Raw genomic sequence first — 57671 nt, 5'->3', positions numbered from 1 at the left:
ACCTCGCCGCAGGTGACCTGATCGCCCGGGAGGCCGGCGCCCGCACCGGCGGCCGGCCCGGACTGCCTGCCGACGGCGACCTGACGGTCGCCGCGTCACCGGGTGTCTTCGAGCCCCTGCAGGCCCTCCTGGAGGACCTGGGCGCCTGGCACGACTGACGCACCCGCCCGCAAAGCGCCTGGTGCGCGCTGTGGCGGGCGTTCACGGACAGCACAGGGCCCCCGGCGTCTCCATGACGCCGGGGGCCCTCTGCCGACTGCTCAGACGGCCGTGACGCCGACTTCGACACCGTGCTCGGCGGCGAGGCGGTGCAGGTCGTCCAGCTCTCCCTGCTCGACATCCGCGAGGAAGTCGTCGCCCGTCTCGCGAGCCCTGGTGAGGTCGGACTCGGTGGTCTTGATTCTCTGCAGCAGACCTGCGGTGAAAGCGTCCATGGTGCGCCCCCTCATCGTGGGTCGGTGGCACGGGGGTGTGCCCGGGTTTCCCTCCGCCAGGGGCGGTAGGGCGGGTGATCACGCACTCTCCGGGGACGGAGCGGCCGTGGCGCGCCACATGCATGGCGTGATCGCGGGTGTGAATTCGTCTTCCCCAGGCCCTGGCTCAGAGAAACCTCAACTGGCCCGGAAATCCGGTGAATTCCCGGAAGCCGCAGGTCGCACCGCGCCGCCTTACCGCCGGTTTATACGCGTTGCGGGCAGGATGGTGCCGCACAGACAGTGCTTCTGAGCCGGTCCGATCACGGTCCGTGGGCTCATTCGGACGTTCTGAAGTTTCTAAGGAAGGACAGCGCCGTGCGTGTACTCGTCGTGGAGGACGAGCAGCTGCTCGCCGATGCGGTGGCCACCGGACTGCGCCGGGAGGCCATGGCGGTCGACGTCGTGTACGACGGCGCGGCGGCCCTGGAGCGCATCGAGGTCAACGACTACGACGTCGTGGTGCTGGACCGGGACCTCCCCCTGGTGCACGGCGACGACGTCTGCCGCCGGATCGTCGAGCTCGGCATGCCGACCCGGGTGCTCATGCTCACCGCCTCCGGGGACGTCAGCGACCGGGTGGAGGGCCTGGAGCTCGGCGCCGACGACTACCTCCCCAAGCCGTTCGCCTTCAGCGAGCTGACCGCGCGGGTGCGGGCCCTGGGGCGCCGCACGACGGTCGCGCTGCCGCCCGTCCTGGAGCGCGCCGGCATCAAGCTGGACCCCAATCGCCGCGAGGTCTTCCGCGACGCGCAGGAGATCCAGCTCGCGCCGAAGGAGTTCGCGGTGCTGGAGGTCCTGATGCGCAGCGAGGGCGCGGTCGTCTCCGCGGAGCAGCTGCTGGAGAAGGCGTGGGACGAGAACACCGACCCGTTCACCAATGTGGTGCGGGTGACGGTCATGACCCTGCGCCGCAAACTCGGGGAGCCACCGGTCATCGTCACCGTACCCGGCTCCGGTTATCGGATCTGAGGCCCGGTGTCCGCCGTTCCGGCGCCGCCGACAGCGCCCCCGAAACCCACTTGGGACCCCAAACAGCTGGAGCCCCCGTACCCCTGGCTGCGCCCGACCATCCGGATACGACTCACGCTTCTGTACGGCGGGATGTTCCTGATCGCCGGCATCCTGCTGCTCTCGATCATCTACATGCTGGCCGCCCAGGCCCTGCACGTGGGCAGTGAGCTGCCGTTCAAGGTCGTCAGCGGCCAGGTCTCCAGCGATCTGTGCAACCTCTCGGGAGAGGGGTCGTCACCGGCTGCCGTCAACGCGGCCATGAACACGTGTGTCAACCATCAGCGCCAGCAGGCGCTCGACACCCTCCTGAACCGTTCGCTGCTGGCCCTTGTCGGTCTGAGCGTCATCGCCTTCGCCTTCGGCTACGCCATGGCGGGCCGGGTGCTCTCGCCGCTGGGCCGCATCACCCGCACCGCCCGCCGGGTGGCCGGGACGGACCTGTCCCGGCGGATCGAGCTGGACGGTCCCGACGACGAGCTCAAGGAGCTCGCCGACACCTTCGACGACATGCTCGACCGGCTGGAGCGGGCCTTCACCGCGCAGCAGCGGTTCGTCGGGAACGCCTCGCACGAGCTGCGTACCCCGCTCGCGATCAACCGCACGCTGCTGGAGGTCCATCTCTCCGACCCGGAGGCTCCGCCGGAGCTCCAGCAGCTCGGCAAGACCCTGCTGGCCACCAACGAGCGCAGCGAGCAGCTGGTCGAGGGGCTGTTGCTGCTCGCCCGCAGCGACAACCAGATCATCGAGCGCAAACCGGTCGACCTCGCGGAGGTCGCCACGCGCGCGCTCGACCAGACCCGGGCCGAGGCCGAGCAGAAGGGCGTGGAGATCCGTGAGGAGATCGTGCCCGCCGTCGTCCAGGGCAACGGTGTCCTGCTGGAGCGGATCGCGCTTAACCTCGTACAGAACGCCGTGCGCTACAACGTCCGGGAGGAGGGCTGGGTGGAGGTCACCACCGAGCTGCAGCCCGGCCAGGCGCTGCTGGTGGTCTCGAACACCGGTCCCGTGGTGCCTGCGTACGAGATCGACAACCTCTTCGAGCCCTTCAGGCGGCTCCGTACGGAGCGAACGGGCAGCGACAAGGGGGTCGGGCTCGGCCTGTCGATCGCGCGGTCCGTGGCGCGTGCTCACGGCGGCCGTATCATCGCGGAACCCCGTGAGGGTGGTGGTCTCGTGATGCGCGTCACCCTGCCGGTCTGAGAGGCTGAGTCGAGCGACACGCACAGGGATTACTTCGTTCGCTTTGAGCGGAATTTTCGGGACCCGTGCCCGCAGGATCCGTGTGTGATCGATCACAGGAGCGAATTTCGGGCGTTCCACGCTCCGTGACCAGGCCTCCCACCCAAAATCCCGCAAAAGTCGGGGTTTTCGGGGGCCGATATCACGGGAAGTACACGGGGTGGCGCCCGTGAAGCGCAGCATTCGGACCGTGTACGGTCCCCATCGCCACCCAAGCCGACCACTCCGGAGAGGTCCGCTCGGGTGTCGATTGAGTAACAGACCTTGATGTGAGGCAAAATCTCCGCCTCGGGTCGGGCACAAGTCCGGCCTCTCACGCGTTACGTGCGCTGAGACACCGCAGACACCCAGAGGGGGAGAGCGACACATGGCAACGGATTACGACACCCCACGCAAGACCGATGACGACGTCGACCAGGACAGCCTTGAGGAACTCAAGGCCCGTCGGAGCGACAAGACGGCGTCCGCCGTCGACGTCGACGAGTTCGACGCGGCAGAAGGACTGGAGCTCCCCGGAGCGGACCTGTCCAATGAGGAACTCGCCGTCAGGGTCCTGCCCAAGCAGGCCGACGAGTTCACCTGCATGAGTTGTTTCCTCGTGCACCACCGCAGCCAGCTGGCCCGCGAGAAGAACGGCCAGCCGATCTGCCGCGACTGCGACTAGGTCCGGTCGGACGTGGCAGGCGACACACCGTTCCGGAAGCGGCGCTTGCGACGCAAGCCGTCGGAGGCGAATCAGGGCGGTACAGGCCCGGCAGAAGGCGTAGCACCCTTTGCCGAGCGGTCCGCCCTGCCACCCTCCGCGGGCGCATCTGACGACGAGCGAGGCCGTTCGGCCTCGCTCGAAGCAGTGGAAGCCGCAATCGCTGCGGAGACAGGACGGGCAGTACCAGCAGCCGGTGCGGCCGACGGGGCCGAGCAGACCGGCAGGACGGAGCCCGTGACCGGGGCAGGCCGTCTGCAATCAGTCAAACGGGGCGTACGCAAGGGCGGGGAGAGCGCCAGGACGGCGATCGGTCATATCGCCGACCGGATCGTCGAGGCCGCTCCCCGCGTCCCCGTACGCGACCTCGCCACCCTGCGCAGGCAGTTCCCGGGCCTCGGCCCCGAGGAACTCGCCGACAAGCTCGTCGCAGGCGCGTGCAAGGGCACCGCCACCGTCGGCGCCGGTATCGGTGCGGCGGCCATGATGCCCGTACCGCCCGCCATGTTCACCGAGCTGGCCGCGGAGATCACCGGCGTGGCCGCGATCGAGATGAAGCTCGTGGCCGAACTGCACGAGGTCTACGGCCTGCGCCCGCCGGGCGGCCTCACCCAGCGCAGCACCGCGTACCTCACGTCGTGGACGGAGGAGCGCGGCATCGACGTCACCCATCCGACGACGATCGATACGGCGCTCGGCGGCCGGATGAAGCGGGAGCTGCGCCAGCAGATCGTGAAGCGCATGATGCGCAATCTGCCGAACCTGATCCCCTTCATGGTCGGCGCCGCCGTCGGCGCGACGATGAACCGGCGCGACACGAAGAAGCTTGCCGAACGGGTCAGGAAAGACCTGCGCAAGACTCAGGTCCCATGGGACCGGCTCCCGGAGCTGCCGCCCCTGGAGCGGCCGCGGAAGCTGCACAAGGACCTCCCGAAGGAGATCGAGGACTGAGGGCTGTCCCGGCGGCCCCGCAGAGGCGCGGAACCGCTATGCGGCCCGCACCGCCGTGAGCGCCGCCACCAAGGCCTGCGGCTCGCGAGTCGACAGATAGACGTACGGAGTCGGGTCCTCCGGGTCCGTGACCTCCACCCGCACCGCCGTCTGGATGTAGCTGCGCTGCAGCATGAAGGCGCGGGTGTCCGCCTTGTACGTGCGCCACGCGCGCGCCTCCTCGCCCTCCAGCGCCTCCGCCTCGCCGAGTGCCGTCACCGGGATCCGGGCGTCACCAGCGACCAGGGCGCCCGCCACCACCCGGATCCGGGCGGAGCCGTACGAGCTGACCGTGAGCGAGGCCAGCGCGGTGCCGCCGACCAGGCCGGCCAGCAGTGGCAGGGTGCCCAGCGGCAGCAGCATCAGGGCGCAGGCGACCCCCAACAGGAAGGCGAGGAACCACCATGAACGGGGTGCGGTCAGGCGTTCGTCGAAAGGCGGGGTGGAAGGCTGCATGAACCCAAGCTTGGCACGGCGCGACCCGCGGCTGCCCGCGCGGGTAAGGTCTGCGCCTGTGAGTGGAACATCTGCGGCTCTTCAGCCACCGGCCGACGCGGTGAAACCGGTTCGGCATCCCGACGCCCCGGTCCCCGGCGAGCTCCTCGGCGCGCACTACGAACACTGTTTCGGCTGCGGAGAAGGACAGCCGCACGGGCTGCACCTCCAGGCGCGGGCCGGCGAGGGTGTCAGCGTCACCGCCGAGTTCACGGTGAAGGCCGCCCACCAGGGAGCCCCGGGCCTTGCGCACGGCGGCGTCCTGGCGACGGCACTGGACGAGACGCTGGGCTCGCTGAACTGGCTGCTGCGGGTGATCGCGGTGACCGGGCGGCTGGAGACCGACTTCGTGCGGCCCGTGCCGGTCGACACCGTGCTGCACCTGGACGCCGAGGTCACCGCCGTGCACGGCCGGAAGATCTTCTCCCGGGCGACCGGCCGGATCGGCGGCCCGGACGGGCCCGTCGCGGTCCGCGCGGAGGCCCTCTTCATCGAGGTCAAGGTCGACCACTTCATCGAGAACGGCCGCCCCGCCGAGATCCAGGCGGCGATGGCCGACCCGGACCAGGTCAGGCGAGCCCGTGCCTTCGAGGTGAACCCCTGATGCGCCGCCCCGTCGACGTACTGCTTCGCCGGGTCGATCCGGAGGTGCCGATTCCGGCGTACGGGCACCCGGGCGACGCCGGGGTCGATCTGGTGACCACCGAGGCCGTCGAGCTCGCCCCGGGCGAACGCGCGATGCTGCCCACCGGCGTGTCGATCGCGTTGCCCGACGGGTACGCCGCGTTCGTGCATCCGCGGTCCGGCCTCGCGGCCCGCTGCGGAGTCGCCCTTGTCAATGCCCCGGGGACGGTTGATGCCGGGTACCGTGGAGAGATCAAGGTCATCGTCATCAATCTCGACCCGCGCAAGAGCGTGCGGTTCGAGAGGTTCGACCGGATTGCCCAACTGGTCGTCCAGCAGGTCGAGAAGGTGCGCTTCCACGAGGTGTCGGAACTGCCCGGCTCGGCGCGGGGCGAGGGCGGCTTCGGTTCCACCGGAGGGCATGCCACGGGTGATGTTGACGGCGTCAGGGGCGGGATCACCCAGGGCGGGAACAGCTACGCTTCGGTCGTACCCGACCGGGAAGGACAGTGACGTGTTCGGACGTCGCAAGAAGAGTGGTTCCGCCGAGGACGTGGCGGACGAAGCGCGCGAGGCCGAGCAGGTCGTCGACGAGCTCGACGACACCGACGCCGCCGAGAGCGGAGCGGGCCGGGTGAACCTCCCGCCGGCGCCGCGGCCGGACGGGCCGTGGGACATCGACGAGGTCTCCCAGCCCGGCGAGGGCCGGGTCGACCTGGGCGGCATCTTCGTGCCCGGGGTCGACGGCATGGAGCTGCGCGTCGAGGTCGCCGGTGACGCGATCGTGGCCGCCACCGTCGTGCTGCGTGACAGCGCGATCCAGCTGCAGGCCTTCGCCGCCCCCAAGAAGGAGGGCATCTGGGGCGAGGTCCGCGAGGAGATCGCTGCCGGTATCACCCAGCAGGGCGGGATCATCGACGAGGTCGAGGGCCCGCTGGGCTGGGAGCTGCGGGCACAGGTCCCCGTGCAGCTCCCGGACGGGACGAACGGCGTGCAGCTAGTGCGCTTCGTCGGCGTCGACGGGCCGCGCTGGTTCCTGCGCGGAGTGATCTCCGGCCAGGGCGCCGTGCAGCCGCAGGCCGCCGGGCTGCTGGAGACGATCTTCCGGGACACTGTGGTCGTCCGTGGCGAGGGCCCGATGGCCCCGCGCGACCCGATCGTCCTCAAGCTCCCCAATGACGCCCAGATGGTGCCCGAGGGCGTGCAGCAGGAGGACCAGGAGAGCTCGAAGTTCTCCGGTGGCATGGGCCAGCTCCAGCGCGGGCCCGAGATCACCGAGGTGCGCTGAACCGCCTCCCGGGGCGTGTGACAGCTTCGGCCGGTGGGCCGTACTTCCCTTCGAGGGAGGTGCGGCCCACCGGCTTTTGCATGCCTGAGGAGCGCGCCTGAGGAGCGCGCGACGGAGTGTGCGACGGAGCGCGCTCACCGGCGCGTGTATGGGGCGCGTATGCGGCACGTATGGGCGCCGTCAAGGGCGCGACCTTCCCCGTAAGGAAGCCATCAACGCAGGTCACGGGGGCTTCGGACGGGGGTTTGCTCAAGGGGTCCGAGAATCCGAACCTCATCTAGGAGCACACGGTGGCCGATCTGGCCTTCGTCGTCACCACGATCGCGGTCTTCGCGCTGGTGGCTCTTGTCGCCAAGGGGGTGGCGAAGCTGTGACTGCCGAGAACATCGTCGGTCTGATCGTGGCCGTCGCCCTGCTGGGCTATCTCGTCCTCGCCCTTCTGTACCCGGAGAGGTTCTGAGCCCGATATGAGCCCCGTCCTCGCTGGTGTGCTCCAGCTGCTCGCGCTCGTCGTGGCGCTGGGTCTGGCGTACCGTCCGCTCGGCGACTACATGGCCGGCGTCTACTCCTCGAAGAAGCACCTCCGGGTCGAGAAGTGGATATACAGGGCTATCGGCGCCAACCCCGACACGGAGATGCGCTGGCCCGCCTATCTCCGCGGCGTCCTCGCGTTCTCCGCGGTGAGCGTCCTCTTCCTGTACCTGCTGCAGCGGCTCCAGGGCAGCCTGCCCGGCTCGCTCGGCTTCTCCTCGATCGACCCCGATCAGGCGTTCAACACGGCGGCCTCCTTCGTGGCGAACACCAACTGGCAGTCGTACTACGGCGAGCAGGCCATGGGCCATGTCGTCCAGACCGGCGGCCTCGCGGTGCAGAACTTCGTCTCGGCCTCCGTCGGCATCGCCGTCGCGGTGGCGCTCGTCCGGGGCTTCGCCCGCTCCCGCACCGGTGAGCTCGGCAACTTCTGGTCCGACCTGGTGCGCGGCACGATACGGATCCTGCTGCCGATCGCCGTGATCGCCGCGCTCGTGCTCGTGGCGTGCGGGGCCATCCAGAACTTCTCCGGCATCCACGGGGTCGGGCAGTTCATGGGCGGCTCGCAGCAGTGGAACGGCGGTGCGGTCGCCTCGCAGGAGGCCATCAAGGAGCTGGGCACCAACGGCGGCGGTTACTTCAACGCCAATTCGGCGCACCCCTTCGAGAACCCCAACGGGTTCTCGAACCTCCTTGAGATCTTCCTGATCCTGGTCATCCCGTTCTCGCTGACCCGCACCTTCGGGCGGATGGTCGGCTCGCTGAAGCAGGGCTACGCGATTCTCGCGGCGATGGGCATCATCTGGCTCGGCTTCACGGCGCTGATGATGTGGACCGAGTTCGCCCATCACGGACCCGCGTTCGACATCGCGGGCGGGGCGATGGAGGGCAAGGAGACCCGCTTCGGGGTCGGCGGATCGTCGATCTTCGCCGTGGCCACCACGCTGACCTCGACCGGAGCGGTGAACTCCTTCCACTCCTCGTTCACCGGCCTCGGCGGAGGCATCGCCATGCTGGGCATGCAGCTCGGCGAGATCGCCCCCGGTGGTACCGGCTCCGGCCTCTACGGCATGCTGATCATGGCGATCATCGCGGTGTTCATCGCGGGCCTGATGGTCGGCCGCACCCCCGAGTACCTCGGCAAGAAGATCGGCACCCGCGAGATCAAGCTCGCGGCCTGCTACATCCTCATCACCCCGGCACTGGTGCTCTGCTTCACCGCGGCGGCGATGGCCCTGCCCACCCCGGTCCATTCGATGACCAACTCCGGTGCGCACGGCTTCTCCGAGATCCTGTACGCCTACACCTCCGGCGCCAACAACAACGGTTCGGCATTCGCCGGGCTCAACGCGGACACCCAGTGGTTCAACACCACGATCGGGCTCGCGATGCTGCTGGGCCGGTTCCTGCCCATGGTCTTCGTCCTGGCTCTGGCCGGCTCGCTCGCCGAGCAGCGGCCCGTACCGGCGACCGTCGGCACACTCGGCACCCACAAGCCGCTCTTCAGCGGACTGCTGGTCGGCACGATCATGATCGTCGCCGGGCTGACCTACTTCCCGGCCCTGGCGTTGGGGCCGCTGGCCGAGGGGCTGGCGTCATGACCACCACACGTACGCAACACGACGAATCGATGCATGAGGACGCGATGTCCACTGTCACCAAGGACCTGGCACCGCACCAGGACGCGGCCACCGGTCACCGGACCGAAGGACGCGTCGGCGCGGGGCTGTTCGACCCCAAGCAGCTGCTCAAGTCCTTCCCCGACGCGGTCCGCAAGCTCGATCCGCGGGTGATGGTCAAGTCGCCGGTGATGTTCGTGGTCCTGGCCGGTTCGGTGCTCACCACCGTCCTCGCCGCCCTGGACCCGACCGACTGGTTCGGCTGGGCGATCGCCGCGTGGCTCTGGCTCACCACTATCTTCGCCAACCTGGCGGAGGCGGTCGCCGAGGGCCGTGGCAAGGCGCAGGCCGACACGCTGCGCAAGGCCAAGACCCACACGGTCGCGCGCCGGCTCGTCGGGAAGAACGAGGAGCGCGTACCCGGCACCGATCTGCGCATCGGTGACCTGGTGGTCTGCGAGGCCGGTGACATCGTCCCCGGCGACGGTGACGTCGTCGAGGGCGTCGCCAGCGTCGACGAGTCCGCCATCACGGGGGAGTCGGCACCGGTCATCCGGGAGTCGGGCGGCGACCGCTCGGCCGTCACCGGTGGTACGAAGGTGCTCTCCGACCGCATCGTCATCAAGATCACCACCAAGCCCGGTGAGACCTTCATCGACCGGATGATCAACCTGGTCGAGGGCGCCGCCCGGCAGAAGACGCCCAACGAGATCGCGCTCAACATCCTGCTCGCGTCCCTCACCATCGTCTTCCTGCTGGCCGTCGTCACCCTGCAGCCGTTCGCGATCTACGCCGGACAGCGGCAGTCGATGATCGTGCTGACCGCCCTGCTGGTCTGCCTCATCCCGACCACCATCGGCGCGCTGCTCTCCGCGATCGGCATCGCCGGCATGGACCGCCTCGTCCAGCGCAATGTCCTCGCCATGTCCGGACGCGCCGTCGAGGCCGCCGGCGACGTGTCGACCCTGCTGCTCGACAAGACCGGAACCATCACGCTCGGCAACCGGCAGGCCGCGGAGTTCGTCCCGGTCACGGGGGTGACGGAGGCCGAACTGGCGGACGCCGCCCAGCTCTCCTCCCTGGCCGACGAGACACCCGAGGGCCGCTCCGTCGTCGTCCTGGCGAAGGAGACGTACGGGCTGCGCGAGCGCCACCAGGGTCAGCTCGTCGGGGCCGAGTGGGTCGGCTTCACCGCACAGACCCGGATGTCCGGTGTGGACGTCGAGGGGCGCAGGATCCGCAAGGGTGCGACCGGCTCGGTCGTCGCCTGGGTCGAGCAGCGGGGCGGCACCGTCTCGCCGGACGCCCGCACGCTCACCGACCGGATCTCCCAGGCGGGCGGTACACCGCTGCTGGTCGCCGTCGACGACGAGCGGGGTGCCCGGATCCTCGGCGTCATCCACCTCAAGGACGTCGTCAAGGAAGGCATGCGGGAACGGTTCGACGAGCTGCGCCGGATGGGTATCCGTACGGTGATGATCACCGGCGACAACCCGTTGACCGCGAAGGCGATCGCCGAGGAGGCGGGGGTCGACGACTTCCTCGCCGAGGCCACGCCCGAGGACAAGATGGCCCTCATCAAGCGTGAGCAGGCCGGCGGCAAGCTCGTCGCCATGACCGGTGACGGCACGAACGACGCCCCGGCGCTCGCCCAGGCCGATGTCGGCGTGGCCATGAACACCGGTACCTCGGCCGCCAAGGAGGCCGGGAACATGGTGGACCTCGACTCCAACCCGACCAAGCTCATCGAGATCGTCGAGATCGGCAAGCAGTTGCTGATCACCCGCGGTGCTCTGACCACCTTCTCGATCGCCAACGACGTCGCGAAGTACTTCGCGATCATCCCGGCGATGTTCGCGGTGGTCTACCCGGGCCTGGACAAGCTGAACATCATGCAGCTGTCCTCGCCGGAGTCCGCGATCCTGTCGGCCGTCGTCTTCAACGCGCTGATCATCATTGCTCTGGTGCCGCTCGCCCTGAAGGGCGTGCGCTACCGGCCGAGCAGTGCCGACTCGATGCTCCGGCGGAACCTCGGGATCTACGGACTCGGCGGCCTGGTCGCCCCGTTCATCGGCATCAAGATCATCGACCTGATCCTCTCCCTCATTCCCGGAATCGGCTGATCGCGCCATGACCTCCATGAACAACTCCGCGGGAAACACCGTTCGGCTGCTCTGGGCCGGGCTGCGCGCCCTGCTCGTCCTCACGATCGTCTGCGGCGTGATCTACCCGCTCGCCGTCACCGGCGTCGCCCAGGGCCTCTTCCCGGGCAGGGCGAACGGCTCCGAGATCACGGCGAACGGCAAGGTCGTCGGCTCCGAACTGATCGGCCAGCGCTACGACCTGCCGCTGAAGAAGGGCCAGGAGACCCCGGCCCCGGACCTCAGGTGGTTCCAGCCGCGCCCGTCCAACGGGCTCGGCACCAACAGCGTCAACACCCAGTACAAGCTGATCCTGTCCGGGGCGACGAACCGGTCCGGCGACAACAAGGACCTGATCGACTGGGTCACGGACGCCAAGGCCGCCGTCGTCAAGGACAACTCCGTGCCCGGGCACCCGGTCAGCCCCTCGGACGTGCCGGCCGACGCCGTGACCTCCTCCGGGTCCGGCCTCGACCCGGACATCTCCCCGGCGTACGCACAGCTCCAGGTGCGCCGCGTCGCCGAGCGGAACCACCTCGGCGTCGACCAGGTCGAGAAGCTCGTGAAGCAGCACACCGACGGCCGGATCCTCGGCTTCGTGGGCGAGCCGCGGGTCAACGTCCTTCAGCTCAACATCGCGCTCAAGGAGCTGGTGAACGGAGGCTGATCCCTTCGCCGGCGGATGTGACGGGCCGCCGTGGTCCTGCTGCAGGGTCACGGCGGCCCGGCGCCTCACCCACGCGGGGGGCCTCGGCCATTGCCCGGCAGTCTGCCTCATGGACATACTGGCGGCCGACGGGGACCGACCACGCATGGGGGAGCGCATGACCGACAGCACCGACGTAAAGAGCACCGGCGGGCAGGGCGGCACGGCCGTCGCCGAGGAATCGGCCCGCGGGCCGATGGTCCGCGTCGAGGACCTGCACCGCTCGTACGGAACCGGCGCGGGCGCCGTCCACGCGCTGCGCGGGGTCTCCTTCGACGTGCCGCGTGGCGAGCTCGTCGCACTCAAGGGGCGTTCGGGCTCCGGCAAGACAACCCTGCTGAACCTGGTCGGCGGCCTCGACAGCCCCGACCGCGGCCGGATCACCGTCGACGGCACGGACCTCTCCGAGCTCGGCGAGAACGGGCTGCTGGAGCTGCGCCGGGACCGGATCGGCTTCATCTTCCAGTCGTTCGGCCTGATCCCGATCCTGACCGCCGCGGAGAACGTCGGCGTACCGATGCGACTGCGCAAGGCGGATCCGCGCGAGCGGGAGGACCGAGTGGCGCTGCTGCTCTCCCTGGTCGGGCTCGGCGACCACAGTGCGCAGCGGCCCGGCGAGCTCTCGGGCGGCCAGCAGCAGCGCGTCGCCATCGCCCGCGCGCTCGCCAACCGGCCCGCACTGCTGATCGCGGACGAACCGACGGGGCAGCTCGACGCGGAGACGGGGCTCGCCGTGATGGAGCTGTTGCGCGCGGTGGTACGGAGCGAGGGGGTGACCGCGCTGGTGGCGACGCACGATGCGCAGCTGCTGGGGCTGGCGGACCGGGTGATGGAGCTCAGCGACGGGCATATCGTCGAGTACGCGTAGGGGCGGGGGAGAGGGGTGCCCGGGTTCGCCCCGGGCACCTTTTTGTCGCTCATTTTCGAAATATGGGCAATCGGCCCGGTTCGACGCATCAGAATTCTGTCAATTCGGTCTTCTGCCCGATTCTCTGTCTCATTTGTCGTAAATCTTCGAGGTAGCTTCGAGTTCGGCTGCCGCACCGGCCGCAGCCGTTCTGAAAGACAATGGGGCCATGGCACGCGGCAAGCTTCGGATCTACCTGGGTGCGGCACCGGGCGTCGGCAAGACGTACGCGATGCTCTCCGAGGCCCATCGCAGGGTGGAGCGCGGCACCGACTGCGTCGTGGCGTTCGTGGAGCACCACGATCGGCCGCGCACCGAGGTCATGCTGCACGGCCTGGAACAGATCCGGCGCCGCGAGATCGAGTACCGGTCCGCCGTCTTCGCCGAGATGGACGTCGACGCGGTCCTGGAACGCGCCCCGGCCGTCGCCCTGGTGGACGAACTGGCCCACACCAATGTGCCGGGCTCGCGCAACGCCAAGCGCTGGCAGGACGTCGAGGAACTCCTCCAGGCCGGCATCGACGTCATCTCCACCGTCAACATCCAGCACCTGGAGTCGCTCGGAGACGTCGTCGAGTCGATAACGGGCGTACGGCAGCGCGAGACCGTCCCCGACGAGGTCGTCCGCCGCGCCGACCAGCTCGAACTGGTCGACATGTCGCCGCAGGCGCTGCGCCGCCGGATGGCCCACGGCAACATCTACAAGCCGGACCGGATCGACGCGTCCCTGTCCAACTACTTCCGCCCGGGCAACCTCACCGCCCTGCGCGAGCTCGCCCTCCTCTGGGTCGCCGACCGGGTCGACGAATACCTCCAGGCGTACCGCGGCGAACACAACATCCGCTCCACCTGGCAGGCCCGTGAACGCATCGTCGTCGGACTCACCGGCGGCCCCGAGGGCCGTACGCTGATCCGCCGCGCATCCCGCATGGCCGCCAAGGGCTCCGGCAGCGAGATCCTCGCCGTCTACATCGCCCGCAGCGACGGACTGACCTCCGCGTCGCCCAAGGAACTCACCGTCCAGCGCACCCTCGTCGAGGACCTCGGCGGTACGTTCCACCACGTCATCGGCGACGACATACCCTCGGCGCTCCTCGAATTCGCCCGGGGTGTCAACGCCACCCAGATCGTGCTCGGCTCCAGCCGCCGCAAGGCCTGGCAGTACATCTACGGACCCGGCGTCGGAGCCACCGTCGCCCGCGAGTCCGGCCCCGACCTCGATGTCCACATCGTCACGCACGAAGAGGTCGCCAAGGGCCGCGGACTGCCGATCGCCCGCGGCGCCCGGCTGGGCCGGGCCCGGATCATCTGGGGCTGGCTGGTCGGGGTCGGCGGCCCCGCCCTCCTCACGGTGCTGCTCACCGGCCTGAAGGACGGCCCGGGGCTCGCCAACGACGTCCTGCTCTTCCTCTTCATGACCGTTGCCGCAGCCCTGATCGGCGGGCTGCTGCCCGCCCTCGCCTCGGCGGCCGTCGGCTCCCTGCTGCTGAACTACTGGTTCACCCCACCGACCCACACCCTGACGGTTCAGGATCCGAGGAACTTCGTCGCCATCGTGATCTTCTTCGCGGTCGCGGTGGCGGTGGCCTCCGTCGTCGATCTGGCGGCCCGCCGTACCCATCAGGCGGCCCGGCTGCGCGCCGAGTCCGAGATCCTCTCGTTCCTCGCGGGCAGCGTCCTGCGCGGTGAGACGACGCTGGACGCCCTGCTGGAGCGGGTCCGCGAGACCTTCGCGATGGAGTCCGTGGCGCTGCTGGAGCGGACGAGCGACGTCGACCCGTGGACCTGTGCGGGCAGCGTCGGCCCCGGGCCGGTCGCCCGTCCCGAGGACGCCGATGTGGACATGCCCGTGGGTGACCACATGGCGCTCGCGCTGTCCGGCCGGGTACTGCCCGCCGAGGACCGTCGCGTGCTCGGCGCGTTCGCCGCTCAGGCCGCCGTCGTACTCGACCGGCAGCGACTGATCGGGGAGGCGGAGGAGGCCCGCCGGCTCGCCGAGGGCAACCGGATACGGACCGCGCTGCTGGCCGCCGTCAGCCATGACCTGCGGACCCCGCTGGCCGCCATCAAGGCCGCCGTCAGCTCACTGCGCTCCGACGACGTCGCCTGGTCCGACGAGGACCGGGCGGAGCTCCTGGAAGGCATCGAGGCCGGCGCCGACCGCCTCGACCACCTGGTCGGCAATCTCCTCGACATGTCCCGGCTGCAGACCGGCACCGTCACCCCGCTGATCCGCGAGATCGACCTCGACGAGGTGGTCCCGATGGCGCTCGGAGGCGTACCGGAGGACAGCGTCGACCTGGACATCCCGGAGTCGCTGCCGATGGTCGCCGTCGACCCGGGACTTCTGGAGCGGGCCGTCGCCAACATCGTCGAGAACGCCGTCAAGTACAGCCCCGACGGGGAACGCGTCACGGTGGCCGCCAGCGCGCTGGGCTCCCGGGTCGAGCTACGGGTGGCCGACCGCGGGCCCGGCGTCCCCGACGAGGGCAAGGAGCGGATCTTCGAGCCGTTCCAGCGTTACGGCGACGCCCCGCGCGGCGCCGGGGTCGGCCTCGGTCTGGCCGTCGCCCGCGGCTTCGTGGAGTCCATGGGCGGCACCCTCGGAGCCGAGGACACCCCCGGCGGTGGCATGACCATGGTCCTGACGCTCAAGGCGGTGTCGGGATACGTTCCGGTCGGCCCCGACCTGCCGGCGCGGGTCGCCTCATGATGTTCGTACCGCCTCAGTCAGCAGTTCCGTACAGCAGAAAGGCAGGTCCGCGATGACCCGGGTGCTTGTGGTCGACGACGAGCCGCAGATCGTACGCGCCCTCGTGATCAACCTGAAGGCGCGCAAGTACGAGGTGGACGCCGCGCCCGACGGTGCGACCGCCCTGCAGCTCGCCGCCGCCCGCCACCCCGACGTCGTCGTCCTCGACCTCGGGCTGCCGGACATGGACGGCGTCGAGGTGATCAAAGGGCTGCGCGGCTGGACCCGGGTGCCGATCCTGGTGCTCTCCGCCCGCCACACCTCCGACGAGAAGGTCGAGGCACTGGACGCCGGGGCCGACGACTACGTCACCAAGCCGTTCGGCATGGACGAGCTGCTGGCCCGGCTGCGCGCCTCGGTACGGCGGGCCGAGCCGGTCGGCCAGGACGGCGCCGACGACGTCGTGATGGTCGAGACCGAGGGGTTCACCGTCGACCTGGCGGCGAAGAAGGTCCACCGCGAGGGACGCGACGTGCGGCTCACCCCGACCGAGTGGCATCTGCTGGAGGTCCTGGTCCGCAACAGCGGCCGGCTGGTCAGCCAGAAGCAGCTGCTGCAGGAGGTGTGGGGGCCCTCCTACGGCACCGAGACCAACTATCTGCGGGTCTACATGGCGCAGCTCCGACGCAAGCTGGAGGCGGATCCCTCGCACCCCCGGCACTTCGTCACCGAGCCGGGCATGGGCTACCGCTTCGAACGCGGCTGATGCCCGAGCGCACCGGATCGACGGTGGTCGGCGCCCCCGCGCGTACCGGACGGACGTCAAGAACGGGCCGTACCGGATAGCCCGTTCGAGTGAGAGAACGGGCATCCGCCCGGACCGCCGTGGCCCGGTACCCTTCGGGTATGAGTGCTGTTCCACGTCCCGATAAGGCGGAGAGGCCGTCCGGCCGCTTCCGCCGGATGCTCGACCGGCTGTCCAGCTCCCAGCAGGACCTGGAGTCGGAGGAGCTGCAGGAGGACTCGCAGGCATCGGGTTGCACGCGGATCTCCGACTGCACCGACCGCCAGATCGTCAAGGTGACTGGTACGTTGCGGACCGTCACCCTGCGGCCGCGCGCCGGAGTGCCCGCCCTGGAGGCGGAGCTCTTCGACGGCACCGCACCGCTCGACGTGGTCTGGCTGGGCCGGCGCTCCATCGTGGGCATCGAGCCGGGCCGCAAGCTCATCGCCTCGGGCCGGATCGCCATGAGTCACGGGCGCCGGGTGCTGTTCAACCCCAAATACGAACTCCGACCGCTCGGCAAGGAGTAGCCGGTGACGTCTCTCGACAAGCCGACGTCCGACACGGACCGCACCAACCCGACCGCCCAGCAGGAGGCCGACGCCAAGGCGGTCACCGAAGCCGCCCTCTTCGAGGCGTTCGGCGGCATCCGGGGGATGGTGGAGACAGTCCTTCCCGGGCTGCTCTTCGTCACGATCTTCACCATCGACAAGAACCTGCACGTATCGGCCATCGCGGCGCTGGTCGTGTCCCTGGTCCTCGTCGCCGTACGGCTGATCCGCAAGGACACCGTCAAGCACGCCTTCAGCGGGGTCTTCGGCGTCGCCTTCGGCGTGGTCTTCGCGATGATGACGGGCAACGCCAAGGACTTCTACCTGCCCGGGATGCTCTACACGCTGGGCCTGGCCCTCGCGTACCTCGTCACGACTCTCGCAGGGGTGCCGCTGATCGGCCTGATACTGGGCCCGGTCTTCAAGGAGAACCTCTCCTGGCGTACCAGGAACCCCGGCCGCAAGAAGGCGTACGCCAAGGCCAGCTGGGCCTGGGGACTGATCCTGCTCGCGAAGTGCGCGATCCTCTTCCCGCTCTACTGGTGGGCCGACACCGCGCAGCTCGGCTGGGTCCTGGTCGCCCTGAAGATCCCGCCGTTCCTGCTCGCGGTGTATCTGACCTGGGTCTTCCTCGCAAAGGCGCCGCCGCCGATCGACGTCTTCGCCGAGATGGAGGCGGAGGAGGAGGCCGAGAAGGCCCGCAAGGCGGAAGCCGCCGCGGCCGTCCGTCAACACGAGGTCTGACCGGCCCGCGACAGCCGAAGGGGCCCGGAACCGTGCGTAACGGTTCCGGGCCCCTTCGGTGTACAGGAATACGGGACGGCTGTCGTCAGCCGCCGCTGATCTCGCGGCGCACCGAGAGGAGGTCCTCCAGCTGCTCCTCGCGCGCCTGGGCGGCCACGAACAGCAGCTCGTCACCGGCCTCCAACGTCTCCTCGGAGCTCGGCGTCAGCACCCGCGTACCGCGGATGATGGTGACCAGCGAGGTATCCTCCGGCCACGCCACATCGCCGACCTGGGTACCGGCGAGTGCCGACTCCGGGGGCAGCGTCAGCTCGACCAGGTTGGCGTCGCCGTGGCTGAAGCGCAGCAGCCGGACCAGATCGCCGACGCTCACCGCTTCCTCGACCAGCGCGGACATCAGACGCGGCGTGGAGACCGCGACATCGACGCCCCACGACTCGTTGAACAACCACTCGTTCTTCGGGTTGTTGACCCGGGCGACGACTCGCGGCACGCCGTACTCCGTCTTGGCGAGCAGCGAGACGACCAGGTTCACCTTGTCGTCGCCGGTCGCGGCGATCACGACATTGCACCGTTGGAGCGCCGCCTCGTCCAGCGAGGTGATCTCGCAGGCGTCCGCGAGCAGCCACTCGGCCATCGGCACCCGCTCCACCGAGATGGCGGTCGGCGCCTTGTCCACGAGCAGCACCTCGTGGCCGTTCTCCAGCAGCTCGCCGGCGATGGAACGGCCCACCGCGCCGGCCCCGGCAATCGCGACACGCATCAGTGACCGCCCTCCTCAGGACCCTCGGCGAAGGCCGCCTCGACCTTCGCGATCTCGTCCGTACGCATCATCACGTGGACGAGATCGCCCTCCTGCAGCACCGTCTGCGACGACGGCAGTATGGCTTCGCCCAGTCGGGTGAGGAACGCCACGCGGACGCCCGTCTCCTCCTGCAGCGTGCTGATCTTGTGCCCGATCCACGACGGCGTGGTGTGCACCTCGGCGAGCTGAACACCACCGCTCGGGTCGCGCCACAGGGGCTCGGCACCCGACGGCAGCAGCCGCCGCAGCATCTGGTCCGCGGTCCAGCGCACGGTGGCGACCGTGGGGATGCCGAGCCGCTGGTAGACCTCGGCACGCCGCGGGTCGTAGATCCGCGCCGCGACGTTCTCGATGCCGAACATCTCGCGGGCCACCCGGGCGGCGATGATGTTCGAGTTGTCGCCGCTGCTCACCGCGGCGAACGCACCGGCTTCCTCGATCCCCGCCTCACGGAGGGTGTCCTGGTCGAAACCGACGCCGGTGACCCGCCGTCCGCCGAATCCGGACCCGAGGCGCCGGAACGCCGTGGGGTCCTGGTCGATCACGGCGACTGTGTGCCCCTGCTGTTCCAGGGTCTGCGCGAGAGCGGCTCCTACTCGCCCGCAGCCCATGATGACGATGTGCACCTTGCGCCTACCTCGCAGTCCTGGTCGTCCGGCTGACCTGCGAAAACACCCTGCTCACACTCTTTCCTCAGCTTGCCGGGCAAACAACGGGGCAACGATTTTCGGCGTTGCCCGGGATGAGCTTATGCGGCCATGGACGCGTCGCCTCATTCGAGTGTGCTTTCACCGCGGCAGTACCTGCAAAGGGGCGGCAAAGCGGAACGCCGGGGGCCGACGCCCGTCGCCGGGCGCCGGCCGTTGTGCACAGCACATGACATCGGGCCCGGGGTCCGGACCCTTGAGTCGAGAGCTCACAGACATCTAACATGTCAGTTCATGGAGACTCTCCGGCCCGTCCAACGGACTCTGCTGCGGGACACCGCGTACGGGGCCATCCGCGACGCCATCGTCCGTGGCGAAATCCCACCCGGCGCGTCCGTGCGCGACGCCGACCTCGCCGAACGGCTCGGACTCTCCCGTGCCCCGGTCCGCGACGCCCTGTCCCGGCTCACCGGCGAAGGTCTCGTCGAGAGCAAACCGCAGAGCTATACGCGGGTGACACAGCTCGTCCCGCGCGACGTACGCGACGCCGCCGCCGTCGTACGCGCCATGCAGGAACTGGCCGCCCGCACCGCCGTACCCCTGCTCACCGACGCGGACATCACCGCGATGCGCGCGGCGAACGACCGCTTCCGGGCCGCGACTCGGGGCGGTGACGTCGCGGGCGCGCTGCGCGCCGACGACGAGCTGCACGACGTCCTGGTCACCGCCTGCGGCAATCGCGCCGTCGCCGCCACCGTCGAGCGTTACACGCCGCTGATCCGGCGCCTGGAATGGCGGCAGTTCGGCACGGAGAGCGCTGCGCACGGCTCGGCCGGACTGCACGACCGGCTGATCGAGGCGTGCGCGGCGCGCGATGCGGATGCCGCCGCCCGGATCACCGCGGAGATCTGGCGTGTCCTCGAAGAACTGGCTGATGAACCCGCTGACGACGAACCCGCCGACGAGACATCGGCCGACGCGCCCTGACCGGCTGACCACAGGAACCACCGGAACCGCAGAAGCTCGCCGAACCCGCCACCCCATGACGTCAGGAGCCCCATGACCACCTCCGCCTCCTCCGCCTCCCTCTCCTCGTACGCCCGCTATCCGCTCCTCTTCGGCCCCTCGCCCGTGCACCGCCTCGACCGCCTCACTGCTCACCTCGGCGGCGCGGCGGTCTGGGCCAAACGCGAGGACTGCAACTCCGGCATCGCGTACGGCGGCAACAAGACCCGCAAGCTCGAATACCTCGTGGCCGACGCCCTGGCGAAGGGCTGCGACACGCTCGTCTCGATCGGCGGCGTGCAGTCCAACCACACCCGTCAGGTGGCGGCGGTCGCGGCCCGGGCGGGCCTGAAGTGCGTACTCATCCAGGAGAGCTGGGTGGAGTGGCCCGACGCCGTCTACGACAAGGTCGGCAACATCCTGATCAGCCGCCTCGCGGGCGCCGATGTCCGGCTGGTGCGCGCCGGGTTCGGCATCGGCGTCAAGGAGAGCTGGGAGGAGGCACTGCGCCAGGTCGAGGAGGGCGGGGGACGTCCGTACGCCATCCCGGCCGGCGCCTCCGACCATCCGCTCGGCGGACTCGGCTTCGCGGGCTGGGCGTACGAGGTGGCCGAGCAGGAACGCGAGCTCGGCGTCTTCTTCGACACCGTCGTCGTCTGCTCGGTGACCGGTTCCACCCAGGCCGGCATGGTGGCGGGCTTCGCCGCCATCGAGGAGGCGGGAGGCCGCCCCCGCCGCGTCCTGGGCGTCGATGCCTCCGCCGAGCCCACCCGTACCCGCGACCAGATCGCCAGAATCGCCGCCGCCACCGCGCCGCTCATCGGCGTGCGGCGGGAGATCACCGTCGACGACATCGAACTGGACGAGCGCTACCACGCGGGGACGTACGGCATCCCCGACGACACCACCCTCGACGCCATGCGGCTGGCCGCCCGCACCGAGGGCATGATCACCGACCCCGTCTACGAGGGAAAGTCGATGGCCGCCACCGTCGACCTCGTGGCGCGCGGCGAGATCGACCGGAACGCCACCGTCCTCTACGCCCATCTCGGTGGCCAACCGGCACTGAACGGTTACAGTGCGCTGTTCTCGTAGGCGGTGAGTGCAAGGATTCCGTTAAGGATTCCGTGGCGTTCTCGGCTATGCGCAGGAGATTGCAGGGCCACGGGGGTGGTGCGTCGGCGGCCTCCATACGGAACGCTTACGATCCTCTGCGTGTCCAAACTGACCGACGTGCCCAAACGGATCCTGATCGGCCGGGCGCTGCGCAGCGACAAGCTGGGGGAAACGCTCCTTCCCAAGCGCATCGCCCTCCCCGTCTTCGCATCCGACCCGCTGTCCTCGGTGGCGTACGCGCCAGGAGAAGTTCTCCTGGTGCTGTCCATCGCGGGCGTGTCGGCGTACCGCTTCAGCCCGTGGATCGCGGCCGCTGTCGTGGTCCTGATGTTCACGGTCGTCGCCTCGTACCGGCAGAACGTGCACGCCTACCCGAGCGGTGGCGGCGACTACGAGGTCGCCACCACCAACCTCGGCCCCAAGGCGGGTCTGACCGTCGCCAGCGCCCTGCTGGTGGACTACGTCCTGACCGTCGCCGTGTCGATCGCCTCCGGTGTGGAGAACCTCGGCTCCGCGATCCCGTTCGTCGTCGAGCACAAGACGCTCTGCGCGATCGGGGCCATCGTGCTGCTGACGCTGATGAACCTGCGGGGCGTCAAGGAGTCCGGCAAGCTCTTCGCCATCCCCACCTATCTCTTCGTGGCGGGCGTCTTCGTCATGATCGCCTGGGGTGCGTTCCGCGGTCTTGTCCTCGGCGAGACCATGCACGCCCCGACCTCGGACTACGAGATCAGGCCCGAGCATCAGGGCCTGGCCGGCTTCGCCCTCGTCTTCCTGCTGCTGCGGGCGTTCTCCTCCGGCTGTGCGGCGCTGACCGGTGTCGAGGCGATCAGCAACGGCGTCCCCGCTTTCCGCAAGCCGAAGAGCAAGAACGCCGCGACCACCCTCGCCATGATGGGGCTGCTGGCCGTCACCATGTTCTGCGGCATCATCGCCCTGGCCATGGCCACCGATGTGAAGATGGCGGAGAACCCGGCGACGGACCTGATCCACAACGGCGTCGCCGTCGGTTCGAGCTTCGTCCAGGACCCGGTGATCTCCCAGGTGGCGGCGGCCGTCTTCGGCGACGGATCGTTCTTCTTCATCATCCTCGCCGGGGCCACCGCCCTCGTGCTCTTCCTGGCCGCCAACACCGCGTACAACGGCTTCCCGCTCCTCGGCTCGATCCTCGCCCAGGACCGCTACCTGCCGCGCCAGCTCCACACCCGCGGCGACCGGCTCGCCTTCTCCAACGGCATCGTGCTGCTGGCCGGCGCGGCCATCCTGCTCACCTGGATCTATGGAGCCGACTCCACCCGGCTGATCCAGCTCTACATCGTCGGTGTGTTCGTCTCCTTCACCCTCAGCCAGACCGGCATGGTGCGGCACTGGAACCGCCATCTGAGGACCGAGAAGGACCCGGCCAAGCGCCGCCACATGATCCGCTCCCGGGCGATCAACACCTTCGGCGCCTTCTTCACCGGCCTGGTACTCGTCGTCGTCCTCGCCACGAAGTTCACCCACGGCGCCTGGGTGGCGCTGCTCGGCATGGTGATCTTCTACGGGACGATGACCGCGATCCGCAGGCACTACGACCGCGTCGCCGAGGAGATCTCCGCCGACGAGGCCCCGTCCGACGACAGCATGAAGCCCTCCCGGGTCCACTCCATCGTCCTGGTCTCCAAGCTGCACCGGCCCACGCTGCGCGCGCTCGCGTACGCCAAGCTGATCCGCTCCGACCATCTGGAGGCGCTCTCCATCAGCGTCGACCCGGCCGAGACGAAGGCGCTCAAGGAGGACTGGGAGCGCCGCGGCATCAACATTCCGCTGAAGATCCTCGACTCCCCGTACCGCGAGGTGACCCGCCCGGTCATCGACTACGTGAAGAGCCTCCGCAGGGAGAGCCCGCGCGATGTGGTCAGCGTCTACATCCCGGAGTACGTGGTCGGTCACTGGTACGAGCATGTGCTGCACAACCAGAGCGCCCTGCGCCTCAAGGGGCGGCTGCTCTTCACCCCCGGTGTCATGGTGACGTCCGTCCCGTACCAGCTGGAATCCTCCGAGGCCGCGAAGAAGCGCGCCAGGAAGCGCGCGGACTGGAACGCTCCGGGTTCGGTGCGCCGGGGCCCGGTGGAACGAAGGACCAAGGAGACCAGCAAGGGCTGACTCTTCGTGCCCGCCGTTTGGTAAACGGCCGGACACCACCCACGTAGACTTGTGGGTTGTTGTCCGGCCGTTTTTCCTTTGATCTCTGGAGCCACCCCCTCATGCAGAACGAAACCACCTCGTCGCCGGCCGAGGACTCGCAGACCGGGGACTCACTGATCGGCACGGAGTACGAGGTCGAGGTGGGCCCCGTCGCCCACGGCGGCCACTGCATCGCCCGTACCTCGGAGGGCCAGGTCCTCTTCGTGCGGCACACCCTCCCCGGCGAGAAGGTCGTCGCACGGGTCACCGACGGCGCGAAGGACTCCCGCTTCCTGCGGGCCGACGCCGTCACGATCATCGAACCGTCCAAGGACCGCGTCGAGGCCCCCTGCCCGTACGCCGGCCCCGGCAAGTGCGGCGGCTGCGACTGGCAGCACGCCAAGCCGGGCGCCCAGCGGCGGCTCAAGGGCGAGGTCATCGCCGAACAGCTCCAGCGCCTCGCCGGCCTCACCCCCGAGGAGGCGGGCTGGGACGGCACCGTCATGCCGGCCGAGGGCGACAAGCTCCCCAAGGGCGAGGTGCCCGCGTGGCGCACCCGCGTCCAGTACGCCATCGACGAGAACGGCCGGGCCGGCCTGCGCAAGCACCGCTCGCACGACGTCGAGCCGATCGAGCACTGCATGATCGCGGCGCCCGGAGTCTCCGAACTAGGCATCGAGAAGCGCGACTGGACCGGCATGGCCTCGGTGGAAGCCATCACCGCCACCGGCTCCAACGACCGCCAGGTCATCCTCACCCCGAAGCCCGGCGCCCGGCTGCCGCTCGTCGAGCTCGACAAGCCGGTCTCGGTCCTGCGCGTCGACGAACGCGACGGCGGCATCCACCGGGTCCACGGCCGCGGCTTCGTCCGCGAACGCGCCGACGACCGCACGTACCGCGTCGGCTCCGGCGGTTTCTGGCAGGTCCACCCGCAGGCCGCCAACACCCTCGTCCGCGCGGTCATGCAGGGCCTGCTGCCCCGCAAGAACGACATGGCCCTCGACCTCTACTGCGGCGTCGGCCTGTTCGCCGGCGCCATCGGTCAGCGCATCGGCGAGAAGGGCGCGGTGCTCGGCATCGAGTCCGGCAAGCGCGCCGTCGAGGACGCCCGCCACAACCTCCAGGACCTCGACCGGGTCCGCATCGAGCACGGCAAGGTCGAGCAGATCCTGCCCCGCACCGGCATCACCGAGTGCGACCTGATCGTCCTCGACCCGCCGCGCGCGGGCGCGGGCAAGCAGACGGTGAAGCACCTGACCGGCCTCGGCGCCCGCCGCATCGCGTACGTCGCCTGCGACCCGGCGGCACTGGCCCGCGACCTGGCGTACTTCCGGGAGGGTGGCTACAAGGTGCGGACGCTGCGGGCGTTCGACCTGTTCCCCATGACCTCGCACGTGGAGTGTGTGGCGATTCTTGAGCCGGCTCAGAAGAGCCTCTGACCTGCGGTTCTTCGTATGTTGTCGGCCTGCCCGACCTGTTTCCGGACAAGCAACGGGTTGAGCGGTCGGCGTAGCTGCGGAGGCGGTCTGACCTGCGAGTTCACCGCAAAGCAAGAACGGCGTCGGTGACAGCCGGGCATCGGCGAGCATTCTTGACGCTCAAGTGACGCTCCAGCATCGGTGCGGCCGATGCTCCAGGAGTGCGGGTAGCGCCTGAAGCTGAGGCAGTCTGTGGCGGTGCGTCAGGTCGTACCTGTACCTAACCGGGCGACGTCGGCATAGTTCCCTCTCTCCCTCGCCTGCTGGAAGACGCCTCGCCGGGTTGTCCCATCCATGTCGTCCGTCGACGGCGATCCATCTGAGCGGTTCGCTCTCACGCTGGTGTCTTTTGTCGATGGATGAGCCCGGTGCTCCGGGTCAGCGGCGTATTTGGGCGCTGATGGGTGTAGGCGATGATTGTGTGGGCGCGGCAACTCTGAAACGCCGGCCTCCCGCAGGAGTTGCAGGCGTTGTTGGTGGGTGTGGCAGGAGACCACCGCGCGCCGGCCTGGCTGAGGGGCGGCGAAGTCGACCGCGTCGAATATCAGCATGCGGGGGGCGGGGCGCGTTGACGTGGACGGACAGGTGCTCAGTGCAGATGTCGGCGTGACGCGGCGTGACGCCGACGTCGACGAGGCCGGTGCGGCCGGCTCGGAGGTGCGCGCGGGCATGTGCCGCGACGGTCTGGTCCTCGCACCCGCGGAGGAGGGCCGTCTCCGCCCTGCCGAGGCCGGCCACCTGACCAGCGGCGCTGCCTCTGCCAACCCACGACCCGAGGAACCCGGAGCGCACGACTTGAGTGCCGGGCTGCAGCCATTCCCACCTGCCATACGGCCACGAACTTCCACAGCCAACCCAGCTCAGCCGACCCGACCGAAACAGGGAAATCAAGGCACCTGCGCCCTAGAAACCGAAAATCGAGCGCCACGACACACTTCTGCCGGGAACACAATGAAGTGTGTGGGCATCGCTGCGGCGAGCTGCGGGAGAGCACGGCCGTCGGAGGAGGCGGTGCTGCGGTACCCGTTGTTTCCGCTCCGGGGCCAGGGGCAGGCGGGTGAGTGAGTGCCTATGAAAGGACCGACATGAGTGCCGGAGAGAAGGCCAAGGCCAAGGCCGAGCAGGTTGTCGGGAAGGCCGTGAGGAAGGTGGCCCACGCGGTGGGCAACGAGACCACCGCAGCCAAGGGGGCCGCACTGGAGGCCCGGGGCAAGGCCCGGGACATCAAGGAGAGGTCGAAGGACAGTTTCAGGCGCTGACCACGCCACGTCGTGGGCGGAGCCGGTGCGAGGCCCAAGCGGGTTCGTGCGTCCGGTGGTGCGCAGTTGGGCTTGGCGCTGCAACGGCTTGCCCCAGCACACATCTCGTCGCACCGGCCCGCTCCGGCACGCACGCGTGCGGCGGCGGCCTCTGCCGCTCGTGCCCCGGCGCTGATCTCCTCAGGCACTCGCCGACTTCGCCTTCTCGGCCTGCGCCCGGGCCGCCGCGGCAGGCGCGTGTCCCGGTGATGCGGTGACCAGGGGCAGAGCACCCCGCTTCGCCGCCCCGGCCAAGGGCCGATCCGAAGCGGGGTGCCGAAGCAGCTCTCGAGTCATCGCCCAGGAGTGGCCGCCCCGTCCGTGACGGGGCGGAGGCGTCGGCGAGGTCTGCGCCGGTGTCGGCGTCCCGCCGCCAGTGGCCGACACCGTGCCAGTCCAGGCACATGACGGTCGCGTCGTCCTCCAGGCGACCGTGGTTGGCGTCGACGACCGCCGTGATGAGGGTGCGGGCGGCCCGCAGGGATGCAACGAGGGGGTGCGGACGACCAGGTCCGACAGGTCGAGTGTCTGCCTGCGGCGCGTCACCTGGACCGTTCCGCCCGACATGACCGTAGGCGCAGATGTGCGCGCAGATCATGAGGGCGGTCAGTTCTGCGTCGTAGGTCGCTTCCCAGCCGCAGCGCTGAGGTCTGCGGGGCGAGGCGTTCCATTCCTGGACACCTGGGGCGACGGGACGCACACCCTCATCCTCTTCGATCATGCCCGCAAGACCGACAGGGCCTCACTGTCCCGCCCAGACAGACAGGCGGTCGGGAGGCGCCCCGGGCGCGGGTTCGCTGATTCCGGCCTTGGGCTACATCGGGGCAGCAGCCAAGTCTTGGGGAGGTCACCCGTCGCGGGTGGGCAGCGGCGCCTTGGTGCTACACGGCGAGAGGGGCGCTTACGGTCTTGCCGCCGGCCGTCCGGCGGGTCACCGGTAGCGCGGGCGAGGCGGTTGATCATGGGCCAACCGAAGCCTCCAGTGCCGCCGTTCAGGTCGGGGGTGCGCATGCGCGGGGCCTGCGGGCTGCGGTCACGGACACCTCGATGCTGTCCGGGTGCGCGGTCAGGTCCAGGGTGCAGGTGCCGCCGCCGTGGTGCAGGGCGTTGTGGGTGTCCCGGCTGGAGCGGGGCCGCCGCGTGCCCCATCAGTGGTCGAGGTCGACTATCTCTCTGACTAGCGCACGAAAATCTATGTCGGCTGGAGTAGACATTGGGTGGTGGTGTGGCTATGGTTTCTCTCGTAGCCGAGATCAGCAAGGCCCGGCAGAGACGAACTGGCGGGCAGTAGTACACGCAGTTGCAGTTTGCAGGACGGTGCGGTGGTGGAGTTTCGAAGCCAGGGTTGTTGCAGGATGGCGACGGGACTGACGATCGGACCGGGTGGCCCGCAGTGATCAGGGGCCGCCGTGAGCAGTACCAGTTCACGCAGTAGCAGTACCCGTAAGCGCAGTTCGCAGTACCCGGCAGTGAAGTCAGTGAGCAGCACCTCGGTGAAGGCGTCGGCTGCGGACGCGCGCACCGGGAGGTTCGGCAGTGGGGTTCTAAGCCAGAGCAGACGCAGGACGGGCGACGGGGCTGGCTGCCGAAGAGTGGCGCTGTCACAGGCCACAGAGCAGTACGCAGGAGAGCAGTACCAGCGGTAGGTAAGTGATTGATCCCAGAGGGAAGAAACGGAGGAGTCGAGCGCCATCAGGATCGCCCGGGTGGAAGTCTTGAGCCCGGGTACCGCAGGACATCGATAGTGAGGTGGTCTCCGGTCAAGCAACCGCGATCCCCGCACTCCCGACAACTTCCAGGTCGGGTCAGCGGACACAGAAGGCCGGCGCAGTATCAGGGTCGGCAGATGGTGTAGCAATTCCTTCGGGGCCCGGGTGCCATACGGCATCCGGGCCCCTCCACGCGTTCGACAGAGAGGTGCAAATGACAGCAGACGACTCGTTCGGCCGTCTCGACGACGACGACTACCCCGCCTACACCATGGGCCGGGCCGCCGAAATGCTCGGCACCACCCAGAGCTTCCTCCGCGCCATCGGTGAAGCCCGCCTCATCACCCCGCTGCGTTCCGCGGGCGGCCATCGCCGCTACTCCCGTTACCAGCTGCGCATCGCTGCCCGCGCCCGGGAGCTCGTCGACCAGGGCACCCCCATCGAGGCCGCCTGTCGCATCGTGATCCTGGAAGACCAGCTCGAAGAAGCCCAGCGCATCAACGCCAAATACCGCCACGCCGCCGAATCTGAGAACCCGACGACCGAGGGCTGAGGTGGTGCGTGTCCGCCGGTACCGCACACGCCTGTCGGGAGTGTGGCGCGTCATGTTGTGACAGGCCGTGCGGACGCGTGGCTTCTGTGCCAACTGCCTTGACAGGAAGTTCCCTTCGCTCACACCTTCGTCGTGGGCGTTCTGCTGTGGCGGAGGGGCCAGGGTGGCCGCCTTCGTCTGCCGCATGTCGTAGGACGCATTCATCGACAGGAGGGCGTGAGGCAAGGGCCGCGGGAACTGTGAAGTGGTTTAACGCGCAGAGGGGCTGCGGCTTCATCGCCCGGACAGCGGCGGCTCGGACGTGTTCGCCCACCGTAGGGCGATCAGCCCGCGGGCTTACGTGAGTTCCAGGAAGGCCAGGCCGTGACGTTCGACGTCACCCAGGGCCAGAAGAGGCCCCGGGCCGAGACATCGCCCCCTTCAGTCTCAGTCGACGGTGGTGGGATCTGGGGCACTGGTGAGAGCGCTGCGCGGCGCTGATCTGCGTCGGGACCGGCGTACGGGCTGATGGGGGTGATGTTGCAGGGCGGTGCCACCCGCAATAATTGTGCCTTCCGAGCCGTAAACAGCGACCGCCCTTTCTGGAAAGCTGCATTTTGGGTGGGCCAATATCTATGACCGCGAGACGAGAGTTTTATGCGCCGCGCGGACAGTGTGTTTGCTGCAACGAACAGAGCGGAATTATTAACCGTACACAGGTCACTACCGCATGCTACTGTCGCTCCTAGTTGCAGTCGTGGTTCCCAAAAACTTCAACGCTTCCGCCGGGCTTTTCGGCCGCGGGAAGCGTTTTGTATTTCCGGTCATTTTCCGGGCGGGGCATCATCGCGGCGACCCGGTATCCGTGGATTGCGGGTCTCGGCGTACTGCCCCACAAGGAGATATGACATGGCGTCTGGCACAGTGAAGTGGTTCAACGCGGCCAAGGGTTTCGGCTTCATCGAGCAGGACGGTGGCGGCGCTGACGTGTTCGCCCACTTCTCGAACATCGCGGCTGAGGGCTTCCGTGAGCTGCTCGAAGGTCAGAAGGTCACCTTCGACATCGCGCCGGGCCAGAAGGGCCCGACGGCCGAGAACATCGTTCCCGCCTGACGCTGACGCGCACTCCGTAGCTGGGGCCCGCATCCCTCGGGGTGCGGGCCGGGCCCCACCTACGGTCATTCCCTGGGGCTTCCCCTGTGCCGCAACGACGCCTACGGACCTTTTTCCAAGAACGCGGGCCTCTTTAAAGATGCGCCCGTAGCCGTCCGGGATTTAACGTCCGCATGACGTTACCCGTTTCATTGCCTGCATTTGCGCCGGAGTCACCGCAGGCCAGATCTGCTTTCGCATTTCGTTCGGCCCGTTCTTGTGATTCCCCGCGCTGTTCCTCTGCTGCGAGAATTCCTTGATACGTGCCGTATCAAGGAAGGTTCTGAATGAACCCCTCACGTACGAACAACCGCTCCTCCCGCACCCGCAGCCGGACCGGCGGTCCCGCTGTTGGCTCCGGCGCCGGTTCGCCCCGGGGCAGCCGCTTCGGCTCGCCCGCCCCGCGCCGTTCCGGAGGGCCGAGCCGCATGGGCGGCCAGGGTCGGCGGCCCGCGGCGGCCCAGGGCGAGTTCGCCTTGCCCGAGACGATCACTCCAGCGCTGCCCGCCGTCGAGGCGTTCGCCGACCTCGACATGCCCGAGCGGCTGCTGGCCTCGCTCACCGCACAAGGCATGCGCATCCCGTTCCCGATCCAGGGCGCGACCCTGCCCAACACCCTCGCGGGCCGCGACGTCCTCGGTCGCGGGCGCACCGGCTCAGGCAAGACCCTCGCCTTCGGCCTGGCCCTGCTGGCCCGCACCGCCGGACAGCGCGCCGAGCCCTGCCAGCCGCTGGCCCTGATCCTCGTACCGACGCGTGAGCTGGCACAACAGGTGACCGACGCCCTCACCCCCTACGCCCGCTCGGTGAGGCTGCGCCTGGCCACCGTCGTCGGCGGAATGCCGATCGGCAGGCAGGTCAACGCACTGCGCGGTGGCGCCGAAGTCGTCGTCGCGACGCCGGGCCGCCTGAAGGACCTCATCGACCGGGGTGACTGCCGGCTGAACCAGGTCGCGATCACCGTCCTCGACGAGGCCGACCAGATGGCCGACATGGGCTTCATGCCCCAGGTCACCGCACTCCTGGACCAGGTCCGCCCCGAGGGCCAGCGCATGTTGTTCTCCGCCACCCTCGACCGCAACGTCGACCTCCTGGTCCGCCGCTACCTCACCGACCCGGTGGTCCACTCCGTCGACCCGTCCGCAGGCGCGGTCACCACGATGGAGCACCACGTCCTGCACGTCCACGGCGCCGACAAGCACCGGACGACGACGGAGATCGCGGCGCGCGAAGGCCGGGTGATCATGTTCCTGGACACCAAGCACGCCGTCGACCGGCTGACGCAGGACCTGCTGAACAGCGGGGTGCGGGCCGCCGCGCTGCACGGCGGGAAGTCGCAGCCGCAGCGGACCCGGACCCTGTCCCAGTTCAAGACCGGGCACGTCACCGTGCTCGTCGCGACGAACGTCGCGGCTCGCGGTATCCACGTCGACAACCTCGACCTCGTCGTCAACGTCGACCCGCCGACCGACCACAAGGACTACCTGCACCGCGGCGGCCGCACCGCGCGGGCCGGCGAGTCCGGCAGCGTCGTCACCCTGGTCACCCCCAACCAGCGCCGCGACATGACCCGCCTCATGGCAGCCGCCGGCATCGTGCCCCAGACCACCCAGGTCCGCTCCGGGGAAGAGGCACTCAGCCGTATTACCGGGGCCCAGCCCCCCTCCGGCATTCCCGTGACGATCACCGCGCCGGTGGCCGAGCGGCGTCCGCGCAGCCGCAGCGCGGCCTCCCGAGGCCGACGCAGCCACGCTTCGGCCGCCCGGCGCGTGACCGTACGGCAGTCCTCCTTCGACGCGGCGGCCTAGAACGTTCATGATCAGGGAACTGACCCACTTCTGCAGGAGGCACATTTTGACGCTGGTTCAGATGCAAGCCCGCCCGGCGGGCGCCACTCCCGTGCACAGGACGGTGGCCGACACCATGGACGCGGCCGGACCGCAGGTCTGTGACGACATGAGCGTCGAGGTGGCGCTGTCCGTCATGGCCGCCGCCCGCACGGGTCGACTGGTCGTCTGCGACCAGGACGGCCAGTGCACCGGCCTGGTCACCCAGACCGAACTGGCTGCCGTTTGTGACAGCTCCGCTTACACGGACCGTGTCCGCCTGCGCGACATCCTCGGCGACCACGGCGCGTTCACCTCACCCGTGACCACTGCGGCCGAAGCCGAGCACGCGATGCACTGCCTCCGGCTCGGTGCCCTGCCGGTGGTCGAGGAGCAAGGCAGCGCCCTGGGCATCCTCGCCCTCTCTCGCTGAAGCGCCTCACCCTGGTCGGACCGTTTTCCCCCTTCTCCCTGTGAGGCCACATGCGCTGCGTCATCGCCCGCTTCCCCTTCGAGCTCACCAAGAGCGGCGTGCTGGAATCGATGAAGGGCATCAAGCCCGAACCGGGCACCGGCGAATCCGTGACCATCGGCCGCCGCCGCTACCCCGTCAAGCAGGTCGGCCAGGTCGTCACCCGCCAGGACCGCCGTGACTTCAGCGCCGCCGAGGTCCTCCGGGCCATGACTCAGCTCGGCTTCACCTGCCGCACCCTCCCCGAGGCCGCACCCGTGCGCATCCTCAGCTCGCTCCAGCGAGCTTCCGCGATGCTCGGCACTCCCGTATCCGTCTGACCGACGGAACAGGCACGAGTCGACACCTGAACGGCAGTGGGCCCGACCGGCGCGCCGGTCGGGCCCACACTGCGTGCGACGGGTTCCCGCCGCACTGGTTGCTCAGTGGTCGGAATAGCTGAAGTCGCCCACGGTCCAGGCGCTGACGTCCTCGATCGCGACCCGGTACATCCCGCCCGTCTCCGGGATGCCCACCGTGCCCTGCAGGATCCGGGCGACATGGAAGTGCAGATGCGTGGGCGGCCCGTCCTTCTTCGTGGGGGCGTCGAAGATGGAGGAGAACTCTCCCAGGCGGTCGGAGTCCGTCAGCACCTCCGACACCCTCAGCCTCCACACGGCTTCGGGAGCCAGCCGACCGGTGATGACAGCACCACCGGTGACTACGGTCAGGGACATCTGATTGCTCTGCCCGGACTCCACCAGGGCAGCGACGTCAATGAGCAGCTCGTCAGGCTTCGACATGAGGCAGATTATATTCACCGGCCATCCGGCTGCTTGACCGGTGGCGCTACCAGGCAAGATGCGCGCTCACGGTTTTGCCGCCGGAGGCCCGGCGGGTGACCGCGGTGGCGCGGGCGAGTCGGTTGACCATGGGCCAGCCGAAGCCCCCGGTGCCGCCGTTCAGGTCAGGGGTGCGCATGCGCGGCGCATGCCGGCTGGGGTCGTGGACGGCCACCTCGATGGTGTCGGGGTGCGCAGTCAGTTCCAATGTGCAGGTGCCCCCGCTCCAATGTGCAGGTGCCCCCGCCGTGGCGCAGGGCGTTGGTGACGAGCTCGGACACGACCAGGACCACGGTGTCCGCGGCGTCAGGGGCCACGGCCGGCTGCCGCAAGCCTTCGAGGAAGGCCCGAGCCGCGTCACGCGCGTCGGCAACGGCTCCCGTGGAACGGGCGGTTGTGGCATTGACGGTCATCATGTTCATCAGGGTCACCCTGGTCTGTGGATCGTCCATGCCCGGCCTTCGCTTACCCGACCCTTGTGCCCCGCCCCTCCACCCGCCAACCCGGCAGAGCCACAGTGCTTGCCGAAGGGGACTGAGGACCACAGTCGACGCGTGGCCGCACGCTGACGTGCGCCCGTGTCACGATGCCGGCCCACGGCCTGCCCGAGTCGTGGGCTCGCGCCGATTCGAGCAGGCGGCCCATCCACGGCGATGCCACCGGCCGGGCGAGCACGAGAGTGACCGCGGGACGAGTAAACAGATCCTCGACAAGGCACTGACGCGGCAGCAGGAGCGCCAGGCTGCGGATCGCGGCGCCTGCACGCACGCTTCCACGAGCTGCTCGATCATCGGGCCGGGATCGTCGAGGGCGGCGCAGGTCCTTGTGCCACGCCCGTCAACGGCAGACCCGTGGGGTGATACGGCCGGAAACGTCCGTCCCCGGTCGGTGTGTCAGTCACTGCCCAGTGTTGGCCGGTGCCCGCCGACGGTAGCCGCGGCGCAGTCGGCGACGTCACGCTCAGCCCGACGTGCTGCGCGGCTGTGGGTCACTCCGGGGGCCGGACTGAGCTTCGGAGCCGCTTGAACCATCCATAGACCGGTCGACGCGGATTACCTCATCTTCGAGTGCGCGGAAATCTATGCCCGCTGGAGTAGACATTGGGTGGTGGTGTGGCTATGGTTTCTCTCGTAGCCGAGATCAGCAAGGCCCGGCAGAGACGAACTGGCGGGCAGTAGTACACGCAGTTGCAGTGCGCAGGACGGTGCGGTGGCGGAGGTCCGAAGCCAGGGCTGTTGGTGACGGGGCTGACGGCCGGACCGGGTGGCCCGCAGTGATCAGGGGCCGCCGTGAGCAGTAGTGCAGTAGCAGTTGTGTAAGTGCAGTTCCTAGTACCAGCAGCGTGGTTGTCATTGGTTCCTCGGTGAAGGCGTCGGCTGCGGACGCGCGCACCGGGAGGTTCGGCAGTGGGGTTCTAAGCCAAAGCAGATGCAGGACGGGCGACGGGGCTGGCTGCCGAAGAGTGGCGCTATCGCAGGCCACTGGGTAGTTCGCATCACCAGCAGTACGCAGTACCCCGCTTGGTAAGTGATTGATCCCAGAGGGAAGAACGGAGGAGCCAGGCACCATCAGGATCGCCCGGGCGGAAGTCTTGGACCCGGGTACCGCAGGACATCGATAGTGAGGTGGTCTCCGGTCAAGCAACCGCGATCCCCGCAACCCCGACAGCATCTCGGTCGGGTCTGCGGAAACAGAAAGCCGGCGCAGTATCAGGGTCGGCAGATGGTGTAGCAGTTCCTTCGGGGCCCTGGTGCCAGTACGGCACCAGGGCCCCTCCACACGTTCCACAGAGAGGTGCAATGACAGCAGACGACTCGTACGGCCGTCTCGACGACGACGACTACCCCGCCTACACCATGGGCCGGGCCGCCGAAATGCTCGGCACCACCCAGAGCTTCCTCCGCGCCATCGGCGAAGCCCGTCTCATCACCCCGCTCCGATCCGCGGGCGGCCACCGCCGCTACTCTCGCTACCAGCTGCGGATCGCCGCGCGCGCCCGGGAGCTCGTCGACCAGGGCACCCCCATCGAGGCGGCCTGCCGCATCGTCATCCTCGAAGACCAGCTCGAAGAAGCCCAGCGCATCAACGCCGAACACCGCCGCACCGCCGAATCACCAAACCCAACGGCAGCTGCATGAGATGAGCGTGCCCGTCAGCGTCGGCGGGCACCGCACGCACGATCTCGGTGTGAGGCGTGATCGTTTCCTATGGTGACGCGGTGTGTGGGCGTGTAGCGTCTGCGTCAGCTGTCGTGGTTCGGAATTCTCCCTTGCCCACGCCTTTGGTGTGGGCGCTTTGCTGTGCTGTGCCGCAGGAACCAGGGCGATCACCTCTGCCTTCCACATGGAGTGGGAGGCGTTCATCGACTGGAAGGCATAAGACATGGCAACGGGAACTGTGAAGTGGTTCAACGCGGAGAAGGGCTTCGGTTTCATCGCGCAGGACGGCGGCGGCCCGGATGTCTTCGCGCACTACTCCGCGATCAACTCCTCGGGCTTCCGTGAGCTCCAGGAGGGCCAGGCCGTGACGTTCGACGTCACCCAGGGCCAGAAGGGCCCGCAGGCCGAGAACATCAACCCGGCCTGACCTCTCAACCTTGCACGAGGGGTCACGCACACGCGTCCGGTGACCGCCGCCCGTGTGGGCCGTGCCGCTCACCCGGACGAAGGCGCCTGCTCTCGCGCCGGGCGTGCACAGGATCAGGGCCGCGCAGCCATTGCTGTGCGGCCCTGATCGGTTGAGGCGCGGGGCCGGTGCGACCTCGGCCCGGAACTTCCTGACCTCAGTCGCTTCAAGCGTCGTCGGGCTCGGGCGCCGCATGCCCTGCACGGCTGTCGTGCAGCTTGGAGGAGCAGACGTTCAGACGCTCGTCCAGGCGTCGACGAAAGCTTTCCGTCCAGCCGGATCGTCCCATCTGCGGTCCGCATGCAGGACGCGCCAGGCGGTGAGCTCGAGATCTCGGAGCCACAGTTCTCCGATGACCTGTGTCTTGAGGTCGGGAAAATGGTCGGACTCGACAAGGGCTTGACCGATCACCTCCCCGGCTGCGATGCGCTGGGGCGGGGTCATCTCATCGACAGCCGAGAGGATCTGTCGGGCCAGGGCGGTTCCCTCTCCTGCCAGGGAACGCAGCACCAGAGCCTTGATGTTGACGGGTAGCAGGTACGCGGTGCCCGAGGACCTCCACAGGTCCGACCAGAACCGTTCTCCTGCCGTGATGGGGGCAGGTAGCGCGGCCAGCAGGCCGAGAAGATGGCCGGTGGCCGCATAGCCGTCGGAGTGGGCAGCTGCGACGACTGCGATGCCGGCGACGCCCTCCACCTTGAGGTGGCTGGCTTCGAGATGCGGAGCCAGGCCCAATTGGTGTTCCAACTGGTCTGCGAGGGTGCTGGATACGTGGGGGCGGACCTCAGGAAGCATCGGCGATCCTTGTGCGTAGGCGAGCGGAGATGCCCGTTCGGGAGCCGTTCGGGAGCCCTGATCGTTCCCATGACCAGCCGATCTACTCGGCTTCGGCAGACTCAATTGGCGGCAGGATCAACGGGGGGCTGGGGTTCACACGGCGGCGAAGCAGCCCATGCCCGGCGATGTGGGCCTGGGGTTCGAGACCGACCTCCCAGAATGCTGTCCGGGTGAGGTCTCCTAGCATGACCGCATGATTGCCGGTGATGCCCAGGAGTCCGAGGGAGGACGAGAGGCTGTGTCTCGCGACGCTGCTGAAGCCGAATACATTCACGTCGCCTCAGCGCTGGGAGAATGCCGTGAAGACGGGCTGCCCTGCGGATCACAAGGTGACGATGCAGGGGGGAACGCTTACTCGGTTGCCGCTCTGGTGGAGCGGGCGGCCGACCTGGCCGAACCGATCAAGCCGAGGTTGCGTGGCTGGCTGCATGCCGGAATGGTCCCCACCGCACTGATCGCAGGCATCGTGCTCATCTGCCTGGCCCGTACTCCCCAGGCGGTCCGGGCCTGCGCCGTGTACTCGGTCACCGCCTGGCTGCTGTTCGCAACGAGCGCCATCTACCACCGCGGCACCTGGGGGCCGCTCGGCGAAGCTCTTCTGCGACGTCTCGACCACGCCAACATCTTCCTGATCATCGCCGGCACCTGCACCCCCCTGGCCGTGCTCCTCCTCCCGCCGGAACAGCGGTCCGTGCTGCTGTGGATCGTGTGGGCAGGCGCGTTGGCCGGCATCGCGTTCCGGGTCCTGTGGGTCGGAGCCCCGCGCTGGCTGTACACCCCGTGCTACCTGGCCCTGGGGTGGGCACCGGTGCGCTACCTGCCCGACTTCCTGCACACCGGCGGAGCAGCCGTACTCACCCTGATCGTGGCCGGCGGTCTCCTCTACAGCGCGGGCGCGGTCGTCTACGCCCTCCAGCGACCCGACCCCTCACCCCGCTGGTTCGGCTTCCACGAGGTCTTCCACGCGCTGACCGTGGCAGCCTTCACCGCGCACTACACCGCCATCTCCCTGGCCACCTACTGACCGCGACAGCGTTCCGGCTCGCGTCGCTCGTCACCCACGTTGCCACGCGCTGGGCCGCGACGGGCCCGGCGGCCGCCTAGACATCGCGCCGCGCGCGAACTCCGTCCGCCGCTCCGGCCTGCAAGTTGGCTGCTCTCCAGCGTGTGACGCCCCGTAGGCAGGTACGGAGGGAGGAACGAGAGAAAGACGAGACAGCGGACTTCAGCTGACCTGCGACAGAGGGGGGTCCCGTGTTCGAGGCGGAAGACATCAGGGAATGGCGAGGCCACGACGTGGTCGACCACGAGCGGCACAAGATCGGCGTCCTGGAGGCGCTCTACGTCGACACGGCCACGGACCAGCCCGCGTTCGCGACGGTCAAGGTCGGTCTGCCGACCCGGCACCGGCTGGTCTTCGTCCCCCTGGGCGACGCGACGGTCGGTCCCGGTTATCTGAAGGTCGCCTACGACAAGAAGCAGGTCAAGGAAGCGCCCTCGATCGGCACGGACGGCGAACTGCACGCGGAGGACGAGAAGACGGTCTTCGCGCACTACGAGCTCGCCTACCGAACGGGTGCGGGCGGCGAACGTCGCCTCGCCCGCCGCTGATGCCCCCACCGACTTCCCCCACCATGGAGGTGACACGGATGGCTCTCTTCCTCCTGCTGGTCGTTGTGGCCGTCGTGCTCGGCATCATCGGAGTGGTGGCGAAGTGCCTGCTCTACCTGTTGGTCATCGGTGTGGTGGTTTTGCTCGCAGACTTCGTCCTCCTCGGCCTGCGCCTGGGCCGCCGCAGGCGCCTGCCCCGGTGACGCGGTCACCTGGGGCAGAGCACCCCGATTCGCCCGCCCAGGGCCGGCCGAAGCGGGGTATCGGAGCAGATTTTGAGTCATCGCCCAGGAGCGGTCCGCCCCGTCCGTGACGGGGCGGACGCGTCGGCGAGGTCTGCGCCGGTGTCGGCGTCCCGCTGGGAGCGACCGACGCCGCCCCAGTCCAGGCATATGACGGTTGCGTCGTCCTGCAGGTGACCGTCGTTGGCCTCAACGACCGCCGCGATGAGGGTGCGGGCGGCCTCACGGGGATGCAGTGCGCGGGTGCGGACGATCAAGTCCGACAAATCGAGGCTGTGGGCGTTGCGCTCCCACGTCGTCGCCCGCCGCCGCACCCGCGTCTGAGGCAGCGCGCACGCCATCCCCGGTATGTCCCTCACTGGATGGAACGGCCACGTACGCCCCCTGGCACTCCCCGGCCGGAACGGCCCCGCACCGCCCGTGCGCAGGCGAAGCGCACGCCCACGACTCCACCCGAACGCCGAAAGGAACCCCCCGTGCGAATCAACAGCCTCCCCCGGAACAGAGCCGCCGGTGCCGCACTCCTCGCCGTCGCGCTGATCGTGCCGCTCTCCGCGTGCGGCGCTGCCCAGGGCACCACCGAGAAGGCCGCTGACAGCAAGACCGTCGCCGCCGCCCGGGGGAGCGCGCAGGCCCTGGTCGACAAGGCCTCCGGCCGCACCGTATTCAGCAAGCCCGGCGACGCCTTCGACATCAGCGCGGCCCGCGGCAAGACGATCTATGTGGTCACCCTCGACAACAGCATCCCGTACGTGCGCGCCGTCCTGAACGGGATGACGGAGGCCGGCCGCCAGGCCGGAGTGAAGGTCCGCGTCTTCGACTCCAAGGGCTCCACCAGCACCGCGGGCAAGGGTGTCGAGCAGGCGCTCGCGACCGACGCCGCCGCCGTGGTCGCCTTCGGCATCAACCTCAGCGAGGTCAGCGGCGCCGTCCGCGCCGCGCAGCAGGCCAAGGTACCGGTGATCTCCGCGTTCAACGTGGACGCCAACGCGCCGCTGGAGGAGGGCGCCGCCGGTGCCGTCAGCGTCGACTTCTACGACTCCGGCCGGATCCTCGCCGCCCACGCGGTCACCGCGACCGACGGCCCGGTGCACGCCTCGTACCAGCACCTGCCCTCGGTTGCGACGTTCACGGCGCTGAAGAAGGGCCTCCAGGACGGGTTCAAGGAGTTCTGCCGCAGTGGCTGCAGCCTCTCCGTCGACGACCTCAACCAGGCCGACTTCAAGCAGGGCGCCGAACGGGTCACCTCCTCGACGCTGATGCGTAACCGCAAGCTGAACTGGGTGTTCCCGGCGATCGACGGCATTGCCCAGTTCACGGTGCCTGCGATCGAGGCTGCGAACCGGCCCGAGGTGCAGACCTCCAGCATCAACGCGGTCACCGCCAACCTGGAGTTCGTCCGCGACGGGCGCGTCCAGAGCGCCGACATCGGCAACAACAACTCCTGGCTGGGCTGGGCGATGATGGACCGCAGCCTGCGCGCGATCGCCGGGCAGAAGGCGGACACGACCGTCGTCCCGCTGAAGCTGTTCGTCAAGGACAACCTGAAGGGCAAGGACCTCGCCGACGAGGACGCCCTGTTCGACGGCGCCGACTACCGCGGTGGCTTCACCGCCCTGTGGAAGACGCGATGACCGCGCCCGGCACCTACACGGAACAGGGCAACGCACGGCCCGAGGACGGCGAGGCCCGGACGGAGCACGACGGCATCCGGCTGGAGAACATCAGCAAGACCTTCGGCCCGACCCGCGTCCTGCACTCGGTCTCCCTCGACTTCCCGGCCGGTCGCACCACCGCCGTCCTCGGCGAGAACGGCGCCGGCAAGTCCACCCTGTTCAAGATCCTCTCGGGCTTCCACGCCCCCGACGCCGGCGGTCGTCTCATCGTCGACGGCACCGAGCACCGGCTGCCGCTCACCCCGACCTCGTCCGCCGACCTGGGCTTCGCCTTCGTCCACCAGGACCTGGCCCTCGCCCAGACCCTCAGCGTCGCCGAGAACGTGTGCGTCGGCGCCCTCGTCACCTCGCGCGCCGGACTCGTGCGCTGGCGGGAACAGGCTCGGCAGGTCAAGGAGTTGCTGGACGGCCTCGGCATGGACATCGACCCCGCGGCCCCCGTGCACCGGCTGCCGCAGGGCGAGCGGGCGGTCCTCGCCATTGCCCGTGCCCTGTACGCGCGCGGCCGACGCCACTCCAAGCTGCTGGTCCTCGACGAGCCGACGGCCAACCTCACCGAACGCGAGCGCACCAGCCTGTTCGACGCGATCCGCCGGGTCACCGCCCGCGGTACCGCCGTCGCCTTCTGCACCCACCGCCTCGAAGAGGTCGGCATGATCGCGGACCGCGTGGTCGTGCTGCGGGACGGGCGACTGGTGTCCGAGCACGACGTTGACGAGGTCTCCGGCCCCGGTGAACTCGCCGCCGCCATCATCGGATCCGCGCCCCAGGCGGCCGCCGCCCGGACCGCGCGCACCGAACCCGGCGCGCCCGTCCTGCGCGCCGAGGGACTGCGCGGCCGCACTGGCAGCCCCATCGACCTGACCGTCCGCGCGGGCGAGATCGTCGGGGTCACCGGGCGGGCGGGCGCCGGGCACGACGCCCTGCCCACGCTGCTCCTCGGCTCCGGTCGCACCGCGGGCACCCTCACCGTCGGCGAGCGCACCCTGCGGGCCTGGCGCCCCTCGACCGCACTCGCCGCGGGACTCGCCGTCCTGCCCGCCGACCGCAAACAGCACAGCGGCGTGCAGAGCTTCGGCATCCGCGAGAACCTCACCCTGGTCAGCCTGCGCCGCCACACCCGCCGCGGCTTCGTCGACCGGACCGCCGAACGCCGCACCGTCCAGGGCGCGATGGAGCGCTACGACGTACGGCCCCGCACCGAACCCGACCGTCCGCTCGGCACCCTGAGCGGCGGCAACCAGCAGAAGGTGCTCCTCGCGAAGTGGCTCCAGCGGCCCGGGCTGCGCTGCCTGGTGCTGCACGAGCCGACGCAGGGAGTCGACGTGGGCGCCCGCCGCGCCCTGCTCGACACCGTCACCGCGCTCACCGAGGCGGGCCTCGGCGTCCTCGTCGTCGGCTCCGACCACGAGGAGCTGGCCCAGATCTGCGACCGCGTGCTCGTGATGTCCCGCGGCACCGTCGTCGGCGAACTCGACTGCCCGGCCGCGGACGAGATCTCGGCGGCGTGTCTGGGCGCGACGACGCCCGCGGCGACGGGGGCGGCGCCGTGACCGCGTACCGGGGCTCCGGGCGCGCGGGTTCGGCAGCCGTGACGGTCAGCGCGCGACCCGCGCCGGCCCACGAGGCCCGCCCCTCCGTCCTCGTCCTCAACCCCAACAGCTCCGCCCCGGCCACCCGCCGTATCCGGTCCGACGCCGAGCTCTGGGCAGGTCCCGGCATCGACGTCGACGTACGGTCGGTGCCGGGCGGTCCGGAGGGCGTCGACACCGGCGACGACATCGCGCTCGCCGCCGCGCTGACCGTCCAGGAAGCCCCTCGGCTCGCCGCTGGGCGGGACGCGGTGGTCATCGCCTGCGGCCACGACCCGGGCCTCGCCGAGGCCGCCATGCTCCAGGCCTGCCTGTACGGCGGCCGGTTCGCCGTACCGGTGTTCTCACCGCGCTCCGTGCCGCTGGTGCGGGGCCTCGTGCACCGGTACGGGCTCGACGCGCGGCTCGCATCGATCGTGCCGATGGTGACCGACACCGCCGCTGCCGTACGCGACCCGGAGGCGCTGCTCGACCAGTACGTGCGGGCCGGGCGCACCGCTCGGGACCGGGACGCCGCCGACAGCCTCGTCCTGATCGGCTCTGTCGTCGGCGCCCTCGCCCCGGCCCTCGAAGCCGAACTCGGCGTCCCGGTGGTCGCCGGACTGCCCGCCGCGCTCGCCCTCACCGGCGCTCTGCTCGCCCACCACACACCCCAGGAGTCGATCCGATGAGCACCACCACCCTCGTCCACGGCGGTCCCGTCCTCGATGTGCGCCACGGCACCTGGCGCGAGGGCGCCGCCGTCGTCGTCGAGGACGGGCGCGTCACCGAGGTCGTCGGCCGTGACGCCGTACCGCACGAGACGGACGCCGAGATCGTCGACACCGACGGAGGGCACATCCTGCCCGGCCTCATCGACGCGCACGCCCATCTGATGAGCCGGTCCGGCGTCGAGGCGGACGCCGGCCTCATCACGCGCAGCGTCGTCGACGGCGTCATCACCGCCCGCCGGTTCATCGAGTCCGGCATCACCACAGTCCGCGACCCCGGCTGCAAGCACCGCGGCATCCACGCGCTGCGCGCCGAGCTCGCCACGGGCCGGGTGCTGGGCCCCCGTGCCTTCACCGCCGGCCCGAACGTCGTCGGCAGCGGCGCCCCCGTCGACTGGCGCAACGTCTTCGCCGACGGCCCCGACGCCGTACGCCGCGCCGTGCGGCTGGAGCGGCTGGCGGGCGCCGACTTCATCAAGCTCGTCCTCAGCCACACCACCGCCGACTCCGACTGGACGCTGTGCCTGCGGTACCTCAACGACGAGGAGATCGCGACCGCCGTCAGCGAGGCCCATCTCCTCGGCGCCCGCGTCGGCTGCCACTGTGAGGGCATCGACGCCGCCCGCGGCGCCGTCGCCGCCGGCGTCGACGTCATCGACCACGGCCTCACCATCGACGCGCCCCTCGCCGCCCGGATGGCCGCGCAGGGCACCGTCTACGTCCCCACCCTGTGGGCGTTCCGCACCGAGACCCATCTGACCGTCGGCAAGACGATCACCGAGGACCAGGCGGCCGTGTACGAGGAGCGGATCGGCGCCGTCCACGAGCAGTCGGTGCGCCACGCCGTCGAGGCAGGCGTCACCATCGCCGCGGGCAGCGACCCGATCCACTGGATCCCCGCCCGCGACGTCCTGATCTGCGAGCTGGAGGCACTGACGGCGGTCGGACTCAGCACCGCGGACGCGCTGCGGGCCGCGACGCTCGGCAGCGCCACCGCACTCGGCGAGCAGGACAGCCTCGGCAGTCTGGAGCCCGGTCACCGCGCCGACGTCCTCGTCGTCGACGGCGACCCGCTGGCCGATCTGCGCGCCCTCGGCCGCCCCCGGCTCGTGATGAAGGACGGCCGCGTCCTCGTCGACCTGCGCCACGACAAAGCGGCGGCCGAGGCCCTGTGGGCCGACATCGCCACCGGAGAGCCGGCGTCCGAGCGCCAGCCGGAGATCTGGCTGCGCCGCGACTGAGCAGGCCCCTCCGCATCCCCGCACCACCCCGACGAACCTTCTCAAGAGGAGCACCCCATGACCGTCACCGCCCAGGAATGGCACCAGCAGGCCGAGCAGCTGCGCTGGGAGAAGCGCGCGTTCATCGACGGCGCCCACACCGATGCCGCCTCCGGCGAACGCCTCGACACCGTCTCGCCCGTCGACGGCCGCACCGTCGCCTCCACTCCCGCCATGGGCCCGGAGGACGTCGACCGGGCCGTCGCTGCCGCCCGCCGCGCCTTCGAGTCCGGCGTCTGGTCGCGGATGGCGCCGATCGCCCGCCGCGCGGTGCTGCTGCGGTTCGCCGAGCTGATCCGCCGCGACCGCGAGCACCTCGCGCTGGTCATGACCCTCGACAGCGGCAAGCCGATCGGCTCCACGCTCGGTGAGGCCGACCACGCCGCCGACGTGCTGCGCTGGTTCGCGGAGGCCATCGACAAGGTCTACGGCGAGGTCGCGCCGACCGCGGACAGCGCGCTCGCCCTCGTCACCCGCGAACCCCTCGGCGTCGTCGCCGCCGTCGTGCCGTGGAACTTCCCGATCGGCATGCCGATGTGGAAGATCGCCCCCGCCCTCGCCACCGGCAACTCCCTCGTCGTGAAGCCCGCGGAGCAGGCCCCGCACGTCGTCCTCGCGCTCGCCGCGCTGGCCGCGGAGGCGGGCGTCCCCGAGGGTGTGTTCAACGTCGTCACCGGCCTCGGCGAGTCCGTGGGCCGCGCCCTCGGTCTGCACCCAGACGTCGACAAGGTCGCCTTCACCGGCTCCACCCAGGTCGGCAAGTTCTTCCTGGAGTACGCGGCCCGGTCGAATATGAAGAGCGTGTCGCTGGAGTGCGGCGGCAAGTCCCCCAACATCGTCCTGGAGGACGCCCCCGACCTCGCCGCCGCGGCCGAGGGCGCCGCGCTCGGCGCGTTCGTCAACCAGGGCGAGATGTGCAGCGCCGGCTCCCGCGTCATCGTGCAGGAGTCCGTGCGCGAGGAGTTCACCGAGCGGCTCATCGAGGCCGCGGGCGCCTGGCGGCCCGGCGACCCCCTCGACCCGGCGGTGAGGATGGGTGCGCTCGTCGACGAGACCCAGCTCTCCCGCGTCCTCGGCTACGTCGGCATCGGCCGTGAAGAAGGCGCGTTCGTCGCCACCGGCGGCGAACGCGGCCGCCCGGACTCCAGTGGCTGCTACATGGAGCCCACGGTCCTCGCGGACGTCACCAACGACATGCGCGTCGCCCAGGAGGAGATCTTCGGCCCCGTGCTGTCCCTGATCACCGCGAAGGACGCCGACGACGCCGTACGGATCGCCAACGACTCCCAGTACGGGCTCGCCGCAGCCGTCTGGACCCGTGACGTCACCACCGCGCACCGTATCTCCCGCGCACTGCGCGCCGGCACGGTGTGGGTGAACTGCTACAACCACTCCGACGTGACCGTCCCCTTCGGCGGCTTCCGGCAGTCCGGAACCGGCCGCGACAAGTCCCTGCACGCCATGGAGCAGTACACGCTGCCGAAGACGGTCTGGGTGAACCTCGGTGCCTGAGTCCACCCATGGGCCGGCCCCGCACCCCGCCCCGTCCGGTGCACCGACGCCCCCGGTCGCCGGCCGGGTGCTGGTCACCGGCGGTACCGTCATCGGCCCCGACACCACCGAACCGGCGGACGTCCTCGTCGAGAACGGGCTCATCAGGGCAGTGGCGAGCCCGGGAGTGCTGCGCCCCGCCGCCGCGGACGAGACGATCGACGCTGGCGGCTGCTGGGTGCTTCCCGGCGGCATCGACCCGCACACCCACCTGGACACCCTGATCCGCGGCCACCGCACCTGCGACGACTTCCACCAGGGCACCGTCGCCGCGCTCGCCGGGGGCACCACGTCGATCGTCGACTTCTGCTACCCGGAGCCCGGAGAGTCACCGCTCGCCGCGCTGCACGCCTGGCGGGCCCGGATGCTCGCCCAGCGGCCCGCGGCGGACGTCGGTGTCCACCTGGTGCTCGTCCAGCCCGGCGAGGACGAACTCGCCGAGCTGCCCCGCCTGGTCGCCGAGGGCGTCACCAGCATCAAGGTGTACATGGCCTACCGGGGCCGCCGGATGACGGACGACCGCGGGCTGCTGCGGATCCTGCAGTGCGTGGCCCCGCTCGGCATCACCGTGCTGGTGCACGCGGAGAACGGCGACGCGATCGACCTGCTCACCGCGCAGGCGATCGACCGTGGTGAGACCGCACCGCACCACCACTCGCACACCCGCCCCGACCTGCTGGAGGCCGAGGCCGTCAACCGGATCGCGCACCTGGCCCGGGTCGCCGGGGCTCGCGTCTACATCGTCCACGTCTCCGGCTCCACCGCGCTCGATCCGATCCGCAGGGCCCGCGCGGCTGGCTGGGACGTGCACGGCGAGACCTGCCCGCACTACCTCGTCCTGGACGAGCACGCCCTGGAGGGCGACCTCGCCACTGCGGCGCAGGCCGTGTGCTCACCGCCGCTGCGCCGGGCCGCCGACCAGGACGCGCTGTGGCAGGCACTCGCCGACGGCACCCTCGCCATGGTCTCCAGCGACCACTGCGCGTTCCGGATCGCCGACCAGAAGATCACGGAGCCGCGGTTCGACTGCATCCTCAACGGCCTGCCCGGCATCGAGCAGCGCATCATGCTGCTCCACCACTTCGGGGTCCGCACCGGCCGCATCACCCCGCGCTGCTGGGCCGACGCCGTGTCCACGTCCCCCGCCCGCATGTTCGGACTGCTGCCCCGCAAGGGCCTGATCGCCCCCGGCGCCGACGCCGATCTGCTCGTCTTCGACCCGGAGCGCCGCCGCCCCCTCACGGTTGCCGACCACCACTCGGCCGTCGACCACCTGCCGTACGAGGGCATCGAGGTCATCGGCGCGCCCCGCGCTGTCCTCGCCGGCGGACGGATCGCCGTACGCGACGGGCGCCCCGTACCGGGCCTCGCGGGCGGCGGCCGCTTCCTCGCCCGCACGCCCAGCGTCCCGCACGCGGAGGAGCCGCGGCCCGCAGCCCCGGTCCTCCAGACCACCTGACCGCACACACCCCAGCCCACCACAGCCAGGAGAGAAGTCACATGACCACCGCCCCCGACCGTCCCTACGCTCCGCCGACCACGGTGTCCGTCTCCCGGGGGCGCCGCACCGACGCGTACCACTTGCTCACCCCCGCGAACCAGTTCCCGAGTCGGCTGCCCGGCTTCGACGGAGTGATCGTGAAGAAGCTGGCAACGCCGCGGCTGCACCGCGCCCGGTTCGGCTGGTACCTGCTGGAGGTCGAGCCGGGCGGCGGCACCTCAGCCGTGACAGGTGCCGAGCACGAGCACTTCCTGCTCGGCCTCGACGGCTCGGCGCACGTCGTGGCCGGCGGCGCCAAGCACGACCTCGCCGAGCAGGGGTTCACGTTCCTGCCCACCGGGACCGGCTTCGAGCTGCGCAATGACACCGCGACCCCGGCCCGGCTGCTGTGGATCAAGCAGGAGCACCAGCCCTGGCCCGGCGTGCCCGCCCCGGAGCCGGTCAGCGGCAAGCTCGGCGACACCGAGTACCGGCCCGGCTCTGTCGCCGGGATCAGCCGCGCCGAACTGCTGCCCGTGGACGCGCCCTACGACTTCTCGATGAGCGTGCTGTCCTTCGAGCCGGGCGCCGTCTTCCCGAAGGTCGAGGTCCATGACGAGGAGCACGGCCTGTGGATGTTGAAGGGCTCCGGGCTGTACCACCTCGACGGCGACATCATGGAGGTCGAGACCGAGGACTTCATCTACATGGCCCCGTACTGCCCCCAGTACTTCTACCCGACGGGCCCCGGCACCGCCGCCTACCTGCTCTACAAGGACATCAACCGTGACGGCTTCTGAGCACACCACCGACGCAGCGGGCCCGGTGCCGACCGGGACCGCGCTGCGCGACGCGCTGTGGGCGAGGATCGACGAACGCGCCGACGAATTCCTGTCCTGGCTCGTCGAACTCGCCGCACAGCCCAGCGTCAGCGTCACCGGTGAGGGCGTACGCGAGTGCGCGGCGCTCCTCACCGGCATCCTCAAGCGGTTCGGTGTCGACTCCGAGATCCTGGAGACCGGCGGCAGCCCCATCGTCTGGGCGACCCTCGGCGAACACGCCGCCGAGGACGCCCCGCACCTGCTGGTCTACGGCCACTACGACGTCGTGCCCGCCGGCGACCCCGCCGACTGGCCGTTCCCGCCGTTCGAGCCCACCGTCCACGACGGGGCGCTGTGGGGCAGGGGAGTGGGCGACAGCAAGGGCCAGCTCCTCGCCCATCTGTGCGCTCTCGCCGCCTGGACCGACGTCACCGGCGCCCCGCCGCCGTTGCGGCTCGACCTGATGCTCGACGGCGAGGACGAGACGGGCTCCCTGAACACCCGCCGCTTCATCGCCGAGCACCCGGAACGGTTCACCGCCGACGCCCTCTACACCTCCGACGCCTCCACGCTGGGCCTGTGGCAGCCGGCGCTGTTCCTCGGCGTACGGGGCGCGCTCTACCTGGAGTTCAGCTCCGAGGGCAGCCCCCAGGAGTGGCACTCGGCGAGCTACGGCGGCATCCTGCCGAACCCGGCGGACCGACTCACCCGGGCGCTCGCGTCCCTGACCGACGCGGACGGACGCATCCTCGTCGACGGCTTCCACGACGACATCGAACCGGTGGCGGAGTCGGTACGGGCCGCGGCGGCAGCCCTCCCCGACACCTTCCTCCCCCCGGCCGAGGACCTGGGCGTCCGCGCCTACACCACGCCCGACCCGGTGGACGCGATGTTCTTCTCGCCGCGCATCTGCGTCTGCGGCATCGAGGCCGGGTACATCGGCGAGGGCCTGAAGATGGCGGTGCCGACCCGGGCGACTGCCAAGGTCGACATCGCCCTCATGCCCGGCCAGAGCCCGGCGCGCATCGCCGGACTGATCCGCCGTCACCTGGACCGCCGCGGCTGGGACGACATCACCTTCAGCGTCCTTGCGGACTGCCCGCCCTCCTCGATCCCCGACACCCACCCGCTCGTCACCACGGCCCGCGCCGCGCTCGGCGCCGTGTGGGGCCGGGAGGCGGCGGTGATCCCGTCGATCGGCGGAGGAGGCGTCTTCGGCGCGTTCGTCGAGCACGCCGGACTGCCCTGCCTTCTCGTCCCGTACGGCCAGCCCGACCTCCAGGAGCACTCCTCGAAGGAGCACTTCTCCCTGGAGTGGTTCAGGAACGGCATCAAGACCAGCGCGGAGGTGCTGCGCCGCCTGGCCGAGGGCGAGGCCACGGGGTGGACGCGCCGCGTCCCGTCGAAGGGGGCCAGATGACCGTCGTCGACGTCCACGCCCACATGCTGCCCTCGCGGGTGCTCGCCGGCGACTGGCCGCCGGCGCTCGCGGCGGGCCTGCGCACCACGGAGGACGGCCACCTGCTCTCACCCACCGGCGAACGCCTGCCCGCCCACTACCCGGAACTGACCGACCCGGCCGCCGCACTCGCCCGCATGGACCGGCAGGGCGTGGACCGCGCCGTGGTCTCCCTGACCCCGCACGCGTACGCCCTCGGTACGGGACCGGAAGCGACGCAGTACGCCCGCGCGGCGAACGACGCGCTCGCCGCACACGTGGGCAGCGCGGCGGCGGCCGGCCGGCTGACCGGCCTCGCGACCTTGCCCGTGGGCCGCCCCGAGGACGCGGCGGCCGAACTGGAGCGGGCGGTCACCCGCCTCGGTCTCGCGGGCGCGCAGATCACCACGGGCCCGGTCGCGGGCCGCCCTCTCGACCGCGCGGGCCTCGCCCCGCTGTTCGCGGCGTGCGAGAACCTGGACGTCCCGCTGTCCCTGCACCCGTCCTACTGCGGTCCCCTGCGCGACCCGGACCTGTTCATGCACAACTCGGTCGGCGCCCCCCTGGACACGGCCCTCGCCTACGCTCGCCTTGCCGCCTCCGGCACCCTGGACTGCCATCCACGCCTGCGACTTGTCCTGGCCCACGGCGGAGGTGTCCTAGCCCAGCTCCTGCCCCGCCTGGACAACAACTGGCACTACCGCGCCGACCTCCGCACCCGCGCTCACCGCCCCCCGAGCGCCTACCTGGACCGGGTCTGGTGCGACACGGTGGTCCACACCGCCCCCGCCCTCCGCTACCTCAAAGAAACCTTCAGCGAGCCCCATCTCCTCCTGGGCACGGACGCCCCGTACGGCACGGGAGTGGCAGACCCGATCCCAACCCTGAAACAGGCGGACCTGAACCCCCACACACTGGGCGAGACCGCCGAACACCTTTTCCGCACAATTCAGTCCGGGCCGACCGCGACGGGTCACTCCGCGGAGACCGTGCACCCACGGTCGTGCGGTCCGCATCGCGAATCGGGATCCGCGACGGACGGCGCGTCGGCCACGGTGGATCTCCGCGAGGAGGTCATCCGCCTCGAGTCTTCGCTCCTCAGTGCCGAGGTGCGCAATGACGTCGGCCGGCTCGAGCAGCTGATCCACCATGACTTCTACGAGATCGGGCGCACCGGAAAGTATTGGGAGCGCGAGGAGGTGATCCGCGTCCTCAACACCATCCCGGACCAGGTGCAGGGCGTGACCTTCGACCGGGTCGTGGAGCTCGCCCCGGGCGTCGCACACATCCGGTTCCGCACCGAGGATGCCCTCGGCGTGGTGCACCGCAGCTCCATTTGGATGCGGGAGGGCGATCGCTGGCAGCAGCGATACCACCAGGGCACGCCGGACACGCGGACGGGCTGACCCCGTTGCTCTGCGGGACAAGCGCCTCAACGTTTGGAACTGCAAAGGCGTTTGCGCTGATTGCTGGGCAGTTTCATGGGGGGTCTTGCCCAGGTCAAGCCCTTTCTCGGTACGTGCGGGCGTGGCACTCGGAGGCATGGGCGGCGTCTAGCAGGTGGCTCTACGAACAGGCGGCGCTCCGTGATCACCGTCGACGCCGAGCTCGCCCGGGCCCACGACCCGTACGAGCCGAAGCCGCTCGACGACCGGGCATGGCAGGGAGCCGTCGACTCCTTCTCGGTGTGGATCTACAACGAGACGCCCACCGGCATCGACGACGCCGTGCGCTTCGAGTTCGGGCGGGGGAGCCGCACGACTGCTGGTTCGAGTTCCGGCTGGACTTCACCGGTCGGCGTACCGCCTGGGTGCGCTACGCGTACGACATGCACGGCCGTCCGCACCCCGCCATGGACACCGTCCGTATCATCGCGCACCGCAGGCCCGGGCCCGCATCAGCCACTACAGGCGAAGCGGACACAGCCCCTTGGCGGACGGTACCGGGTGACGGAAATCGGGAATCGTGAACCTGTGGGCTGAGGCGGTTGGTTCACGGGTCTCTCCTACGTGTCACCTCTCGGTCTGCTGCCAGACGGAGGTGAGCGCCGTGACGGGGTCCGGATCGGCCGGCGCCGCCGGCCACCAGTCGCCGTCGTCATGCTGGAGGTAGGGGTGCCAGCGAGTGTCAGGGCCCAGGCGCAGCTGGATGCGGTGGTCGGTGAGCGTGAGGCGGTTGCGCCAGGTCCTGAGGGCGACCGGGGTGGTGGTCATTTCGGCGAGGGCCTCGGTCAGGGCGGTGCGGGCGGCTGTCATCGCCGTCGGGTCGGGGGTGTGGGGCTGTTCGGCGACGGTGATGCCGGTTGGGCCGCCATACCGCCAGGCGCGGGTGAGGCGGACGAACGCGGTCGGTTTGGCACCGGTGTTCTCGATGAGGTGGTGGAACCACTCGGGGCCGCAGTTGCTCGCGGCGATCCGTGTCGCGTCCTCGTGCTGGGACAGATGCAGGCTGGTGGTGTCACCCTTGAGTACCTGTGCGGCGCGTGTGGCGGTGTCCGCCATGAGGCGTTCGAGGTCCGCGGTGGACAGACCGGTGCCGGGTGGCGGGGCGGCGGGCAGCGCGGCGGTGTGGGGCGCCGGTTCGGGGAGTTCGGGAAGGGGCGGAGAGTGTTCGGCCAGTGCGGCCCAGGCTGCGTAGGTGCCCGCGGCCGGTACGCCGGCTGGGGACGGTGGGGTGGAGGTCGCCTGGGCGGCCGTACGGCGGGCGCGCAGCTGGGCGAGGACTTCCTCCCGTCCGCGGCCGCGCAGGGCGAACACCATGAAGGGGTCGGCGTCGATGGTCGCGGCGATGGCGTAGCAGAGCGCGGCGGCGTGTTTGCAGGGGTAGCCCCAGTCGGGGCAGGAACATTCGGGGTCGAGTTCGGTGGGCTGCGGGAGCAGGGGTACGCCGGCGTGGCGGGCGTCGTCGACGAGTTCGGCGGGCATCTCGCCGTCGAGGAGTGCGGCGAGATGCCCGGCCCGGGCCGCGATGGTGTCGAGGAGGGTGTCCCACTGGGCGTCGGTGAGGACGGGCAGGTGGACGGCGGAGCGGTAGGGACGGGGCCTGCTGCCCTGGACGGCGGCTTTGACCTGGCCGGGGGCGATGGTGACGGGCCCGACCATGCCCTGGCGGGCGTAGGTGCGTCCGCGGGACAGGCGCCCCGAGTCCAGGGTGGAGTCCTCAAGGGCCGTTACCCATGCCTGGCCCCACCAGGTCGCGGCGAAGGCACGCCTGCCGCGGGTGGGCGCGCGGCGCGGGCCGGGGACCGAGGGGCTCATGACTGCCTCCCCAGGGCGACCAGTTCGGCGAGATCGTCGTCGGACAGTTCGGTCAGAGCGCCCTCACCGGATCCGACCACGGCGTCGGCGAGCGCACGCTTGGATTCGAGCAGCTTCGCCACCTTGTCCTCCACGGTCCCCTCCGCGAGGAGTTTGTGGACCTGTACGGGTCTGTCCTGCCCGATGCGGTAGGCGCGGTCGGTGGCCTGGTCCTCGACGGCCGGGTTCCACCAGCGGTCGTAGTGCACGACATGGGTGGCGCGGGTGAGGTTGAGGCCGGTGCCCGCGGCTTTCAGGGAGAGCAGGAACACAGGCACCTCGCCGCGCTGGAAGCGGTCCACCATCTCCTCGCGCGCGGTGACGGGGGTGCCGCCGTGCAGGAAGAGGGTGGGGACGCCTCGTTCCGCGAGGTGCCTCTCCAGCAGGGTCGCCATCTGCTTGTACTGGGTGAAGACCAGCGCCGACTCGCCTTCGGCGGTGATGGTGTCGACCAGCTCGTCGAGGAGGTCGAGTTTGCCGGAGCGGCTGTGCAGCGGTGTGGACTGGCGCAGGTACTGGGCGGGGTGGTTGCAGATCTGCTTCAGCGCGGTGAGGAGCTTCAGGATCAGGCCGCGGCGGGCGATGCCCTCGGATTCGGCGATTTTCGCCATGGTTTCGCGGACCACCGCCTCGTACAGGCTTGCCTGCTCGGCAGTCAGTGGGACGACGCGGTCGGTCTCGGTCTTGGCGGGCAGTTCGGGCGCGATGCCCGGATCGGACTTCCTTCGGCGCAGCAGGAACGGGCGGACGAGACGGGACAGCCGTTCGGCGGCCTGCGGGTCCTCGCCCGACTCGATCGCACGGGCGTGGCGCTCACGGAAGGCGTTGAGTGGGCCGAGGAGTCCGGGGGTGGTCCAGTCGAGGAGTGCCCAGAGTTCGGAGAGGTTGTTCTCCACGGGGGTGCCGGTGAGCGCGACGCGGGCGCGGGCGGGCAGGGCACGGAGCTCGCGGGCAGTGACGGCGTAGGGGTTCTTGACGTGCTGGGCCTCGTCGGCGGCGATCAGCGACCAGGCGTTCTCGGCGAGGGTCTCCCGGTCGCGGCGCAGGACGCCGTAAGTGACCAGGACGATCTCGTCGTCGGCGAGGTCCGCGAGGTGGCGGTCGCCCCCGTGGTACCGGCGCACCGGCGTGGCCGGCGCGAACCGGGCCGCCTCGCGCTGCCAGTTGCCCAGCAGCGAGGTGGGGCAGACGACGAGCGTGGGCCCCGCGGTCGCGGGGTCGGTCTGGCGGTGCAGGTGCAGAGCGAGCAGGGTGACGGTCTTGCCCAGGCCCATGTCGTCGGCGAGACAGCCGCCGAGACCGAGCTCGCACATTTCGGCCAGCCAGGCCAGGCCCCGCTTCTGGTAGTCGCGCAGCGTGGCCTTCAGAGCGGCGGGCTGGGCGGCGGGGGTGCGGGATTCGGGGTCGCGGATGCGGGCGACGAGGTCGCCGAGCGCCCCGACCGCCGCACAGCGAAAAGTTTCCCCGTCCCGTTCCACCTCGCCGGTCAGCGCGGCGCCGAGCGCCTCCATGGGGGTGAGCGGTTCCATCCGGCGGCGCCTGGCGCGGGCCACCAGCTTCGGGTCCGCGACCACCCACTGGTCGCGCAGCCGGACGAGGGGGCGGCGTGCCTCGGCGAGGGCGTCCATCTCGGCCTCGGTGAGCGGTTCCCCGCCGAGCGAGAGCTGCCAGCGGAAGTCGAGGAGGGTGTCGGCGTCGAGCATGCCGCCCGCGCTGGAGCCGGGCGCGGTGCGCTGCCCGATCTCCGCGGTCGCGGTGAGTGCCTTGACCAGCTCGCGCGGCCAGTGCACGTCGATACCGGCGGCGCGCAACGTGTCGGTCGCGTCGCCCAGCAGGTCGAAGGCTTCGTCGTCGGTCAGCCGCAGCTGGTCCGGAGCGGCGTCTTTCAGCAGCCGGTCGAGCGGCGGCCAGACGCGGGCGCCACGGCGCAGTGCGAGCAGCGTCTCGGTCTCGGAGCGCGGGCCGAGCAGGCGCTCGGTCTCGATCGGCTCGCTCCACAGTCGTGCGGCCTCCACGACGAGCGCCGGATCCGCCGCGGTGTGCAACTGCAGGACGGCCCGGAACTGCCGACGCCGCCCCTCGGGTACGTCGACCCGCAACGAGACCCTGACGTCGGCGGTGAACGCGGCGGCCGTCTCCTCGGCCCACTCGCGCAGCGCGGGCACCGCACGCGTCTCTCGCCAGGCGTACGGCAGGGCTCCCATGGCGAGCGGAGCGGCGGGAGCACGGACCAGTTCGTCGGCGACCGCGTCGCAGAACTGGCGTACCAGCGCGGCCGGTTCGGCGATCCGCAGCGGCGCGGGCCCGGGCTCGGGTAGGCAGTGGGCGTGTGGCGGGAACGCGGCGGCGAGGGCGTCCAGTGTCTGCCGCTGGGCGGCGGTGAAGGGGCCCGCCCTCCAGGTGTCGTAGCCGGCGTCGGTGAGGGCCGGGTGGAGGCGGCCGTCGGCGAGCAGTCGCAGCGCCAAGCGGGCGGCGGATTGCCAGGCGGCGGCGGACGGGTGCGGCGGCTGTGCCCCGGACAGCGCGGCAACAGCGAGGGCGACGGGCAGTGCGTAGCCCTCCACCTTGCGCCGTCTGACCGAGCGGCCGTGCGGCAGCACGAGCTCCGCCGCCTCAGGCTCGACGACCGCGGGTGCCATGCTCTCGGCAGTGGCTGCCCCTGCGGGCTGCCAGAGCAGCAATCGGCCGAGGCGGGCGGGCTCGCCGGGCAGGAACACCGCCGCCCAGCCGTCGTCGAGCCGACTCCGCGCCCAGGCAGCCGACTCCGGTGTGGCCCATCGCGGCACGCCCCTCGTTCCTGTGCCCTGTTCCCGTACGAGGACTCGTGCCACTCTCTTTCGCCTCACCGTCGTCCAGGCGGTCTTCACCGCGCCTTCGTCCACCAGCAGGTTCCGACCCTGTTGTCACCTGCGGGAGTGGGCCTTGATCGCCGCGGTACGCATGCGTTTGGCCAGCCGCTTGTCGACGCCGCGCAGGCCCTCACCCAGTTCGGCGAGCACCAGGGGGGTGGCTGGGTGCTCCACTCGCCACAGCTCGTCCACCCGCTGTTCGAGCGCCTCCGGCGCCGTGTTCCAGTTCTCCAGGAAGCCCTGGGTCAGCTCCTCGTTCTCCTGAGCACCGGCGAGGATCGACAGTCCGTCGATGAGCAGCCACAATCCGGCCTCCTCCGCCCGCGCCGGGTCCATGTGTGCGTCTGCCCCAGGGTGTGCGCCCAGGGTCGCGGTGGCCACCTGGCGGCACCCCTCGACGTCGGAGTCCGCCGCCTTGCGCAGCACGCGCCGTGCCCGGGGGTCGTCGAGGTCGGCCAGCACCAGTTGGGCCACGGCACGCTTCGCCGCTGCCTCGGAACCGTCTCCCGCGCATGCGTCGAGCAGCCCTACCGCGGCATCCGCCGCCGTACGGTGTGCCAGCCACCCTTCGACCTCCCGGCGCATCTCCTCGGGGGAGTAGCCCAGGAGCCCCTGGAGCAGAGCGCCGGCGTCGGCTTCGGCGTACTCACCGAGCAGGGGCGCGGGCACACCGCACTCCATCAGATAGGCGCGGAGCCCGTAGCGGCCGAGCGGGGTGAGCCGCATGCGGTGCCCGCGCTTGTCGTCCCACGACCGATCCGACGCCGCCGTCGAGGTTCCTGAACCGCCGCCCAGCTCCTGTCCGAACATGGAGTTCAGGAGTGTGCGCAGAGTCTCCTCGGCCGAATCGCCGCCGTCACCGGGCTCGTACTCCACCGCACCCAGCAGGGCGAGCCCTTCCCCGAGCTCGTGGAAGGACGCCGCGAACAGCGCCTGGAAGAGATCGAACTCCGGCCCGTTCTCGCCCACCTCGCGGGCCTTCGCACGCAGGTCGTCGACATCCACCCAGGCGTCGTCCGGGGCGTCGTACAGCAGGCCGACCAGTGAGTCGGCGATCTCGGCCGTCAGCTCGCCCAGCTCACCGTGCCACCCGTCCAGCATCCCCGTCTCACCGATCTCCTCCAGCAGATCGCCCATAGTGGCGGCCCAGAACTCCGGAAGGTCCTCACCGGTGAAGTCGGTTGCCACGCCACCCCATGCGCGGCCCCCGCTGATCGTGATCAACCCGCCATCCACGGCGAGCCACCACGGATCATCGAGTACGGAAACGTCCTTGGCGCTGCGCAGCGATTTCAACGCACGAGCCCGCGCGACGGCATCGGCATACGGCGACTCGTCGCCGGCCAGCTTCCACAGCTGGAGCTCCTCGACAGCCTCACGGGCGAGCGCGGGCCGCAGCACCCGGCCGGCGGTGACCTGCCGTCCCTCGCGGCACCAGGCGGCGAGCCGCAGCGCCGCGTCGAAGAGCGGAACACCCCGCACGGCAGCGGCAAGGTCCTCCTGCGGTGCCAGGGTCACCGGGCGCAGCACAGGCACATCCTCGGCCGGTCCGTCGACTCCGGCATCGACCGGATCGCCCACCCCGCACTGCCCGCAGGTACACAACGCCACGTCCTCGGCGGTCAGCTGACGGACACCGCCGCGCCCGGCCCGATCACCGGCCGACGGCTTCGCTCTGCCGGACACCGTGTCCGGCGTCAACCGGGCCAGCCGCGCGGTGATCCCGTCCCGGTCGAAGGCCGCCGGATCGTAACCGGCCGCCCGCAGTTCGGCGACGAGCTCACCGTACGGGCCATCCCCGGCCCCATCCGGGGTGTCGAGGAACTCCAGCACCTCGGCCAGCCCCCAGACGCCGCCGATGTCCTCGGCCGGTACATCGGCACGACGCCCGCCGACGCAGCGCACCGCCCGCTCCGCGCCGTCCGGGCGGGGCAGTGTCTTCTCCAGCGTGATCCCGTGCTCCCAGTCGTCGCCGAAGTCGTAGACGTAGCGCAGCCGTGCTCCCTCCTCGGCCAGCACGTCGCCGAGCGCGGTGGCGTCCTCGTCGCCGACCCCGCGGCCGAAGCCGAGATCGATGTCGGTGAGTCGCGCCGTGTCGCCGTACCCCCGGCCGAACTCGTCGGTGAAGAGGTGCAGATGGCCACCGTGCCATCCGAAGGCGACCTGGATGGCGTCGTGCAGCGTCCCGAGTGACGTGTCGGACGGCAGCACAAGGCGCCGCCACAGGGGCGGTTTCGTACTGTGCAGCACGATCTTCAACTGGAGATCGGACGGGGCTGTCTTCCCGTCTCGCCACATCTGCCGCTCCCACCGCTCCGGGGACACTCGAACGGCCCCATCATGGCGCTGTCCGCGTGCCAGCTCAAACCCGGTTGTGGCGGCTACCGTCCTTTTGGGCAGACACGGCCCCGCCGTCGCCCGCAGTGGATATCCTGTGTCCTCGCGACCGTTCGCGGGCAGCGCGGGCGCTCGGGAGCACATGGCCCTACCGGCCACGGCTGCTGCACTGCGTGCCCGTAGGGCTTTTGGACCCGGACACGGTGAAGGCATTTCAGGAGTGGATGCGCGCCCGTGCACAGGCGATTGCGCTGTCGTCGCCGCACTGCTCCGGGTGTCACGGGGTGAGGAGGACCTTGAGGGCTTCGCGCTGGTCCATGGCGCGGTAGCCGTCGGAGGTTTGCTCCAGGGTGAGGGCGCGGTCGAAGACGCGGCCGGGGTCGACGGTGCCCTCCAGGACGGCGGGCAGCAGTTGCTCGATGTAGGCGCGGACGGGGGCCGGGCCGCCGGTGAGGGTGACGTTCGGGCCGAAGAGGCTGTCGAAGCCGACGGGGGCGTCCTCGTACTGGGGGACACCGACGCGGCTGATGACGCCGCCGGGGCGGACGGCGCCGAGGGCCATCTCGTAGGCCGGCATGTGGCCGACAGCCTCCAGGACGGCGCGGGTGCCGTGGCCGCCGGTGAGGTCGCGGACCTTGGCGATGCCCTCGTCGCCGCGTTCGGCGATGACGTCGGTGGCGCCGAAGTCGCGACCGAGGTCGGTACGGGCCTTGTGGCGCTCCAGCAGCCGCGGCACCTGGACCGCGAGGACGAAGTTGACCAGCGTCATCGGCAGGAAGGCGAGACCTGCCTGCAGCG

The 57671-nt window shown here is 70.1% G+C and carries 53 protein-coding genes and 3 pseudogenes (2 of these 56 cut by a window edge); 43 read left to right on the top strand and 13 right to left on the bottom strand.

The window, feature by feature from the left end; genetic code table 11:
• On the top strand, positions 1 to 158 hold the final stretch of the coding sequence (locus tag OG395_RS18525; RefSeq protein WP_327243957.1) for an inositol monophosphatase family protein. It extends 661 nt beyond the left edge of the window; the window shows 158 of its 819 coding nt (coding positions 662-819); its start codon lies off the left edge, out of view; it ends in the stop codon at positions 156 to 158.
• 102 nt (positions 159 to 260) lie between these two features.
• Here OG395_RS18525 and OG395_RS18520 read toward each other — a convergent pair whose 3' ends face one another.
• Positions 261 to 434 (bottom strand): hypothetical protein, encoded by a 174-nt coding sequence (locus tag OG395_RS18520; RefSeq protein ID WP_266980668.1) that lies wholly within the window; start codon positions 432 to 434, stop codon positions 261 to 263.
• Positions 435 to 791: 357 nt separating this feature from the next.
• Here OG395_RS18520 and OG395_RS18515 point away from each other — a divergent pair, with 357 nt between their 5' ends.
• The 4 genes from OG395_RS18515 (at position 792) to OG395_RS18500 (ending at position 4380) form a co-directional block, all read left to right on the top strand.
• The gene (locus OG395_RS18515; RefSeq protein ID WP_266980666.1) at positions 792 to 1445 is read left to right on the top strand and encodes a response regulator transcription factor; all 654 of its coding nucleotides are present in this window, start codon (positions 792 to 794) and stop codon (positions 1443 to 1445) included.
• Positions 1446 to 1451: 6 nt separating this feature from the next.
• Positions 1452 to 2687: a sensor histidine kinase gene (locus tag OG395_RS18510; protein WP_266980664.1), complete on the top strand. Its 1236-nt coding sequence runs from the start codon at positions 1452 to 1454 to the stop codon at positions 2685 to 2687.
• 406 nt (positions 2688 to 3093) lie between these two features.
• Positions 3094 to 3390, top strand: coding sequence for a DUF4193 domain-containing protein (locus OG395_RS18505; RefSeq protein ID WP_003965732.1), 297 nt, complete (start codon positions 3094 to 3096; stop codon positions 3388 to 3390).
• Between the two features lie 12 nt (positions 3391 to 3402).
• The gene (locus OG395_RS18500; RefSeq protein ID WP_327243956.1) at positions 3403 to 4380 is read left to right on the top strand and encodes a hypothetical protein; all 978 of its coding nucleotides are present in this window, start codon (positions 3403 to 3405) and stop codon (positions 4378 to 4380) included.
• A 36-nt stretch (positions 4381 to 4416) separates the two neighbouring features.
• On the opposite strand, the gene OG395_RS18495 is transcribed toward OG395_RS18500, so the two are convergent.
• Entirely contained in the window at positions 4417 to 4875 is a 459-nt protein-coding gene (locus OG395_RS18495) for a DUF3093 domain-containing protein (protein ID WP_327243955.1), read from the bottom strand.
• A gap of 58 nt (positions 4876 to 4933) precedes the next feature.
• Between OG395_RS18495 and OG395_RS18490 the strand changes: the two genes are divergently transcribed.
• The 12 genes from OG395_RS18490 (at position 4934) to OG395_RS18435 (ending at position 17501) form a co-directional block, all read left to right on the top strand.
• The gene (locus tag OG395_RS18490; RefSeq protein ID WP_327243954.1) at positions 4934 to 5518 is read left to right on the top strand and encodes a PaaI family thioesterase; all 585 of its coding nucleotides are present in this window, start codon (positions 4934 to 4936) and stop codon (positions 5516 to 5518) included.
• On the top strand, positions 5518 to 6051 hold the full coding sequence (gene dut, locus OG395_RS18485) for a dUTP diphosphatase (RefSeq protein ID WP_327243953.1): 534 nt from the start codon (positions 5518 to 5520) through the stop codon (positions 6049 to 6051). Before OG395_RS18490 ends, dut begins: the two co-directional genes overlap by 1 nt.
• Before the next feature lies 1 nt (position 6052).
• The gene (locus OG395_RS18480) at positions 6053 to 6826 is read left to right on the top strand and encodes a DUF3710 domain-containing protein (RefSeq protein ID WP_266980654.1); all 774 of its coding nucleotides are present in this window, start codon (positions 6053 to 6055) and stop codon (positions 6824 to 6826) included.
• A 370-nt stretch (positions 6827 to 7196) separates the two neighbouring features.
• Positions 7197 to 7286: a K(+)-transporting ATPase subunit F gene (kdpF, locus tag OG395_RS18475; RefSeq protein ID WP_037701211.1), complete on the top strand. Its 90-nt coding sequence runs from the start codon at positions 7197 to 7199 to the stop codon at positions 7284 to 7286.
• A 7-nt stretch (positions 7287 to 7293) separates the two neighbouring features.
• Positions 7294 to 8958 carry a potassium-transporting ATPase subunit KdpA gene (gene kdpA, locus OG395_RS18470; protein WP_327243952.1) on the top strand — a complete coding sequence of 555 codons (1665 nt, stop codon included), beginning with the start codon at positions 7294 to 7296 and terminating at the stop codon, positions 8956 to 8958.
• A 44-nt stretch (positions 8959 to 9002) separates the two neighbouring features.
• Positions 9003 to 11099 (top strand): potassium-transporting ATPase subunit KdpB, encoded by a 2097-nt coding sequence (kdpB, locus tag OG395_RS18465; protein WP_327249375.1) that lies wholly within the window; start codon positions 9003 to 9005, stop codon positions 11097 to 11099.
• A gap of 16 nt (positions 11100 to 11115) precedes the next feature.
• The gene (locus OG395_RS18460; RefSeq protein WP_266990412.1) at positions 11116 to 11784 is read left to right on the top strand and encodes a potassium-transporting ATPase subunit C; all 669 of its coding nucleotides are present in this window, start codon (positions 11116 to 11118) and stop codon (positions 11782 to 11784) included.
• A gap of 157 nt (positions 11785 to 11941) precedes the next feature.
• Entirely contained in the window at positions 11942 to 12691 is a 750-nt protein-coding gene (locus OG395_RS18455) for an ABC transporter ATP-binding protein (RefSeq protein WP_327243951.1), read from the top strand.
• Positions 12692 to 12899: 208 nt separating this feature from the next.
• The gene (locus tag OG395_RS18450; protein WP_327243950.1) at positions 12900 to 15443 is read left to right on the top strand and encodes a sensor histidine kinase KdpD; all 2544 of its coding nucleotides are present in this window, start codon (positions 12900 to 12902) and stop codon (positions 15441 to 15443) included.
• Between the two features lie 52 nt (positions 15444 to 15495).
• Positions 15496 to 16188, top strand: a complete 693-nt coding sequence (locus OG395_RS18445) for a response regulator (RefSeq protein WP_037701205.1) — start codon at positions 15496 to 15498, stop codon at positions 16186 to 16188.
• A gap of 140 nt (positions 16189 to 16328) precedes the next feature.
• Positions 16329 to 16736 carry an OB-fold nucleic acid binding domain-containing protein gene (locus tag OG395_RS18440; protein WP_327243949.1) on the top strand — a complete coding sequence of 136 codons (408 nt, stop codon included), beginning with the start codon at positions 16329 to 16331 and terminating at the stop codon, positions 16734 to 16736.
• A gap of 3 nt (positions 16737 to 16739) precedes the next feature.
• Positions 16740 to 17501 carry a DUF3159 domain-containing protein gene (locus OG395_RS18435; protein ID WP_327243948.1) on the top strand — a complete coding sequence of 254 codons (762 nt, stop codon included), beginning with the start codon at positions 16740 to 16742 and terminating at the stop codon, positions 17499 to 17501.
• 85 nt (positions 17502 to 17586) lie between these two features.
• Here OG395_RS18435 and OG395_RS18430 read toward each other — a convergent pair whose 3' ends face one another.
• Both OG395_RS18430 and OG395_RS18425 read right to left on the bottom strand, forming a co-directional pair.
• Entirely contained in the window at positions 17587 to 18264 is a 678-nt protein-coding gene (locus tag OG395_RS18430) for a potassium channel family protein (protein ID WP_037701202.1), read from the bottom strand.
• A complete protein-coding gene (locus OG395_RS18425; RefSeq protein ID WP_026242838.1) occupies positions 18264 to 18932 on the bottom strand; it encodes a potassium channel family protein in 669 nt (222 codons plus the stop codon). The genes OG395_RS18430 and OG395_RS18425 overlap by 1 nt, the downstream gene beginning before the upstream one ends.
• Positions 18933 to 19247: 315 nt before the next feature.
• Between OG395_RS18425 and OG395_RS18420 the strand changes: the two genes are divergently transcribed.
• The 5 genes from OG395_RS18420 to OG395_RS18400 all read left to right on the top strand — a co-directional run bounded on the left by OG395_RS18420 (position 19248) and on the right by OG395_RS18400 (position 25977).
• On the top strand, positions 19248 to 19940 hold the full coding sequence (locus OG395_RS18420; protein ID WP_327243947.1) for a GntR family transcriptional regulator: 693 nt from the start codon (positions 19248 to 19250) through the stop codon (positions 19938 to 19940).
• A gap of 72 nt (positions 19941 to 20012) precedes the next feature.
• Complete coding sequence (locus OG395_RS18415; RefSeq protein WP_327243946.1) at positions 20013 to 21053, top strand: 1-aminocyclopropane-1-carboxylate deaminase; 1041 nt, start codon at positions 20013 to 20015, stop codon at positions 21051 to 21053.
• A gap of 120 nt (positions 21054 to 21173) precedes the next feature.
• Positions 21174 to 23219: an APC family permease gene (locus OG395_RS18410; RefSeq protein WP_327243945.1), complete on the top strand. Its 2046-nt coding sequence runs from the start codon at positions 21174 to 21176 to the stop codon at positions 23217 to 23219.
• 101 nt (positions 23220 to 23320) lie between these two features.
• Positions 23321 to 24679: a class I SAM-dependent RNA methyltransferase gene (locus OG395_RS18405; RefSeq protein WP_327243944.1), complete on the top strand. Its 1359-nt coding sequence runs from the start codon at positions 23321 to 23323 to the stop codon at positions 24677 to 24679.
• Positions 24680 to 25803: 1124 nt separating this feature from the next.
• A complete protein-coding gene (locus tag OG395_RS18400) occupies positions 25804 to 25977 on the top strand; it encodes a hypothetical protein (protein ID WP_266980632.1) in 174 nt (57 codons plus the stop codon).
• A 920-nt stretch (positions 25978 to 26897) separates the two neighbouring features.
• On the opposite strand, the pseudogene OG395_RS18395 reads toward OG395_RS18400, so the two are convergent.
• Positions 26898 to 27125, bottom strand: a pseudogene (locus OG395_RS18395) (ATP-binding protein); the annotation flags it as partial.
• 814 nt (positions 27126 to 27939) lie between these two features.
• Here OG395_RS18395 and OG395_RS18390 point away from each other — a divergent pair.
• The 6 genes and pseudogenes from OG395_RS18390 to OG395_RS18365 all read left to right on the top strand — a co-directional run bounded on the left by OG395_RS18390 (position 27940) and on the right by OG395_RS18365 (position 32027).
• Complete coding sequence (locus OG395_RS18390; RefSeq protein WP_327243943.1) at positions 27940 to 28278, top strand: MerR family transcriptional regulator; 339 nt, start codon at positions 27940 to 27942, stop codon at positions 28276 to 28278.
• 239 nt (positions 28279 to 28517) lie between these two features.
• Positions 28518 to 28701 (top strand): annotated as a pseudogene (locus OG395_RS18385) (cold-shock protein); the annotation flags it as partial.
• Positions 28702 to 29166: 465 nt separating this feature from the next.
• On the top strand, positions 29167 to 29370 hold the full coding sequence (locus OG395_RS18380) for a cold-shock protein (protein WP_030980875.1): 204 nt from the start codon (positions 29167 to 29169) through the stop codon (positions 29368 to 29370).
• Between the two features lie 326 nt (positions 29371 to 29696).
• Complete coding sequence (locus OG395_RS18375; protein WP_266980629.1) at positions 29697 to 31217, top strand: DEAD/DEAH box helicase; 1521 nt, start codon at positions 29697 to 29699, stop codon at positions 31215 to 31217.
• 46 nt (positions 31218 to 31263) lie between these two features.
• On the top strand, positions 31264 to 31668 hold the full coding sequence (locus OG395_RS18370) for a CBS domain-containing protein (protein WP_266980627.1): 405 nt from the start codon (positions 31264 to 31266) through the stop codon (positions 31666 to 31668).
• Positions 31669 to 31718: 50 nt separating this feature from the next.
• Positions 31719 to 32027 carry an SCO5918 family protein gene (locus tag OG395_RS18365; protein WP_030980872.1) on the top strand — a complete coding sequence of 103 codons (309 nt, stop codon included), beginning with the start codon at positions 31719 to 31721 and terminating at the stop codon, positions 32025 to 32027.
• A 102-nt stretch (positions 32028 to 32129) separates the two neighbouring features.
• Here OG395_RS18365 and OG395_RS18360 read toward each other — a convergent pair whose 3' ends face one another.
• Positions 32130 to 32489 (bottom strand): hypothetical protein, encoded by a 360-nt coding sequence (locus tag OG395_RS18360; RefSeq protein ID WP_266980624.1) that lies wholly within the window; start codon positions 32487 to 32489, stop codon positions 32130 to 32132.
• Between the two features lie 46 nt (positions 32490 to 32535).
• Positions 32536 to 32950 (bottom strand): annotated as a pseudogene (locus OG395_RS18355) (ATP-binding protein).
• 1377 nt (positions 32951 to 34327) lie between these two features.
• Here OG395_RS18355 and OG395_RS18350 point away from each other — a divergent pair.
• Positions 34328 to 34666, top strand: a complete 339-nt coding sequence (locus OG395_RS18350) for a helix-turn-helix domain-containing protein (RefSeq protein WP_326792779.1) — start codon at positions 34328 to 34330, stop codon at positions 34664 to 34666.
• Positions 34667 to 34910: 244 nt separating this feature from the next.
• On the top strand, positions 34911 to 35114 hold the full coding sequence (locus OG395_RS18345; RefSeq protein WP_019072426.1) for a cold-shock protein: 204 nt from the start codon (positions 34911 to 34913) through the stop codon (positions 35112 to 35114).
• A gap of 273 nt (positions 35115 to 35387) precedes the next feature.
• Here OG395_RS18345 and OG395_RS18340 read toward each other — a convergent pair whose 3' ends face one another.
• On the bottom strand, positions 35388 to 35948 hold the full coding sequence (locus tag OG395_RS18340) for a hypothetical protein (RefSeq protein WP_030979167.1): 561 nt from the start codon (positions 35946 to 35948) through the stop codon (positions 35388 to 35390).
• A 280-nt stretch (positions 35949 to 36228) separates the two neighbouring features.
• Between OG395_RS18340 and trhA the strand changes: the two genes are divergently transcribed.
• The 3 genes from trhA (at position 36229) to OG395_RS18325 (ending at position 37804) form a co-directional block, all read left to right on the top strand.
• Positions 36229 to 37014, top strand: a complete 786-nt coding sequence (gene trhA / locus OG395_RS18335) for a PAQR family membrane homeostasis protein TrhA (RefSeq protein WP_327243942.1) — start codon at positions 36229 to 36231, stop codon at positions 37012 to 37014.
• 230 nt (positions 37015 to 37244) lie between these two features.
• A complete protein-coding gene (locus OG395_RS18330) occupies positions 37245 to 37601 on the top strand; it encodes a PRC-barrel domain-containing protein (protein WP_266980616.1) in 357 nt (118 codons plus the stop codon).
• A gap of 38 nt (positions 37602 to 37639) precedes the next feature.
• A complete protein-coding gene (locus OG395_RS18325) occupies positions 37640 to 37804 on the top strand; it encodes a hypothetical protein (protein WP_266980614.1) in 165 nt (54 codons plus the stop codon).
• 77 nt (positions 37805 to 37881) lie between these two features.
• Here the strand turns inward: OG395_RS18325 and OG395_RS18320 are convergent, their stop codons facing one another.
• Entirely contained in the window at positions 37882 to 38184 is a 303-nt protein-coding gene (locus tag OG395_RS18320) for a hypothetical protein (RefSeq protein ID WP_442818574.1), read from the bottom strand.
• A gap of 135 nt (positions 38185 to 38319) precedes the next feature.
• Here OG395_RS18320 and OG395_RS18315 point away from each other — a divergent pair, with 135 nt between their 5' ends.
• From OG395_RS18315 to OG395_RS18270, 10 genes are all read left to right on the top strand, one after another.
• Positions 38320 to 39477, top strand: coding sequence for a sugar ABC transporter substrate-binding protein (locus OG395_RS18315; protein WP_327243941.1), 1158 nt, complete (start codon positions 38320 to 38322; stop codon positions 39475 to 39477).
• Complete coding sequence (locus OG395_RS18310; RefSeq protein ID WP_327243940.1) at positions 39474 to 41072, top strand: sugar ABC transporter ATP-binding protein; 1599 nt, start codon at positions 39474 to 39476, stop codon at positions 41070 to 41072. The genes OG395_RS18315 and OG395_RS18310 overlap by 4 nt, the downstream gene beginning before the upstream one ends.
• A complete protein-coding gene (locus OG395_RS18305) occupies positions 41027 to 41782 on the top strand; it encodes an aspartate/glutamate racemase family protein (RefSeq protein ID WP_327243939.1) in 756 nt (251 codons plus the stop codon). Before OG395_RS18310 ends, OG395_RS18305 begins: the two co-directional genes overlap by 46 nt.
• Positions 41779 to 43062: an amidohydrolase family protein gene (locus OG395_RS18300; protein ID WP_327243938.1), complete on the top strand. Its 1284-nt coding sequence runs from the start codon at positions 41779 to 41781 to the stop codon at positions 43060 to 43062. Before OG395_RS18305 ends, OG395_RS18300 begins: the two co-directional genes overlap by 4 nt.
• A gap of 57 nt (positions 43063 to 43119) precedes the next feature.
• Complete coding sequence (locus OG395_RS18295; protein ID WP_327243937.1) at positions 43120 to 44613, top strand: aldehyde dehydrogenase; 1494 nt, start codon at positions 43120 to 43122, stop codon at positions 44611 to 44613.
• Positions 44606 to 46111, top strand: a complete 1506-nt coding sequence (gene hydA, locus OG395_RS18290) for a dihydropyrimidinase (RefSeq protein ID WP_327243936.1) — start codon at positions 44606 to 44608, stop codon at positions 46109 to 46111. The genes OG395_RS18295 and hydA overlap by 8 nt, the downstream gene beginning before the upstream one ends.
• Before the next feature lie 41 nt (positions 46112 to 46152).
• The gene (gene allE / locus OG395_RS18285; RefSeq protein ID WP_327243935.1) at positions 46153 to 46932 is read left to right on the top strand and encodes a (S)-ureidoglycine aminohydrolase; all 780 of its coding nucleotides are present in this window, start codon (positions 46153 to 46155) and stop codon (positions 46930 to 46932) included.
• Positions 46919 to 48373, top strand: a complete 1455-nt coding sequence (locus OG395_RS18280; RefSeq protein ID WP_327243934.1) for a M20/M25/M40 family metallo-hydrolase — start codon at positions 46919 to 46921, stop codon at positions 48371 to 48373. The genes allE and OG395_RS18280 overlap by 14 nt, the downstream gene beginning before the upstream one ends.
• On the top strand, positions 48370 to 49797 hold the full coding sequence (locus tag OG395_RS18275) for an amidohydrolase family protein (RefSeq protein WP_327243933.1): 1428 nt from the start codon (positions 48370 to 48372) through the stop codon (positions 49795 to 49797). The genes OG395_RS18280 and OG395_RS18275 overlap by 4 nt, the downstream gene beginning before the upstream one ends.
• Positions 49798 to 50048: 251 nt before the next feature.
• A complete protein-coding gene (locus OG395_RS18270) occupies positions 50049 to 50360 on the top strand; it encodes a chondroitinase family protein (RefSeq protein ID WP_442818573.1) in 312 nt (103 codons plus the stop codon).
• 43 nt (positions 50361 to 50403) lie between these two features.
• On the opposite strand, the gene OG395_RS18265 is transcribed toward OG395_RS18270, so the two are convergent.
• The 4 genes from OG395_RS18265 to OG395_RS18250 all read right to left on the bottom strand — a co-directional run.
• Entirely contained in the window at positions 50404 to 51648 is a 1245-nt protein-coding gene (locus tag OG395_RS18265) for an SWIM zinc finger family protein (protein ID WP_327243931.1), read from the bottom strand.
• A complete protein-coding gene (locus OG395_RS18260; protein WP_327243930.1) occupies positions 51645 to 54473 on the bottom strand; it encodes a DEAD/DEAH box helicase in 2829 nt (942 codons plus the stop codon). Before OG395_RS18260 ends, OG395_RS18265 begins: the two co-directional genes overlap by 4 nt.
• A 117-nt stretch (positions 54474 to 54590) precedes the next feature.
• The gene (locus tag OG395_RS18255; RefSeq protein ID WP_327243929.1) at positions 54591 to 56795 is read right to left on the bottom strand and encodes a plasmid pRiA4b ORF-3 family protein; all 2205 of its coding nucleotides are present in this window, start codon (positions 56793 to 56795) and stop codon (positions 54591 to 54593) included.
• A gap of 355 nt (positions 56796 to 57150) precedes the next feature.
• Positions 57151 to 57671 carry the 3' portion of an MFS transporter gene (locus tag OG395_RS18250; protein ID WP_327243928.1) on the bottom strand. It continues 1015 nt past the right edge of the window, so 521 of the gene's 1536 nt are visible here — the last part of the coding sequence; the start codon falls outside the window, past its right edge; it ends in the stop codon at positions 57151 to 57153.

The sequence above is a fragment of the Streptomyces sp. NBC_01320 genome (genome assembly GCF_035974375.1).
Lineage (GTDB): Bacteria > Actinomycetota > Actinomycetes > Streptomycetales > Streptomycetaceae > Streptomyces > Streptomyces yanii.
The sequence above is the reverse complement of the archived record's forward strand: the minus strand, read 5'-3'. Positions and strand labels throughout refer to the sequence as shown.

Coding starts and splice junctions, on each gene's coding strand:
- OG395_RS18520 (WP_266980668.1), bottom strand. CDS start 434: ATGGACGCTTTCACCGCAGGTCTGCTGCAGAGAATCAAGACCACCGAG.
- OG395_RS18505 (WP_003965732.1), top strand. CDS start 3,094: ATGGCAACGGATTACGACACCCCACGCAAGACCGATGACGACGTCGAC.
- OG395_RS18495 (WP_327243955.1), bottom strand. CDS start 4,875: ATGCAGCCTTCCACCCCGCCTTTCGACGAACGCCTGACCGCACCCCGT.
- dut (WP_327243953.1), top strand. CDS start 5,518: ATGCGCCGCCCCGTCGACGTACTGCTTCGCCGGGTCGATCCGGAGGTG.
- kdpA (WP_327243952.1), top strand. CDS start 7,294: ATGAGCCCCGTCCTCGCTGGTGTGCTCCAGCTGCTCGCGCTCGTCGTG.
- kdpB (WP_327249375.1), top strand. CDS start 9,003: ATGTCCACTGTCACCAAGGACCTGGCACCGCACCAGGACGCGGCCACC.
- OG395_RS18460 (WP_266990412.1), top strand. CDS start 11,116: ATGAACAACTCCGCGGGAAACACCGTTCGGCTGCTCTGGGCCGGGCTG.
- OG395_RS18455 (WP_327243951.1), top strand. CDS start 11,942: ATGACCGACAGCACCGACGTAAAGAGCACCGGCGGGCAGGGCGGCACG.
- OG395_RS18450 (WP_327243950.1), top strand. CDS start 12,900: ATGGCACGCGGCAAGCTTCGGATCTACCTGGGTGCGGCACCGGGCGTC.
- OG395_RS18445 (WP_037701205.1), top strand. CDS start 15,496: ATGACCCGGGTGCTTGTGGTCGACGACGAGCCGCAGATCGTACGCGCC.
- OG395_RS18440 (WP_327243949.1), top strand. CDS start 16,329: ATGAGTGCTGTTCCACGTCCCGATAAGGCGGAGAGGCCGTCCGGCCGC.
- OG395_RS18430 (WP_037701202.1), bottom strand. CDS start 18,264: ATGCGTGTCGCGATTGCCGGGGCCGGCGCGGTGGGCCGTTCCATCGCC.
- OG395_RS18420 (WP_327243947.1), top strand. CDS start 19,248: ATGGAGACTCTCCGGCCCGTCCAACGGACTCTGCTGCGGGACACCGCG.
- OG395_RS18415 (WP_327243946.1), top strand. CDS start 20,013: ATGACCACCTCCGCCTCCTCCGCCTCCCTCTCCTCGTACGCCCGCTAT.
- OG395_RS18405 (WP_327243944.1), top strand. CDS start 23,321: ATGCAGAACGAAACCACCTCGTCGCCGGCCGAGGACTCGCAGACCGGG.
- OG395_RS18400 (WP_266980632.1), top strand. CDS start 25,804: ATGAGTGCCGGAGAGAAGGCCAAGGCCAAGGCCGAGCAGGTTGTCGGG.
- OG395_RS18390 (WP_327243943.1), top strand. CDS start 27,940: ATGACAGCAGACGACTCGTTCGGCCGTCTCGACGACGACGACTACCCC.
- OG395_RS18380 (WP_030980875.1), top strand. CDS start 29,167: ATGGCGTCTGGCACAGTGAAGTGGTTCAACGCGGCCAAGGGTTTCGGC.
- OG395_RS18375 (WP_266980629.1), top strand. CDS start 29,697: ATGAACCCCTCACGTACGAACAACCGCTCCTCCCGCACCCGCAGCCGG.
- OG395_RS18365 (WP_030980872.1), top strand. CDS start 31,719: ATGCGCTGCGTCATCGCCCGCTTCCCCTTCGAGCTCACCAAGAGCGGC.
- OG395_RS18360 (WP_266980624.1), bottom strand. CDS start 32,489: ATGTCGAAGCCTGACGAGCTGCTCATTGACGTCGCTGCCCTGGTGGAG.
- OG395_RS18350 (WP_326792779.1), top strand. CDS start 34,328: ATGACAGCAGACGACTCGTACGGCCGTCTCGACGACGACGACTACCCC.
- OG395_RS18345 (WP_019072426.1), top strand. CDS start 34,911: ATGGCAACGGGAACTGTGAAGTGGTTCAACGCGGAGAAGGGCTTCGGT.
- OG395_RS18340 (WP_030979167.1), bottom strand. CDS start 35,948: ATGCTTCCTGAGGTCCGCCCCCACGTATCCAGCACCCTCGCAGACCAG.
- OG395_RS18325 (WP_266980614.1), top strand. CDS start 37,640: ATGGCTCTCTTCCTCCTGCTGGTCGTTGTGGCCGTCGTGCTCGGCATC.
- OG395_RS18320 (WP_442818574.1), bottom strand. CDS start 38,184: ATGGCGTGCGCGCTGCCTCAGACGCGGGTGCGGCGGCGGGCGACGACG.
- OG395_RS18310 (WP_327243940.1), top strand. CDS start 39,474: ATGACCGCGCCCGGCACCTACACGGAACAGGGCAACGCACGGCCCGAG.
- OG395_RS18300 (WP_327243938.1), top strand. CDS start 41,779: ATGAGCACCACCACCCTCGTCCACGGCGGTCCCGTCCTCGATGTGCGC.
- OG395_RS18295 (WP_327243937.1), top strand. CDS start 43,120: ATGACCGTCACCGCCCAGGAATGGCACCAGCAGGCCGAGCAGCTGCGC.
- allE (WP_327243935.1), top strand. CDS start 46,153: ATGACCACCGCCCCCGACCGTCCCTACGCTCCGCCGACCACGGTGTCC.
- OG395_RS18275 (WP_327243933.1), top strand. CDS start 48,370: ATGACCGTCGTCGACGTCCACGCCCACATGCTGCCCTCGCGGGTGCTC.
- OG395_RS18270 (WP_442818573.1), top strand. CDS start 50,049: ATGGCAGGGAGCCGTCGACTCCTTCTCGGTGTGGATCTACAACGAGAC.
- OG395_RS18265 (WP_327243931.1), bottom strand. CDS start 51,648: ATGAGCCCCTCGGTCCCCGGCCCGCGCCGCGCGCCCACCCGCGGCAGG.